This is a genomic window from Streptomyces sp. NPDC056296 (assembly GCF_042268605.1).
GTDB lineage: Bacteria > Actinomycetota > Actinomycetes > Streptomycetales > Streptomycetaceae > Streptomyces.
Map to the genome: position 1 here is coordinate 13,408 of NZ_JBHJRX010000045.1, position 55,571 is coordinate 68,978.

The 55,571-nt window shown below is 71.4% G+C and carries 51 protein-coding genes and 2 pseudogenes (1 of these 53 running past the window's edge); 26 read left to right on the forward strand and 27 right to left on the reverse strand.

The features are described from left to right. Positions 1 to 156: 156 nt before the first annotated feature. Together ACFCZF_RS28920 and ACFCZF_RS28925 are read right to left on the reverse strand one after the other, a co-directional pair. Complete coding sequence (locus ACFCZF_RS28920; protein WP_376674130.1) at positions 157 to 876, reverse strand: hypothetical protein; 720 nt, start codon at positions 874 to 876, stop codon at positions 157 to 159. 96 nt (positions 877 to 972) lie between these two features. Further along, positions 973 to 1,851: a helix-turn-helix domain-containing protein gene (locus ACFCZF_RS28925; RefSeq protein ID WP_376674131.1), complete on the reverse strand. Its 879-nt coding sequence runs from the start codon at positions 1,849 to 1,851 to the stop codon at positions 973 to 975. A gap of 227 nt (positions 1,852 to 2,078) precedes the next feature. Here ACFCZF_RS28925 and ACFCZF_RS28930 point away from each other — a divergent pair, with 227 nt between their 5' ends. Together ACFCZF_RS28930 and ACFCZF_RS28935 are read left to right on the forward strand one after the other, a co-directional pair. Then, positions 2,079 to 3,119 carry an NAD(P)-dependent alcohol dehydrogenase gene (locus ACFCZF_RS28930; RefSeq protein WP_375914874.1) on the forward strand — a complete coding sequence of 347 codons (1,041 nt, stop codon included), beginning with the start codon at positions 2,079 to 2,081 and terminating at the stop codon, positions 3,117 to 3,119. Positions 3,120 to 3,303: 184 nt separating this feature from the next. Continuing rightward, complete coding sequence (locus ACFCZF_RS28935; RefSeq protein WP_376674132.1) at positions 3,304 to 4,119, forward strand: SDR family oxidoreductase; 816 nt, start codon at positions 3,304 to 3,306, stop codon at positions 4,117 to 4,119. Between the two features lie 25 nt (positions 4,120 to 4,144). Here the strand turns inward: ACFCZF_RS28935 and ACFCZF_RS28940 are convergent, their stop codons facing one another. Next, positions 4,145 to 5,164 carry an aldo/keto reductase gene (locus tag ACFCZF_RS28940; RefSeq protein WP_376674133.1) on the reverse strand — a complete coding sequence of 340 codons (1,020 nt, stop codon included), beginning with the start codon at positions 5,162 to 5,164 and terminating at the stop codon, positions 4,145 to 4,147. Positions 5,165 to 5,328: 164 nt separating this feature from the next. Between ACFCZF_RS28940 and ACFCZF_RS28945 the strand changes: the two genes are divergently transcribed. Beyond that, a complete protein-coding gene (locus ACFCZF_RS28945; protein ID WP_375914882.1) occupies positions 5,329 to 5,919 on the forward strand; it encodes a TetR/AcrR family transcriptional regulator in 591 nt (196 codons plus the stop codon). Between the two features lie 70 nt (positions 5,920 to 5,989). Here the strand turns inward: ACFCZF_RS28945 and ACFCZF_RS28950 are convergent, their stop codons facing one another. Both ACFCZF_RS28950 and ACFCZF_RS28955 read right to left on the reverse strand, forming a co-directional pair. Further along, positions 5,990 to 6,589, reverse strand: coding sequence for a hypothetical protein (locus ACFCZF_RS28950; RefSeq protein ID WP_376674134.1), 600 nt, complete (start codon positions 6,587 to 6,589; stop codon positions 5,990 to 5,992). After that, the gene (locus ACFCZF_RS28955; protein ID WP_376674135.1) at positions 6,586 to 7,179 is read right to left on the reverse strand and encodes a DUF4291 domain-containing protein; all 594 of its coding nucleotides are present in this window, start codon (positions 7,177 to 7,179) and stop codon (positions 6,586 to 6,588) included. The genes ACFCZF_RS28950 and ACFCZF_RS28955 overlap by 4 nt, the downstream gene beginning before the upstream one ends. Positions 7,180 to 7,357: 178 nt before the next feature. Here ACFCZF_RS28955 and msrA point away from each other — a divergent pair, with 178 nt between their 5' ends. After that, positions 7,358 to 7,870 carry a peptide-methionine (S)-S-oxide reductase MsrA gene (gene msrA, locus ACFCZF_RS28960; RefSeq protein WP_376674136.1) on the forward strand — a complete coding sequence of 171 codons (513 nt, stop codon included), beginning with the start codon at positions 7,358 to 7,360 and terminating at the stop codon, positions 7,868 to 7,870. A 64-nt stretch (positions 7,871 to 7,934) separates the two neighbouring features. Here msrA and ACFCZF_RS28965 read toward each other — a convergent pair whose 3' ends face one another. After that, entirely contained in the window at positions 7,935 to 9,053 is a 1,119-nt protein-coding gene (locus ACFCZF_RS28965; RefSeq protein ID WP_376674137.1) for a hypothetical protein, read from the reverse strand. A 97-nt stretch (positions 9,054 to 9,150) separates the two neighbouring features. On the opposite strand from ACFCZF_RS28965, the gene ACFCZF_RS28970 reads away from it, so the two are divergent. After that, the gene (locus ACFCZF_RS28970) at positions 9,151 to 10,305 is read left to right on the forward strand and encodes a cystathionine gamma-synthase (protein ID WP_376674138.1); all 1,155 of its coding nucleotides are present in this window, start codon (positions 9,151 to 9,153) and stop codon (positions 10,303 to 10,305) included. A gap of 27 nt (positions 10,306 to 10,332) precedes the next feature. Here the strand turns inward: ACFCZF_RS28970 and ACFCZF_RS28975 are convergent, their stop codons facing one another. The 3 genes from ACFCZF_RS28975 to ACFCZF_RS28985 form a co-directional block, all read right to left on the reverse strand. After that, complete coding sequence (locus ACFCZF_RS28975) at positions 10,333 to 10,590, reverse strand: hypothetical protein (protein WP_337304471.1); 258 nt, start codon at positions 10,588 to 10,590, stop codon at positions 10,333 to 10,335. 148 nt (positions 10,591 to 10,738) lie between these two features. Continuing rightward, positions 10,739 to 11,248 carry a sigma factor-like helix-turn-helix DNA-binding protein gene (locus tag ACFCZF_RS28980; RefSeq protein WP_376674139.1) on the reverse strand — a complete coding sequence of 170 codons (510 nt, stop codon included), beginning with the start codon at positions 11,246 to 11,248 and terminating at the stop codon, positions 10,739 to 10,741. 131 nt (positions 11,249 to 11,379) lie between these two features. Further along, the gene (locus tag ACFCZF_RS28985; RefSeq protein WP_376674170.1) at positions 11,380 to 11,883 is read right to left on the reverse strand and encodes a MarR family winged helix-turn-helix transcriptional regulator; all 504 of its coding nucleotides are present in this window, start codon (positions 11,881 to 11,883) and stop codon (positions 11,380 to 11,382) included. A 162-nt stretch (positions 11,884 to 12,045) separates the two neighbouring features. Here ACFCZF_RS28985 and ilvA point away from each other — a divergent pair, with 162 nt between their 5' ends. From ilvA to ACFCZF_RS29000, 3 genes are all read left to right on the forward strand, one after another. Next, positions 12,046 to 13,275: a threonine ammonia-lyase gene (gene ilvA / locus ACFCZF_RS28990; RefSeq protein ID WP_376674140.1), complete on the forward strand. Its 1,230-nt coding sequence runs from the start codon at positions 12,046 to 12,048 to the stop codon at positions 13,273 to 13,275. Between the two features lie 148 nt (positions 13,276 to 13,423). Continuing rightward, the gene (locus ACFCZF_RS28995; protein ID WP_375914907.1) at positions 13,424 to 14,461 is read left to right on the forward strand and encodes an ATP-binding cassette domain-containing protein; all 1,038 of its coding nucleotides are present in this window, start codon (positions 13,424 to 13,426) and stop codon (positions 14,459 to 14,461) included. Further along, positions 14,458 to 15,315, forward strand: coding sequence for an ABC transporter permease (locus ACFCZF_RS29000; protein ID WP_375914910.1), 858 nt, complete (start codon positions 14,458 to 14,460; stop codon positions 15,313 to 15,315). Before ACFCZF_RS28995 ends, ACFCZF_RS29000 begins: the two co-directional genes overlap by 4 nt. A 109-nt stretch (positions 15,316 to 15,424) precedes the next feature. Here the strand turns inward: ACFCZF_RS29000 and greA are convergent, their stop codons facing one another. Beyond that, entirely contained in the window at positions 15,425 to 15,922 is a 498-nt protein-coding gene (gene greA / locus ACFCZF_RS29005; RefSeq protein ID WP_055418146.1) for a transcription elongation factor GreA, read from the reverse strand. A 181-nt stretch (positions 15,923 to 16,103) separates the two neighbouring features. After that, on the reverse strand, positions 16,104 to 16,502 hold the full coding sequence (locus ACFCZF_RS29010; protein ID WP_375914914.1) for a DUF4307 domain-containing protein: 399 nt from the start codon (positions 16,500 to 16,502) through the stop codon (positions 16,104 to 16,106). A 214-nt stretch (positions 16,503 to 16,716) separates the two neighbouring features. Between ACFCZF_RS29010 and mca the strand changes: the two genes are divergently transcribed. Together mca and ACFCZF_RS29020 are read left to right on the forward strand one after the other, a co-directional pair. Then, positions 16,717 to 17,598, forward strand: a complete 882-nt coding sequence (gene mca, locus ACFCZF_RS29015; protein ID WP_375914916.1) for a mycothiol conjugate amidase Mca — start codon at positions 16,717 to 16,719, stop codon at positions 17,596 to 17,598. After that, entirely contained in the window at positions 17,591 to 17,851 is a 261-nt protein-coding gene (locus tag ACFCZF_RS29020) for a hypothetical protein (protein WP_376674141.1), read from the forward strand. Before mca ends, ACFCZF_RS29020 begins: the two co-directional genes overlap by 8 nt. Before the next feature lie 127 nt (positions 17,852 to 17,978). Here ACFCZF_RS29020 and ACFCZF_RS29025 read toward each other — a convergent pair whose 3' ends face one another. Further along, positions 17,979 to 21,182: a tetratricopeptide repeat protein gene (locus tag ACFCZF_RS29025; RefSeq protein WP_376674142.1), complete on the reverse strand. Its 3,204-nt coding sequence runs from the start codon at positions 21,180 to 21,182 to the stop codon at positions 17,979 to 17,981. A gap of 558 nt (positions 21,183 to 21,740) precedes the next feature. Between ACFCZF_RS29025 and ACFCZF_RS29030 the strand changes: the two genes are divergently transcribed. The 5 genes from ACFCZF_RS29030 to ACFCZF_RS29050 all read left to right on the forward strand — a co-directional run bounded on the left by ACFCZF_RS29030 (position 21,741) and on the right by ACFCZF_RS29050 (position 29,479). Continuing rightward, positions 21,741 to 23,285: a xanthine dehydrogenase small subunit gene (locus ACFCZF_RS29030; protein ID WP_376674143.1), complete on the forward strand. Its 1,545-nt coding sequence runs from the start codon at positions 21,741 to 21,743 to the stop codon at positions 23,283 to 23,285. Further along, the gene (xdhB, locus tag ACFCZF_RS29035; RefSeq protein WP_376674144.1) at positions 23,282 to 25,741 is read left to right on the forward strand and encodes a xanthine dehydrogenase molybdopterin binding subunit; all 2,460 of its coding nucleotides are present in this window, start codon (positions 23,282 to 23,284) and stop codon (positions 25,739 to 25,741) included. The genes ACFCZF_RS29030 and xdhB overlap by 4 nt, the downstream gene beginning before the upstream one ends. 1 nt (position 25,742) lies before the next feature. Next, positions 25,743 to 26,657 (forward strand): xanthine dehydrogenase accessory protein XdhC, encoded by a 915-nt coding sequence (gene xdhC, locus ACFCZF_RS29040; protein WP_376674171.1) that lies wholly within the window; start codon positions 25,743 to 25,745, stop codon positions 26,655 to 26,657. Positions 26,658 to 26,826: 169 nt separating this feature from the next. After that, the gene (locus ACFCZF_RS29045; protein ID WP_376674145.1) at positions 26,827 to 27,330 is read left to right on the forward strand and encodes a nucleoside deaminase; all 504 of its coding nucleotides are present in this window, start codon (positions 26,827 to 26,829) and stop codon (positions 27,328 to 27,330) included. Between the two features lie 106 nt (positions 27,331 to 27,436). Further along, the gene (locus ACFCZF_RS29050) at positions 27,437 to 29,479 is read left to right on the forward strand and encodes a thioredoxin domain-containing protein (RefSeq protein WP_376674146.1); all 2,043 of its coding nucleotides are present in this window, start codon (positions 27,437 to 27,439) and stop codon (positions 29,477 to 29,479) included. A gap of 120 nt (positions 29,480 to 29,599) precedes the next feature. Here the strand turns inward: ACFCZF_RS29050 and ACFCZF_RS29055 are convergent, their stop codons facing one another. After that, a complete protein-coding gene (locus ACFCZF_RS29055) occupies positions 29,600 to 31,228 on the reverse strand; it encodes an IS200/IS605 family accessory protein TnpB-related protein (protein WP_376674147.1) in 1,629 nt (542 codons plus the stop codon). A 201-nt stretch (positions 31,229 to 31,429) separates the two neighbouring features. Between ACFCZF_RS29055 and ACFCZF_RS29060 the strand changes: the two are divergent. From ACFCZF_RS29060 to ACFCZF_RS29075, 4 genes and pseudogenes are all read left to right on the forward strand, one after another. Continuing rightward, positions 31,430 to 32,045: pseudogene (locus tag ACFCZF_RS29060) on the forward strand (hypothetical protein); the annotation flags it as partial. Then, positions 32,042 to 33,232, forward strand: coding sequence for a glycosyltransferase (locus ACFCZF_RS29065; protein ID WP_376674148.1), 1,191 nt, complete (start codon positions 32,042 to 32,044; stop codon positions 33,230 to 33,232). The pseudogene ACFCZF_RS29060 and the gene ACFCZF_RS29065, both read left to right, overlap by 4 nt. After that, complete coding sequence (locus tag ACFCZF_RS29070; protein WP_376674172.1) at positions 33,229 to 33,564, forward strand: hypothetical protein; 336 nt, start codon at positions 33,229 to 33,231, stop codon at positions 33,562 to 33,564. Before ACFCZF_RS29065 ends, ACFCZF_RS29070 begins: the two co-directional genes overlap by 4 nt. Further along, a pseudogene (locus ACFCZF_RS29075) lies at positions 33,477 to 33,707 on the forward strand (hypothetical protein); the annotation flags it as partial. The gene ACFCZF_RS29070 and the pseudogene ACFCZF_RS29075, both read left to right, overlap by 88 nt. On the opposite strand, the gene ACFCZF_RS29080 reads toward ACFCZF_RS29075, so the two are convergent. From ACFCZF_RS29080 to ACFCZF_RS29090, 3 genes are all read right to left on the reverse strand, one after another. Beyond that, entirely contained in the window at positions 33,694 to 34,047 is a 354-nt protein-coding gene (locus ACFCZF_RS29080; protein ID WP_376674149.1) for a hypothetical protein, read from the reverse strand. The pseudogene ACFCZF_RS29075 and the gene ACFCZF_RS29080 sit on opposite strands and share 14 nt — an antisense overlap. A 61-nt stretch (positions 34,048 to 34,108) precedes the next feature. Then, positions 34,109 to 34,840, reverse strand: coding sequence for a Mut7-C RNAse domain-containing protein (locus ACFCZF_RS29085; RefSeq protein ID WP_376674150.1), 732 nt, complete (start codon positions 34,838 to 34,840; stop codon positions 34,109 to 34,111). 78 nt (positions 34,841 to 34,918) lie between these two features. Continuing rightward, positions 34,919 to 35,623, reverse strand: coding sequence for a hemolysin III family protein (locus ACFCZF_RS29090; protein WP_375914952.1), 705 nt, complete (start codon positions 35,621 to 35,623; stop codon positions 34,919 to 34,921). A 286-nt stretch (positions 35,624 to 35,909) separates the two neighbouring features. Here ACFCZF_RS29090 and ACFCZF_RS29095 point away from each other — a divergent pair, with 286 nt between their 5' ends. After that, entirely contained in the window at positions 35,910 to 37,739 is a 1,830-nt protein-coding gene (locus tag ACFCZF_RS29095; RefSeq protein ID WP_376674151.1) for a phosphoenolpyruvate carboxykinase (GTP), read from the forward strand. Positions 37,740 to 37,944: 205 nt separating this feature from the next. Here the strand turns inward: ACFCZF_RS29095 and ACFCZF_RS29100 are convergent, their stop codons facing one another. The 8 genes from ACFCZF_RS29100 to ACFCZF_RS29135 form a co-directional block, all read right to left on the reverse strand. Further along, positions 37,945 to 38,568, reverse strand: coding sequence for a hypothetical protein (locus ACFCZF_RS29100; RefSeq protein WP_376674152.1), 624 nt, complete (start codon positions 38,566 to 38,568; stop codon positions 37,945 to 37,947). Continuing rightward, positions 38,555 to 40,111 carry a substrate-binding domain-containing protein gene (locus ACFCZF_RS29105; RefSeq protein ID WP_376674153.1) on the reverse strand — a complete coding sequence of 519 codons (1,557 nt, stop codon included), beginning with the start codon at positions 40,109 to 40,111 and terminating at the stop codon, positions 38,555 to 38,557. Before ACFCZF_RS29105 ends, ACFCZF_RS29100 begins: the two co-directional genes overlap by 14 nt. Beyond that, complete coding sequence (locus tag ACFCZF_RS29110; RefSeq protein WP_376674154.1) at positions 40,108 to 41,328, reverse strand: toxic anion resistance protein; 1,221 nt, start codon at positions 41,326 to 41,328, stop codon at positions 40,108 to 40,110. Before ACFCZF_RS29110 ends, ACFCZF_RS29105 begins: the two co-directional genes overlap by 4 nt. Beyond that, entirely contained in the window at positions 41,325 to 42,413 is a 1,089-nt protein-coding gene (locus tag ACFCZF_RS29115; protein WP_376674155.1) for a substrate-binding domain-containing protein, read from the reverse strand. Before ACFCZF_RS29115 ends, ACFCZF_RS29110 begins: the two co-directional genes overlap by 4 nt. 197 nt (positions 42,414 to 42,610) lie before the next feature. Further along, positions 42,611 to 43,033 (reverse strand): hypothetical protein, encoded by a 423-nt coding sequence (locus tag ACFCZF_RS29120; RefSeq protein ID WP_376674156.1) that lies wholly within the window; start codon positions 43,031 to 43,033, stop codon positions 42,611 to 42,613. Positions 43,034 to 43,158: 125 nt separating this feature from the next. Next, entirely contained in the window at positions 43,159 to 44,370 is a 1,212-nt protein-coding gene (locus ACFCZF_RS29125; protein ID WP_376674157.1) for a pyridoxal phosphate-dependent aminotransferase, read from the reverse strand. A 95-nt stretch (positions 44,371 to 44,465) separates the two neighbouring features. Next, complete coding sequence (locus tag ACFCZF_RS29130; RefSeq protein ID WP_376674158.1) at positions 44,466 to 46,076, reverse strand: amidohydrolase family protein; 1,611 nt, start codon at positions 46,074 to 46,076, stop codon at positions 44,466 to 44,468. 25 nt (positions 46,077 to 46,101) lie between these two features. Next, positions 46,102 to 47,391, reverse strand: a complete 1,290-nt coding sequence (locus tag ACFCZF_RS29135) for an amino acid deaminase (protein ID WP_376674159.1) — start codon at positions 47,389 to 47,391, stop codon at positions 46,102 to 46,104. A gap of 138 nt (positions 47,392 to 47,529) precedes the next feature. Between ACFCZF_RS29135 and ACFCZF_RS29140 the strand changes: the two genes are divergently transcribed. From ACFCZF_RS29140 to ACFCZF_RS29165, 6 genes are all read left to right on the forward strand, one after another. Continuing rightward, a complete protein-coding gene (locus tag ACFCZF_RS29140) occupies positions 47,530 to 48,597 on the forward strand; it encodes a sugar kinase (RefSeq protein WP_376674160.1) in 1,068 nt (355 codons plus the stop codon). Continuing rightward, the gene (locus tag ACFCZF_RS29145; RefSeq protein WP_376674161.1) at positions 48,594 to 49,358 is read left to right on the forward strand and encodes an IclR family transcriptional regulator; all 765 of its coding nucleotides are present in this window, start codon (positions 48,594 to 48,596) and stop codon (positions 49,356 to 49,358) included. Before ACFCZF_RS29140 ends, ACFCZF_RS29145 begins: the two co-directional genes overlap by 4 nt. Then, positions 49,355 to 49,765: a RidA family protein gene (locus tag ACFCZF_RS29150; protein WP_337304106.1), complete on the forward strand. Its 411-nt coding sequence runs from the start codon at positions 49,355 to 49,357 to the stop codon at positions 49,763 to 49,765. The genes ACFCZF_RS29145 and ACFCZF_RS29150 overlap by 4 nt, the downstream gene beginning before the upstream one ends. 123 nt (positions 49,766 to 49,888) lie before the next feature. Next, positions 49,889 to 51,376 (forward strand): GntP family permease, encoded by a 1,488-nt coding sequence (locus ACFCZF_RS29155; RefSeq protein WP_375914975.1) that lies wholly within the window; start codon positions 49,889 to 49,891, stop codon positions 51,374 to 51,376. Between the two features lie 64 nt (positions 51,377 to 51,440). Next, the gene (locus ACFCZF_RS29160; protein ID WP_376674162.1) at positions 51,441 to 52,124 is read left to right on the forward strand and encodes a hypothetical protein; all 684 of its coding nucleotides are present in this window, start codon (positions 51,441 to 51,443) and stop codon (positions 52,122 to 52,124) included. Positions 52,125 to 52,191: 67 nt separating this feature from the next. Next, positions 52,192 to 53,535, forward strand: a complete 1,344-nt coding sequence (locus tag ACFCZF_RS29165) for an Nramp family divalent metal transporter (RefSeq protein ID WP_376674163.1) — start codon at positions 52,192 to 52,194, stop codon at positions 53,533 to 53,535. Between the two features lie 32 nt (positions 53,536 to 53,567). Here the strand turns inward: ACFCZF_RS29165 and ACFCZF_RS29170 are convergent, their stop codons facing one another. The 3 genes from ACFCZF_RS29170 to ACFCZF_RS29180 all read right to left on the reverse strand — a co-directional run. Further along, positions 53,568 to 54,857: a hypothetical protein gene (locus tag ACFCZF_RS29170; RefSeq protein ID WP_376674164.1), complete on the reverse strand. Its 1,290-nt coding sequence runs from the start codon at positions 54,855 to 54,857 to the stop codon at positions 53,568 to 53,570. A 79-nt stretch (positions 54,858 to 54,936) separates the two neighbouring features. Then, on the reverse strand, positions 54,937 to 55,446 hold the full coding sequence (locus ACFCZF_RS29175; RefSeq protein ID WP_376674165.1) for a SigE family RNA polymerase sigma factor: 510 nt from the start codon (positions 55,444 to 55,446) through the stop codon (positions 54,937 to 54,939). An 85-nt stretch (positions 55,447 to 55,531) separates the two neighbouring features. Further along, positions 55,532 to 55,571, reverse strand: partial view of a hypothetical protein gene (locus ACFCZF_RS29180; protein WP_210957697.1) — the final stretch only. Its footprint extends 152 nt past the window's final position; the window shows 40 of its 192 coding nt (coding positions 153-192); its start codon lies beyond the right edge, outside the window; it ends in the stop codon at positions 55,532 to 55,534.

Sequence of the window (55,571 nt, forward strand, 5' to 3'; positions counted from 1 at the left end):
GAAGCAAGGATGGGAAAAAAGAAAAAGAAGGGGGGGGGGGTTGGGATCGAAGAGGGGGAAAAGGAAAAGGGGTCCCCCAAAGAGCGGCCTACCGGGACCCCGTGGTCCCCGGCCAGGCCGTCACAACCGCCGTGACGCGCGCTCCTGCCACGGTCCTCAGCATGCGTGCTTCTCGGCGGTCTTCCGCGGATCGCCCGCCAGTATGTGGGCCGCGAGTCGCCGTACCTGCTCTTCCACGGGCCGGCCGCGCTCGACGAACAACTCGTATCCGTAGAAGTCCGTACGCTCGCCCGGTTCCCGGACCTGGTGGAACTCGACGTCAACGCCCTCAGGGCTGGTGATCTCCTCGGGGAGATCAGGCTCCGCACGTCGCGGCGAGACGCTACTGAGGACGCAGCCCCAGCGTTCGAACCAGCCGCTTTCCGAAAGGGCCTGGTCGAGAAGCCGGGCAATGGTGTCCACCGGCTCTTCCCAGCCGCGGTCCGCTGCGGCCCGCGCGAGTTCGGCCTCGTACTGGGCGGCATCGAAGCGGAAGTCCGGGGGTACGGCAGTGCTGTCGCTGGTGTTCTCCCAGTCGTCCCAGATCACCCAATCGCCCTCCCGGCGCATGGCGACGTACAGGGCACCGCAGCAGCCGGCCGTGCAGGTCGGCTCGGTGATCATGATCCGGCGAGTCTCCTCCGTGACCGCCAGCGGCCGGCTCTCGGCCGGCCCCGTCCAGCGTCGGCAACTGTCCGCCACCCCTTCCGGGTGGATCTCCTTCAGGACGTCGACGCCGTCGATCAGGGGCCGCACCTCCGCCCAGGGATCCGCCGCCCAGTCGTCCGGAATCCGGTGCCGCAAAGTCAAGGTACTGATCGCCGGCTGATCCATCATCCCCACATGATCGGTCGACACCGCGTAGCCGCATACGCATTTTCTCGCCGTGACCGATCGGCACCGGCGGGCGAGGACGACGCCGGCACGGCTCTGTCACGTCGGCAGCGAAGCCGCCGCGTCCGTCCCCCAGCTCGCCAGCAGGCGCAGCGCCTCCGCCGCCGGGGAGCCCGGCTCGGCGTGGTACGTGACGAACGCCTGCTCGTCGTCGTCGACCAGGCGGAACGTCTCGAAGGACAGGGTCAGGTCACCGACCAGCGGGTGCCGCATCCGTTTGACGCCGTAGGACTTCTCCTTGACGTCGTGCGTGGCCCACAGCCGCCGGAACTCCTCGCTCTTCACGGACAGCTCGCCGACCAGGGTGGACAGCCGCGGGTCGTCCGGGTGCCGGCCCGCGTCCATGCGCAGGAAGCTGACCATGTCGTGCGCCTTCTGGTCCCAGTCCACGAACAGGTCCCGGTAGTCCGGGTTCAGGAAGACCAGCCGCGCCCAGTTCCGCTCCTGGGCCGGCAGCTTGCCCCAGTCGCCGAAGAGGGCCGCCGCCATCCGGTTCCAGGCGAGGATCTCCGACCGCCGGCCGGTCACGTACGCCGGGACCGTGTCGATCGACTCCAGCAGCTGGAGCAGCGCCACCCGCACCGGCTGCTGCGCTCGCGCCGCCGCTGCCGAGCGCCGTCGCTGCTGCTGCGGCTTGGCCAGGTGCGTCAGGTGCGCCTGTTCGGCGTCGGACAGCCTGAGCGCGCGGGCGATCGCGTCGAGGACCTCCGCCGACACGTTCCGCCCGTTGCCCTGCTCCAGGCGCGTGTAGTACGCCACGGACACCCCGGCCAGCTGCGCCAGCTCCTCCCGCCGCAGCCCCGGCACCCGGCGGTGCCGCCCGTACGACGGCAGTCCCACGTCCTCCGGCTTCAGCCGGGCCCGCCGGGTGCGCAGGAACTCGCTCAGTTCGGCACGCCGGTCCAGCTGTCCATCCATGCACTCCAGTATTGCCTGTCGTATTCCCCGTCGTACGCACGAGAGCCTGTCCCCGTCAGTGGTACGCACGCTGGTCGTAGGCAAAGCCGTGGTCTGGGTGGATGCCCACCGCGGCGGCAGGGTGGAGACATCCCACCGAAGACCAGTCACCGAAGACCAGTCACCGAAGACCAGTCACCGAAGACCAGTCACCGAAGACCAGCCACGAGGAACCCGGAGAACCCGGCATGACCACTGTCGCCGCATACGCCGCACCCGCCGCCAAGGCTCCGCTGGAGCGGACCACCATCGAGCGGCGCGAGGTGCGCGAGCACGACGTCCTGATCGACATCAAGTTCGCCGGCATCTGCCACTCCGACATCCACCAGGTCCAGGAGGGCTGGGGCGAGGCCATCTTCCCGATGGTCCCCGGCCACGAGATCGCGGGCATCGTCTCCGAGGTCGGCCCCGGCGTCACCAAGTTCGCCGTCGGCGACCGGGTGGGCGTCGGCTGCATGGTCGACTCCTGCCGCGAGTGCGCCAACTGCGAGGCCGGCCTGGAGCAGTACTGCACCGGCGGCAACGTGATGACCTACAACGGCGTCGGCAAGGACGGGGAGCCGACCTACGGCGGCTACTCCGAGAAGGTCGTCGTCGACGAGAACTTCGTCCTCGGCATCCCCGAGGGCATCGCGCTGGACGAGGCCGCGCCCCTGCTGTGCGCCGGCATCACCACGTACTCCCCGCTCCGGCGCTGGAACGCCGGCCCCGGCAAGAAGGTCGCCGTCGTCGGCCTGGGCGGTCTCGGCCACATGGCCGTCAAGATCGCGCACGCGCTCGGCGCCGAGGTGACGGTGCTGTCGCAGTCCCTGCGCAAGAAGGACGACGGCCTGAAGCTGGGCGCCGACCACTACTACGCGACCAGCGACCCGGCCACCTTCGAGGAGCTGGCCGGCACCTTCGACCTGATCGTCTCCACGGTCTCCGCCCCGCTCGACCTCGGCGCCTACCTGGGGCTGCTGAAGACGGAGGGTGCCCTGGCCAACGTCGGTGCCCCCGAGGAGCCGGTCTCCCTCAACCTGTTCGCACTGCTCGGTGGCGGCAAGTCCCTCTCCGGGTCCATGATCGGCGGCATCCGGGAGACCCAGGAGATGCTGGACTTCTGCGCCGAGCACGGCATCGGCGCCGAGATCGAGCTGATCGCCGCGTCCGAGGTCAACGCGGCGTACGAGCGGGTCCTGGCGAGCGACGTGCGGTACCGCTTCGTGATCGACACGGCGACGATCTGACCGGCCGGAAAGTCTCTCCGGGATTCCCTCCCGAGAAACTTCCGGGAATTCTTCCCCGGCCTGTCACACGGCCGCGCCGCCCCGGGTCATACCGCCGTAGACACACACGGCGGACGCCCGGACGGGCAGGAACCAGACAGCTGTCGACCTGTCCGTCCGGGCGCCAGGACTCCCGGGAGCAGTCATGACCTACCCCTCGTCCCCCACCACCCCCCTCCTCGTCACCGGCGGCACGGGCACCCTGGGCGGCCACGTCGTCCCGCTGCTGCGGGCGGCGGGCCACGAGGTACGGGTCCTCACCCGTCGCCCCCGCCCCGCCGCGGACGGCGTCTCCTACGTCACCGGCGACCTCCTCACCGGTGAGGGTGTCGAGGCCGCCGTCGACGGCGTGCACACCGTCCTGCACCTGGCGGGCGGCCCGAAGGGCGACGACGAGGCGACCCGCACGCTGGTGCGCGCCGCCTCGCGCGCGGACGTACGGCACCTCGTGTACATCTCGGTCGTGGGCGCGGACAGCGTGCCGCTGGCGTGGCTGCGCACCAAGCTGGACTCGGAGCGGGCGATCGCGGACTCGGGCATCGGGTGGACGGTGCTGCGGGCGGCACAGTTCCACGAGCTGACCCTGACGATGATCGAGAAGATGGCCAAGCTGCCGGTCCTGCCCGTGCCGGGCGGCCTGCGTCTCCAGCCGGTCGACTCCCGCGAGGTCGCCGCCCGCCTGGCCGAGCTGACCCTCGCGGCGCCCGTCGGCCGGGTCCCCGACATGACCGGCCCCGAGGTCCACGACCTGGCCGCCCTGACCCGCCCGTACCTCGCCCTGCACGCCCGGCGCCGCCGTCCGCACCTGCCGGTCCGCATCCCGGGCAAGGCCGGCCGGGCCTACCGCGCCGGGGCGAACCTCACGCTGGAGGGGGCGCGGGTGGGCCGGCGGACGTGGGAGGAGTTCCTGTCGGAGCGGGCCGGACGCGGGACGGCGACGGCTGACGCGCGCCGCCCGTGAGCCCGGTGCCGCCCTGGTGGGACGGTCAGCGGCGCCGCAGCGACGCGTCCAGCAGCGCGGGCGGGGTGTCGAACTTCTCCTGCGCGGCCAGGTCGGTGCCGGGAGCCACGATCGCGTCGACGGCGTCGAGTACATCGGCGGACAGCACGGTGTCGGCGGCGGCGAGCTGCGCGTGCAGGTGATCCAGGGTGCGGGGGCCGATGAGCGCGCCGGTCACGGCGGGGTGCGCGGTCACGAAGCCGAGCGCGAGCTGGATCATGGTCAGGCCGGCCTCGTCGGCGACCGTGGCCAGCCGCTCGACGGCGTCGAGCCTGGCCCGGTTGGCGGGCAGGGAGGTGTCGAAGCGCTCCGGGAGGATCACCGACCGGTGGGTGGCGATCTCCCGGCCCGCACGCACCGCGCCCGACAGCCATCCCGACGCCAGCGGGCTCCACACCAGCACACCGAGCCCGTACTCCTCGGCCACGGGCAGCACATGGCTCTCGATCCCGCGCTGCAGGACGGAGTAGCTGGGCTGCTCGGTGACGTACCGGCTCAGGTGGTGTTCGTGGGCGGCCCACTGGGCCTGCACGATGCGGTAGGCGGGGAAGGTCGAGGAGCCGAAGTAGCGGACCTTGCCCGCGCGCTGGAGGTCGGTCAGGGCAGACAGCGTCTCCTCGTCGCTGGTGGCCGGGTCCCAACGGTGGACCTGGTAGAGGTCGACGTGGTCGACACCGAGGCGGCGCAGGCTGTTGTCCAGCTCGGTCACCAGCCAGCGGCGCGAGGCGCCCCGGTGGTTGCGCTCCTCGCCCATGGGCATGCCCGCCTTCGTGGCCAGCACGATGTCGTCGCGGCGGCCGGCGATGGCCTTGCCGACCATCTCCTCCGACTCGCCGGCGCTGTACATGTCGGCGGTGTCTATGAGGTTGACCCCGGCCTCCAGCGCGGCGTCGACGATGGCGGTGGCCTCGTCCTGGGTGGTGCGCCCGATGCGGCCGAAGTTCATGGCGCCGAGCGCGAGAGAGCTGACCTGCACGCCGGTGCGGCCCAAGGTGCGGTATTGCATGTTCGTGTTCCTCCGTCGAGGGAAGGGAGCGCGGTGCGCGCGGGCGCACGGCGTGGCACGACGGCTCCGGCCTCTGGCATCATGGGCAACCGGAACGCCGTCCCGTTTGACGATACGGAACGGTGTCCCGTTTAGCAACGCCGCTATGTGGAGGGAACGACGCGATGGTGGACGCCGACGAGGCCGCGGGGCACACCAGCCGCCCCAAACGGGCGGACGCCCGGCGCAACCAGGAGACCCTTCTGGACGCGGCCGCCACGGTCTTCGTGAGGTCCGGGGTGGAGGCGGCGGTCCGCGACATCGCGGCCGAGGCGGGCGTCGGTACAGCCACGATCTACCGCCACTTCCCGACGCGGGCGGACCTCATCATCGGCGTCTACCGGCACCAGGTGGAGGCCTGCGCCGAGGCCGGCCCGGCCCTGCTGGCCAGCAGCCCGACGCCGTACGCGGCACTCGGGCGCTGGATCGACCTCTTCGTCGACTTCCTGGTCACCAAGCACGGACTCGCCGCCGTCCTGCAGTCCGACAACGCCGGCTTCGAGACGCTGCACGCGTACTTCCTCGACCGCCTCGTGCCCGTGTGCACCGGGCTCCTCGACGCCGCGACCGCCTCCGGCGAAATCCGGTCCGACCTTTCCGCCCTGGAACTCATGCGCGGCGTCGGCAACCTCTGCATCGGCGCGGAGAACGACCCGCGCTACGACGCGCGTCGTCTGGTGGGGGTGCTGGTGGCGGGGTTGCGCCGGACGGAGTGACCGGGGCGGGGGCGGGGGTACCTCGCTTGCCGCTCCTGGCGCTGCGAAAGCCGGTCAGGGGCCGGCACTGTCACAGGCCGTCCGAACGGCCCGAGAGCCAGCCGCCGTGCCGTTGCCGGAACCGGTCCCGTTCGGCGGGCGTGGCGAGGATGACGTCCGCGCCGCCGTCGTACGGATGATGAACTCGGCGGAGGTCCGTGTCCGTGACGAAGACCTCCACCAGCGCCTCGTCGGCGACGGCCCGCAGCAGAGCGTCGACGCAGCCGCGCCGCCAGCGCCGCCGGTCTGCGTAGAGGCGTGTGTGGGTGTGGAACTCGGGGTCGGGGTCGTCCTCCTCCGACTCCGTCCACCAGTGGACGCCGTCCGGATGGAGTTCCCGCCGGGGGGTCGGAAAGCCTTCGGGCCCGGTGGGTGTACTGGACCAGTCCATGGTCACGACGAACACGTCGAGCCCCGTGAACAACTCGTCCAGAACCGTGTTGCAGCGATCGATCACCACCGCGTACTCCTCCTCGGACTCCGGGTAGCGCTTCGATCCGGGAAGGCTGTGGAAGCGCACCCAACGGTCCGCGTACGCGCTGCGGAAGGTGTGGGCCAAGGGTGGCACCGACGGGCGTCGGGCCCGCCACAGAGCCGCGAGCCCGTCCTCGCCGGGGGATCGCTCTCTCACGGTCGCAGGTGGGCCAGCAGTTCGGCCGAGGCAGGATATGGCCCCTCCCGGGGCAGCAGACGGCTCGCCGCGTCGAGGTCGCCGTCGCGCACGAGCGTGTGGATCTCGTGGGCGAGCGGGGTCACGTCGCGGATGCCGACCGTCCACTCGTCGGCGTACAGCCGTGCGGTCTCGCCCGAGAGGCCGAGTTGCAGGGAGCGGTACGGCAGCGGTTGCAGACGCAGGTCCCGTTCGGGATCCCACTGGATGCGGGCCGGCGCGCGCTTCAACTGCCGTTGCCAGGTGGCGCGGTCGGGGTGCACCCCGGGAACATAGCTCGAAAGACACGCGCCGCGCAGCGCCGACTCGAAGCCGTCACGAGTGATCTCGACGGACAGCACAGTCTCTTGATCCACTTTTGTGGCCCAGCCGCAGCGGTACATCATCCAGAGGAACGACGGCTTGATCCAGGTCATCCTGTCCCGTTTCCACGAGGCGGGGAAACGCCCCTCGCGGACGGCGGGAAGGCCGATCTCCGGGGAGTACGCCTGGTAGACGGTGATGCTGGTTGCCGTGTAGGTCGCCCGGATCTCGCGTTGCGGTTCTTGCATGACGTACAGCGTGGTGCCGCGGACCCTCGGCAGCCACCGGTTTTCGACCGCGTGGCCGGTCGGGCGGGCACGGAATCGCCGGGAACCCTCGCGCGTTGAGAAGGTGTGGCCGGGGATGCCGGCGGTGTGCGAGCCGAGTAGCCCGAATGACCAGACTGACGGATATTGGAGGGCCGCTATGGCTGCGCAGACGCAGAGGGCCGTGCTTGCGGGTGGATGCTTCTGGGGGATGGAGGAGCTGATCCGCCGGCTTCCGGGCGTGACGGCGACCCGGGTCGGATACACCGGAGGTGACGTGCCGAACGCGACGTATCGCAATCACGGCACGCACGCGGAGGCCATTGAGATCCTCTTCGACCCCGAGAAGACCGACTTCCGCGCGCTCCTGGAGTTCTTCTTCCAGATCCACGACCCGAGCACCCAGAACCGCCAGGGCAACGACATCGGTATGAGCTACCGCTCGGCGATCTACTACGTGGACGACGAGCAGAAGCGGATCGCCGAGGACACGATCGCGGACGTGGACGCCTCCGGGCTGTGGCCGGGCAAGGTCGTCACCGAGGTGGAGCCGGTCGGCCCCTTCTGGGAGGCCGAGCCCGAGCACCAGGATTACCTGCAGCGCTACCCCGACGGCTACACCTGCCACTTCCCGCGTCCGGGATGGCGGCTGCCCGTTCGCACCGAGGGCTGATTCGTACCCGTACCGGGAGGCGGTCCGGTCGGCGTTTCCCGCCGGGCCGCCCGTCGCGGAACCGTCAGTGCGGGAGCGTCGCCGGGCTGCCGCCGTTCGCCTCGTAGCCCGCGACCGCCAGCGCGCGGTAGACCGCGAACTCCGCCGCCGGGTCGGCGGAGAGGGTCCAGGGCAGGGCGCCGACATGGCCGTCGATGAGTATCAGCTGGTTCATGGCCTCGGCCCAGCGCTCGCCGCGGACCAGGAAGAAGACCAGCAGATGGCGGACGTGCGCCTGCATCGGGTCGTCCGGGCGGGCCGAGTGGACCGCGTGCAGGGCGCCGTGCACCGCCTTGGTGACGACCTCGCTCTGGTAGAAGCCGCTGACCAGGTTCACCTCGGGGAGATGCTCGAAGACCGCGAAGAGCGGCATCGCCGCGAGGAGCGAGCCCTTCGGGGCGCGGGCCGCCGCCGCCTCGGCGAAGGAGTACGCCAGGTCGCGGGAGCCGTGCCACTTCTCGCACCAGTAGTGCAGGGCGGCCAGGTGCGCGCCCATGTGGTTCGGGGCGCGGTCGAGGATCTTCAGCCAGAGCTGCTCGAAGTCCTCGCGCGGATACGCGAGCCCGCGGGCGACCGAGAGCTCGACGATGTACGGGATCGGGTCACCGGGGGCGAGCAGCGCCGCCTCTCCGCAGGCCGCCTTCGCCTCCTCCATGATGATCCGGAAATCGTCCGTGCCCGACGTCGCCGTCCGCCACGCCTGCTGCACCAGGAACTCGGCGTGCACCGCCGCGCCGCCCGCGTCCTTGGGGGCCTCGGCCCGCCACACCCGCAGCCACTGCCCGCCCGGCGTCTCACCCACGCCGCCGGGCCGCTGCCGCAGCTCGAGCGACGCGGCGCCCGCGAAGGCCTGCACGCGCTGCCAGCGCCGCTCACTCCCCGCTTCCGTACCGGCGAGGAGCTGCTGGGCACCGCGGTAGTCCTGCGTGCGCTGCACCAGGTCCAGGACGTCCAGCAGGTCCTGGTCGGGGCCGGGCATGCGGATGTCCAGCTCCTCCTCGCGCGCGAAGCCGTAGTTCGCGGGGTCCGCCGCGTCCGGGTGGCCGGCGGGTACCAGACCGACCGCGCTCCGTCGGCGTCGCAGAACGGGGAGCAGCACCACAGCCAGCATGGCCAGTGCCATCAGGACCCAGAGAATCTCCATGTCTCAAGCGAACCAGACTGCGCCGACAATTGGCCAACCTGCGCCGTGACCCTGTGGAAAACGCGCGGAGTCGTCCGCGCCGCTACCCTCGGTGCCCATGAGCGACAGGCACATCAGTCAGCACTTCGAGACGCTCGCGATTCACGCGGGCAACACCGCCGATCCCCAGACGGGCGCGGTGGTCCCGCCGATCTACCAGGTGTCGACGTACAAACAGGACGGCGTCGGCGGGCTGCGCGGCGGATACGAGTACAGCCGCAGCGCGAACCCGACCCGTACGGCCCTGGAGGAGAACCTGGCCGCTCTGGAGGGCGGCCGTCGCGGCCTCGCGTTCGCGTCCGGACTGGCGGCCGAGGACTGCCTGTTGCGTACACTGCTGCGTCCCGGCGACCACGTGGTGATCCCCAACGACGCGTACGGCGGTACCTTCCGGCTCTTCGCCAAGGTCGCCACGCGGTGGGGCGTGGAGTGGTCCGTGGCCGACACGAGCGACCCCGCCGCGGTGCGGGCCGCCCTGACCCCGCGGACCAGGGCCGTGTGGGTGGAGACGCCCTCCAACCCGCTGCTCGGCATCACCGACATCGCCGCCGTGGCCCAGGTCGCCCGGGACGCCGGCGCCCGGCTCGTCGTCGACAACACCTTCGCCACGCCGTACCTCCAGCAGCCGCTGGCGCTCGGCGCGGACGTCGTCGTGCACTCCCTGACCAAGTACATGGGCGGCCACTCGGACGTCGTCGGCGGCGCGCTGATCGTGGGCGACCCGGAGCTGGGGGAGGAGCTGGCGTTCCACCAGAACGCCATGGGCGCGATCGCCGGGCCCTTCGACTCCTGGCTGGTGCTGCGCGGCACCAAGACGCTCGCGGTGCGCATGGACCGGCACAGCGAGAACGCCACCAAGGTCGCCGAGATGCTCTCGCGGCACGCGCGCGTGACGAGCGTGCTGTACCCGGGACTGCCGGAGCACCCCGGGCACGAGGTCGCCGCCAAGCAGATGAAGGCGTTCGGCGGCATGGTGTCCTTCCGCGTCGAGGGCGGCGAGGAGGCGGCGGTCGAGGTCTGCAACCGCGCGAAGGTGTTCACGCTGGGTGAGTCCCTGGGCGGTGTGGAGTCGCTGATCGAGCACCCCGGCCGGATGACGCATGCCTCCGCCGCCGGTTCGGCCCTTGAGGTACCCGCCGACCTGGTGCGCCTGTCGGTCGGTATCGAGAACGTCGACGACCTCCTCGCGGACCTCCAGCAGGCCCTCGGCTAGTCCGACAGTCCGACGAGCGGGGCGGGCTCACCAGCCCTCCCAGCCCGTCACGGGTGGGGTCGTCTCCGACGGCGGCTCCACCCAGGGCTGGACGGTCAGCGCCCACACCGTGAACGCCACGGCGGCAGCGCACAGCACCAGCCACATCAGGCGGCGGGCGGCGGTCCTGCGCCGCAGCATGCGGCCGCCGCGGCGCACCGCGTCCGCGTACAGCTCGGGCGGTACCCGGGGCGGCGACTGCTCCATGATCCGCCGTGCGGCGGCCTCTCTCTGGGGGCGGTTCACCGGCGCCTCCCGGTCCTCCACGCGCGCGTGCCCGACGCGAGTGTGCTCGTGCTCCACGCGAGTGTGCTCGTGCTCCACGCGAGTGTGCTCGTGCTCCACGCGCGCGTGCCCGTCGTCCCGCCGACTGTCGTGTCGAGTGCCGCGTCCGTCATGACGTCGACGCCTTCGCTTCCGCGGCCACCGGGCGGGCCGGTTCCGCGGGCGGGTGCAGCAGGGTGGCCGTCGCACGGTCGCAGATCGTCCGTACGCGTTCCGCGGGCAGGCCCAGCAGGGCGGCCGCCTGTTCCTCGGCGACGCCCTCGTAGAGCCTGAGCACCAGGACCAGGCGTTCCTGCGGAGTGAGCCCGCACAGGGGGCCGGCGGCGTGCCGGCGGGCCCGGCCGATGCCGCCGCCGTACCGGTGCCAGGCCTCGCGGGCGAAGCGGGTGGCCAGGTACTGGCGGGCCCGGTCGTACGGGTCCTCCCCGTGCAATCGGGCCCAGCACGCGTAAGTGTGGGCGAGGGACAGGGCCAGCAGGCGCCGCGCGCGCGGGTTGTCGCCCGGTGGCTCGGCCGTGAGCAGGGTGGCGGCATGCAGCAACCGCCCTGCCGCGCCCGCGACGAACGCCTCGAACTCCCGGGCCCGGCGGGCACTGTGGAATGCCTGCCGTTCTCGCACCGCGCCTCCCGCCCAGAGGGCGACGACTCCTGAATCTCGTACGACGACCCCTGGGTCTCATATCAGGCCAGGGGTGGCCCGCCGGTCAAGAGTTCGGTCCGAACCGCCCCGGAAAGGCGGTCAAGGGTGGCTCAGGAGGCCGACGCCTCCGGGCCCGCCACGCCCGACGGGGCCATACGGGCGGAGAGGGCGCCGTTGAAGCGCGCGAGGAGCGCGCAGAACGCCTCGCGCTCCTCCGGCGCCCAGTCGTGGGTCAGTTCGGCCATGAGCTGACGCCGGGAGGACCGGACCTCTTCCAGCCGCGACACGCCGCGCGGGGACAGCTGGAGCACGACCGCGCGTCCGTCCTCGGGGTGCGAGGTCCGCTTGACGAGTCCGGTGTCGACGAGCGGTGCCACCTGCCGGGTGACCGTCGAGGAGTCGATCCCCATGCTCGCGGCGAGCGCCTTGACGCCCATCGGGCCCTCTTTGTCGAGGCGGTTGAGCAGCAGGTAGGCGGCGCGGTCCATGGAGTTGCGCACCTGCCCGACGCCGCCGAGCCGGGTCTGTTCGGCACGACGGGCGAAGAGCGCCACCTCGTGCTGGAGCGTCTCGAGAAGACCGGTGTCACCGGCGGTCGTCATGTCCATCGACATTTCAGGTGTTGTGGGCATGGCCGGGGGCTCACTTCGTGGAGGGCTGCTAATTGGGGGACAGGGTACGCGGCCGGGCGGCGAGGCGTACCGGCGCTGCGCAAAGCGGGTCTCGGAGGTTGGTCACAACGGTCCCGAGCGCCCGTGAACTGCGATGCTGGAGACATGAGCTACAGCACGGCCGCCCTTGTCGGACCCGTCACCCTCGACGACGTGCGCGGAGCGCAGAAGATGCTCAAGGGTGTGGCGCGGGTGACGGCGATGGAGGGCAGCAGGCACCTGTCCCAGCTGGTCGGCGCGCCGGTCCACCTCAAGTGCGAGAACCTCCAGCGGACGGGTTCGTTCAAGTTGCGCGGCGCCTACGTCCGTATCGCCGGGCTGCTGCCCGAGCAGCGGGCCGCCGGTGTGGTCGCGGCGAGCGCGGGCAATCACGCGCAGGGCGTGGCGCTGGCGTCGTCGCTGCTCGGAGTGGGCTCGACGGTGTTCATGCCGAAGGGCGCCCCGCTGCCGAAGATCAGCGCGACCCGGGAGTACGGCGCCGAGGTGCGGCTGCACGGTCAGGTGGTCGACGAGACGCTGGCCGCCGCGCAGGAGTACGCGGAGCGGACCGGCGCGGTGTTCATTCACCCCTTCGACCACCCGGACGTCATCGCGGGCCAGGGCACGGTCGGGCTGGAGATCCTGGAGCAGTGCCCCGAGGTGCGGACTGTCGTGGTCGGCATCGGCGGGGGCGGGCTCGCGGCCGGGATCGCCGTCGCGGTGAAGGCGCTGCGGCCGGACGTGCGGATCGTGGGCGTACAGGCGGAGGGCGCGGCGGCGTATCCGCCCTCGCTGGCGGCGGGGCGCCCGGTGGCCGTCGAGCATCCGGCGACGATGGCCGACGGCATCAAGGTGGGGCGGCCCGGTGACGTGCCGTTCGGCATCGTCGGCGAGCTGGTGGACGAGGTCCGTACCGTCTCCGAGGACGAGCTGTCCACCGCGCTGCTGCTGTGCCTGGAGCGGGCCAAGCTGGTCGTGGAGCCGGCCGGGGCGTCTCCGGTGGCGGCGTTGCTGAGTGAGCCGGATGCCTTCGAGGGACCGGTGGTGGCGGTGCTGTCCGGGGGCAACGTGGACCCGGTGCTGATGCAGGGGGTGCTGCGGCACGGCATGGCCGCGCAGGGCCGCTACCTGGCGGTCCGGCTGCGCCTGACGGACCGGCCCGGCGCCCTCGCCACGCTTCTCGGGGTGTTGTCAGTGGTCGACGCTAACGTCCTCGATGTGAGCCACGTCCGGACCGATCCACGGCTCGGGCTCACGGAGGCGGAGGTCGAGCTGCACCTGGAGACGAAGGGCCCGGAGCACTGCGTCGAGGTCGGCCGGGCGCTGCGGGAGGCTGGGTATCCCGTCATCGGCTGACCCGTCATCGACTTGGGTCACTCGTTCGAGTAACTGCATTGTGAGACGCGATACATCGCGTTATGGTGTGTCGTAAATCGCTCGCTGAACCGAGCGGAACGTACAAATCTAGGCTTTCCGAAGAATCCCCGACGACGTGGAGACTCATATGCCAGGCGCCATCTATGCCGAAGGCCTGGTGAAAACCTTCGGTGACGTAAGGGCTCTGGACGGCGTCGACCTCGACGTTCCCGAAGGCACGGTCCTGGGTCTGCTCGGGCCGAACGGCGCGGGCAAGACGACCGCCGTCCGCTGTCTCACGACCCTGCTGCGCCCCGACAGCGGCAAGGCGGTCGTCGCGGGCATCGACGTGCTCAAGCAGCCCAACGAGGTGCGGCGGTCGATCGGCCTCTCCGGCCAGTTCGCCGCCGTCGACGAGTACCTGACCGGCCGGGAGAACCTCCAGATGGTCGGCCAGCTCTACCAGATGAGGGCCAAGGCCGCGAAGGCCAGGGCCGGCGAGCTGCTCGAACAGTTCCACCTCGCGGACGCCGCCGACCGCCCGACGAAGACCTACTCGGGAGGCATGCGCCGTCGGCTCGACCTGGCGGCCGCCCTGGTCGTCTCCCCGCCCGTCATGTTCATGGACGAGCCGACGACCGGCCTCGACCCGCGCAACCGCCAGGAGCTGTGGGAGGTCATCAAGCAGCTGGTCGCCGGCGGTACGACCCTGCTGCTGACCACGCAGTACCTGGAGGAGGCCGACCACCTCGCGCACGACATCGCGGTCGTCGACCACGGCCGCGTCATCGCCCGCGGCACCTCCGACCAGCTCAAGGCCCGCACCGGCGGAGAACGCGTCGAGGTCGTGGTCCACGAGCGGGAGCACATGGGGACGGCCGCCGAGGTGCTCGGAGGGTTCGGCAAGGGCTCGACCACCGTCGAGGAACACACCCGCAAGCTCACCGTCCCCGTCACCGGTGGCGCCAAGCTGCTCGCCGAAGTCATCCGGGAACTCGACACCCGCGGTATCGAGATCGACGACATCGGCCTGCGCCGCCCCACCCTCGACGACGTCTTCCTCTCCCTCACCGGCCATGTGGCCGAGGTGAAGGAGAACGGCCTCGCGGCCGACGCCGGCTCCGAGGGCAAGGACGCAGGCCACAAGGGCGCATTCCACAAAGACGAGAAGGGGGCCGCCAAGTGAGCGCCGCCACCGATGCCGCTCGGGCCGCGGCTCCCACCAACCCCCTCGGCCAGTCCGTCCGGGACTCCCTGGTCATCGCCCGCAGGAACCTGATCCGGATGACCAGGATCCCCGAGATGGTCCTCTTCGGGGTCATCCAGCCAGTGATGTTCGTCGTCCTCTTCACGTACGTCTTCGGTGGCTCGATGAAGATCGGGAACACCACCGACCCGGACGTCTACAAGGACTTCCTGATGGCGGGCATCTTCGCGCAGACCGTCACCTTCGCCACCGCGGGATCGGCGGCCGGCATCGCCGACGACATGCAGAAGGGGCTCGTCGACCGCTTCCGCTCCCTGCCGATGGCCCGCGGCGCGGTGCTGACCGGCCGCACCGTCGCCGACCTCGTGCAGACGGCCATCACGCTGCTCGTCCTCGCGATCGTCGCGCTGATCGTCGGCTGGCGCACCGGCTCCGCGGAGCCGACCAACCTCGGACAGATCCTGGGCGGTTTCGCCCTGCTGCTTCTCCTGGGATACGCCTTCACCTGGATCGGCGCGCTGATCGGCCTGTCCGTGCGGACCCCGGAGGCGGCGACCTCGGGAGGAATCATCTGGCTGTTCCCGGTGACGTTCGTATCGAACGCCTTCGTGGACTCCAGCCAGATGACCCCCTGGCTTCGGCACATCGCCGAGTGGAACCCGTTCAGCGCCACGGTGCAGGCCTGCCGGGAACTGTTCGGCAACCCGGGCGTCGTGCAGTCCGACGCCTGGCCGATGCAGCATCCCGTCTGGGCCTCGGTGATCTGGTCCGTCCTGATCATCGCGGTCTTCCGGACCCTGGCGGTGCGCAAGTACCGCTCGGCCGCAGCATGACGAGGAGCCCCCGGCGTCACCGGGAGACGCTAGTGTCTCACCGGGACGCCGGGGGCTCGTCAACGGCAGACGGCCGGGTACGACACCGGCCGGGGGGAGGGGACCCCGGTCAGCCGTTGTAGGGCTCGGCCTTGAGGATCTTCACGGACGCCGGCTTGCCGTTGGGCAGCTCGTACTGCGCGTCCTCGCCGACCTTGTGGCCCATGACGCCCGAGCCCAGCGGGGACTGCGGCGAGTAGGTCTCGATGTCCGAGCTCGCGTACTCGCGCGAGGCGAGCAGGAAGGTCAGCGTGTCGTCCTCGTCACCGTCGAAGGCGATCGTGACGACCATGCCGGGCGCCACCGCGCCGTCCGCGGCCGGAGCCTCACCGACCTTGGCGCTCTCGAGCAGCTGGGTCAGCTGGCGCACGCGGAGCTCCTGCTTGCCCTGCTCCTCCTTCGCCGCGTGGTACCCGCCGTTCTCACGGAGGTCGCCCTCCTCACGGGCCGCGGCGATCTTGGCAGAGATCTCGGTGCGCGCAGGACCAGTAAGGTATTCAAGCTCCTCCTTGAGCTTGTTGTACGCCTCCTGGGTCAGCCAGGTGACGTTCTCGCTGGTCTGGGTCACGGGTGCTCCTCGTTGGTACTGGGAATACAAATCAACGCCCTACCCAGAAGGATGTTCCTTCACGGAAGGGCGAAACCACGAGCCTAACAATTCAGTGGCCAAAGGGGGAGGACATAAGCCACCAGATTCATGTCACCGCAGGTCAGCGTGCATGGATTGGGGCCGGCGGGGCTCCGCGAGGTCAGTCCGCGTGGCAGCCGAGCAGCTCGGCCGTCGTGCCCGCGGCCTTCGTCCGCAGGGTGACGACCTTGTCGATGCGCGTGGCGTCCCCGTCGAAGCGGAAGTCGGCCCGGCCCACCTCGTCGCCGTCCTCCGCCTGGGAGCGCACCGTGCAGTAGCCGACGGCACCGGCGTCCTTGCGGACCTCCAGGTGCACCTGCACCGAGTCCTCGGCGAGCTCGAACCCGATCAACTCGCCGCTGATCTTGTTCTGTCCGACGTAGTGGTAGCCGAACCAGCCGATCACGGCGAGCAGGACGGCACCGAGCACGGCGCCGACGATCTTGAGCGTGCGGTCGGCCCGTTCGTCCGAGGAGCGGCCGTACCGGCTCTCGGGCGTCTGCGTGCTCGCCGTACTCATGATCGTCCTCTCGGCAGGAGCGGGACGGGCGTGTCCCGAAAGGGGCCCCGGCGCCCGGTCTTCCCGGCCACCGGAATTATTCGGCTCCCGATTCGGTCACTATAGAAGCCTCCCACCCGCCACCCGACCGCCGCCCCTCACGGACGCCCCTACGGGGCGGCACCTATTGGATTGCGCCGACGCACACGGGCGCCGACTGACCGAGGATTGAGTCTTGACTGACCAGCTGCGACTGATGGCCGTGCACGCCCACCCCGACGACGAGTCGAGCAAGGGCGCGGCCACCATGGCGAAGTACGTGTCCGAGGGGGTGGACGTGCTGGTGGTGACCTGCACGGGCGGGGAGCGCGGCTCCATCCTCAATCCCAAGCTCCAGGGCGACGCGTACATCGAGGAGAACATCCACGAGGTACGCAGGAAGGAGATGGACGAGGCCCGGGAGATCCTGGGCGTGGGACAGGAGTGGCTCGGCTTCGTCGACTCCGGCCTGCCCGAGGGCGACCCGCTGCCGCCGCTGCCGGAGGGCTGCTTCGCCCTGGAGGACGTCGACAAGGCGGCCGGCGAGCTGGTGCGGAAGATCCGCTCCTTCCGCCCCCAGGTGATCACCACCTACGACGAGAACGGCGGCTATCCGCACCCCGACCACATCATGACCCACAAGATCACGATGGTGGCCTTCGAGGGTGCGGCCGACACCGAGAAGTACCCGGAGAGCGAGTACGGACCGGCGTACCAGCCGCAGAAGGTGTACTACAACCAGGGCTTCAACCGCCCGCGCACCGAGGCGCTGCACGGTGCGCTGCTGGAGCGCGGCCTGGAGTCGCCCTACGGGGACTGGCTCAAGCGCTGGTCGGAGTTCGAGCGCAAGGAGCGCACGCTCACCACGCACGTGCCCTGCGCCGACTTCTTCGAGATCCGGGACAAGGCGCTGATCGCGCACGCCACGCAGATCGACCCCGACGGGGGTTGGTTCCGGGTGCCGATGGAGATCCAGAAGGAGGTCTGGCCCACCGAGGAGTACGAGCTCGCGAAGTCCCTCGTGGACACCTCCCTCCCCGAGGACGACCTCTTCGCGGGCATCCGGGACAATGCCTGACATGAGTGCAAGCGCAAGCATGGCAATGACGCACCTCGTCACTCTCGCCGAGCTCGACGAGGACAAGGTCACGCCCGGTGTCCTCGGGTTCATCGTCTTCGCGGTGATGGCCCTGGCGGTGTGGGGTCTGATGCGGTCCATGAGCCGGCACATGGGGAAGGTGGACTTCAAGGAGGCGTCCGACTCTGACGCGGAGGCGGAGGCGGAGGCGGAGGCCGCCGGCGGTGAGCCGGTGAAGCCGCAGCGGGGTTAGCGGCGCAGCGGTGCTGGGGTGGGCCGGGGGTAGGTGACGCGGCCCGGCGCTGCGGGGTGCCGCTGCGCCCACCCGTGCCGCCCCAGCGGCACGACTGCCCGCAGCTGCGCGGCACGGCTGCCCGCGGCTACGCCGTTACCGCCACCCCCATCACCTCCCGGGCCTGGCGGTTCGGGACCATGCCGAGGTGCCAGGCCTGCCAGCCGGACTCCAGTTGGACGCCCCGTTCCAGGAGGAGCTGGTACGCCTCCACGTAGTCGTCCAGCTTGATGTCCCGGGCCGGGTGGCGGGCGCGGGACAGCTGGGCCAGCTCCTCCTGCGCCACCGCCGTACCGACCTCCACGCCCCCGGGGGCGGCGTACGGCAGGAGGGTGCAGCGCAGGAAGCGGGCCCAGTCCTCGCCCCGACGGTCGCCGTACGCCGCGAACAGCGCCGCCGCCTCGTCGCAGAGCGCCAGCGCCTGCGGCGTACGGGCGTTGCCCGCGTCCACCACCGCCAGCTCCAGGCAGGTCCACGCCTCGCCGTGGCCGACGCCGATGCGCTGGAAGTCGGCACGCGCGTCGACCAGGAGCTGGCGGGCGAAGCCGGAGTTGCGCAGTGAGCCGGTCTGGGCGGCGCGCTGGTCGCGGGTGACCCGCGCCGAGTGGTGCCGGGCGCAGGCCAGGCCGTACACATCGCGCATTCGGGAGAACATCGTGCGGGAGCGTTCCAGCTCGCGGACCGACTGGTCCAGGGCGCCGGTCTCCTCCAGCGCCTGGCCGACGTAGTAGACCGTCCACGCCTCGCCGCGGGCGTCCTCGTTCTCCCGGTGCCGGGCCGCCGCCCGCCGCAGCTCCTCGACCGCCTCGGAGGCGTCGCCGTCCACCAGCCGGGCCCGCGCCAGCTGGGTCAGCGCCCAGGCCTCGCCGCGGGCGTCCTGGGTGCGGCCGTACAGCTCCAGGGCGGCGCGCAGGTCCGCCTCCGCGCGCGGTACGTCGCCCATGCGCAGATGCAACTGGCCGAGCTGGAAGTGGGCCCACGCCTGGCCGTGCACCGACTCGCCCGCGCGGTGCAGCACCAGCGACTCGGTGAGCAGGTCCAGGGCCTCCGCCAGCCGGGCCCGGTCCCGTTGCACCGCCGCCAGCGCGTGCAGCGTCCACGCCCGGTCCGTGTCCAGTTCGGGCGGGGCCTGGAGGTCCAGCGCCTCCCGCAGCTTCGCCGCCGCCTCGGTCAGGTTGCCCTGGTGGTGCAGCGTGATGCCCAGCGAGCACAGCGCGCGGGCCGCTCCCGCGTCGTGGTGGGCCTCCATGTAGAGGTCGACCACCGAGGTGAGCGTCGTCCGCGCCTTGTCCAGCTCGCCGAGCTGCCGGGCCGCGATACCGGTGCGCCACTGCACCGAACGCACCAGCAGCCCCTGGTCCACGGACTGCGCCAGCTCACTGATCTCACCCAGCCGGTACAGGTCGCCGCGCAGCAGGCAGTAGTCGCACAGCGCGCCGAGCAGGTTCAGCACCGCGCCCTGGTCGACGCCCTCCGCGTGTCTGAGCGCCGCCGTGATGAAGCTCGACTCGTCGTCCAGCCAGCGCAGCGCCTCGTCCAGGGACGTGAAACCGTAACTCCCGAACTGGTTCGAGCGGGTCGACATGTTGCCGTCGACCAGGCGCAGTACCGAGTCGGCCAGCTCGGCGTAGTTGGCGATCAGCCGTTCCTGTGCCGCCGTCCGCTCGGCAGGCTCCTCCTCGTCGGCGAGCCGGGCCCGGGCGAAGGCGCGTACCACGTCGTGGAGCCGGTAGCGGCTGCCCCGGACGTGATCGAGGAGGCCCGCCCGCGACAGCGCCGCCAGCTGCCGCGTCGCCTCCGTCTCGTCCGTGGCCAGCAGCGCGGCGGCGGCAGCGGCGCCCAGCGAGGTGCGGCCCGCCAGTGCCAGCCGGCGCAGCAGCCGCCGGGCCGTCTCCGGCTGGTCGGTGTAGCGCAGCCACAGCGCCCGCTCGACCGGCTCCACCGGCCCGTACGCGCCCAGGTCGCTCGCCAGGGCGCGGGGCGAGCGCGGTCCCAGCGACGACCCCGCCACCCGCAGCGCCAGCGGCAGGCCGCCGCACAGCCGCAGGATCCCGTCGGTGGACTCGGCGTCGTAGGGTCCCGACGCGTCCTGGGCGGCCGCCCCCAGCAGTTCCTCCGCGCCCGCCGCGTCCAGTGCCTCGACGGGGAGGTCGTACACCCGGGCGGGCAGGTCCGGCGGCAGCCGAAGCGGCTCCCGCGCGGTGACCAGGACCAGGCTGTCCGACCGCTCCGGCACCAGCGTGCGCACCTGCTCGGCGTCGGAGGCGTCGTCGAGTACGACGGTGACCGGGACTCCCGTCAGATGCTGGTGGTACAGCTCGCTGAGCCGTTTGACCTGCTGGTCCGCCGAGGACCGTTCGCGGAACAGCAGTTGCTCGCGGGGCGCGCCGAGCCGGTTCAGCAGATGCAGCAGGGCGTCCCGCGTGCTCAGCGGCGACTCGCCGCCCGACGCGGGGCCGTCCCCGCGCAGATCGACCACGCACGCCCCGCGGAAGTAGTCCCGCAGCTCATGGGCGGCGCGCACCGCGAGCGTCGTACGGCCGCTGCCGGGCACCCCGTGCAGCACGACCACCGTCGGCTTCGTCTCCGTGCTCGCGCGGGCCGCCTGCACCCACTGCCGCAGCCGCGCCATCTCCTGCCGCCGGCCCGCGAAGGTGCCCTCCGGCTCCGGGAGTTGCGCGAAGGACTGCTCCAGCGCGCTGCGTCCCCGGGCCGCGGCGCTCTTGTCGGCACCCCGCAGCTTCGGCCCGGCCTTCTTCGGCCCGGTGGACGCGGCGAGCATCCGCTGCTGGTCCAGGAACGGCCGGATGCCGCGTACCTCCAGCGCCGTCAGCCACTGCAACCGCAGCTGTTCGGGCCCGCCGGGCTGGCTGACGGCCCCGGCGCGGTGATGGGCGGCAGGCACATGCGAGCCGACGACCTTCACCACGGTCGCCGCGGCGCCGACGACCCCGACGGCGACCCCCGCGCCCACGGCCGTGCCCGTACCGGTGCCGAGCGCCATGTCGGCCACCACTGCGGCGACCGCCGCCACGGCGGCCACCAGCAGGGGAGTGCCGGCGCCCTCCCGGGCGTAGCGCTGCCGGAAGGTGAGCTGTCCGGCCGCCGCCTCGTCGAGGGCGTGGGTGTAGGCCTCGTACTCCTCGGCGGCCGTGCCCGCCATCGCGTCCAGCGACCCGCGGGCCCGGGACAGCAGCACGTTCCCGTCCGTGCGCCCGCCCGAGCGCCGTACCTCCTCCTCCACGGCCCGCCTCAGTAGCCGCTCGGCCTCCGACCGATGACTGTCCCGCATGTCGCGCCCCCTCCGGCGGCATCGGTGTCACCCGGGTGTCCCCAGACCTCGCTGGGACTCTCCCGGCCCATCCCCGGGTCCTTCCCCAGTTGTGCCTCGGTCAAGTGTCCTGCCATGGGGAGACCCTGGGGAGGGGCTGGTCCCCAAGGCCGGCCCCAGCGCCTCCCCGGTGGCCGGGAAGTCGACGAATTCCCCTCTTGACCCCGGTGTCCGCAGCCACTAATTTGCGATGGAAGCAGACCCATGACTACCGATAGGAGGCGACCGGCGGATGTACACCAACTCTGACTTGGGTCGCCTCGCCCGCCGCACGGTGTGGGTTTCGGGTCGGGTCGCGCACGGCTGCTGAGTACGCCGTTCCGCTGTGCCCGTAAGCAGGCACATCTGTGCCCGTAAGTAGGCACATCCCGGGTTTCCCCTTCACCACTTCACGGCATGCCCCTGTCGCGTGCCGATCTGCGCTCGCTTCTCTTACGCGGCGCGTCTGGACATAGAAAGCTGCCTGAAATTGGCGAACATGATGAATCGACCCGTCCCGAGTCGAAATGAAGGTCTGTCATGGTAGCGGCACGGATCACGGTCAACGGGAAAGAAACACCGATCGCACCGGCCGCACCCCACACCACGGTGCTGGATTTCCTGCGCGAGCGTGGCCTCACCGGCACCAAGGAGGGCTGTGCCGAGGGTGAGTGCGGCGCCTGTTCGGTCCTCGTGGCCCGCCCCGGGGTGAACAAGCCCACCGACTGGGTGCCGGTCAACGCCTGCCTGGTCCCGGTCGCGGCGCTCGACGGTCAGGAGGTCGTCACCTCCGAAGGCCTCGCCACGGCCGGCGCGCCCGGCACGCCGCCCACCCTGCACCCGGTGCAGGAGGAGATGGCGGTCCGCGGCGGCTCCCAGTGCGGCTACTGCACGCCGGGCTTCGTGTGCAGCATGGCCGCCGAGTACTACCGGCCCGACCGCTGCGCGCACGCGGGCTCGGGCTCCGAGGTGACCGGCGCGACCGACACGGCCGCCGGTGCGACCGACACGGCCGCCGGTGCGACCGACACGTCCGCCGGTACCGACGGCACCGACGCCGAGCACGGTCCGAACGGCTTCGACCTGCACGCGCTCAGTGGAAACCTGTGCCGCTGCACCGGCTACCGCCCCATCCGCGACGCCGCGTTCGCCGTCGGCGCGCCCACCGACGAGGACCCGCTGGCGCAGCGCCGTGAGCAGTCCCCGCCCGCGCCGGTCGCCACCGAGTACCACCAGGACGACAGCGCGTTCCTGCGGAAGGACACCCTGGCCGAGACGCTGCGGCTGCTGAGCGAGCGGCCCGACGCCGTGGTGGTCGCCGGAAGCACCGACTGGGGCGTCGAGGTGAACATCCGTTCCCGCCGGGCGGATTGCGTGGTCGCCGTCGACCGGCTGCCCGAACTCCGGGAACTGCGGGTCGAATCCGATCACATCGAGATCGGGGCCGCGCTGACGCTCACCGAGATCGAACGCCGCCTCGACGGAACGGTCCCGCTGCTGGCGGAGTTGTTCCCGCAGTTCGCGTCCCGGCTCATCCGCAACGGCGCGACCCTTGGCGGCAACCTGGGGACCGGCTCGCCCATCGGCGACAGTCCGCCGGTGCTGCTCGCGCTGGAGGCGTCGCTGGTGCTCGCCGGCGCCGACGGTGAGCGCGAGGTGCCGCTCGCGGACTACTTCACCGGCTACCGGCAGAGCGTGCGCCGTCCCGGGGAACTGATCCGCGCGGTGCGCGTCCCGCTGCCGCTGTCGCCGGTCGCGGCCTTCCACAAGATCGCCAAGCGGCGCTTCGACGACATCTCCAGCGTGGCGGTCGCCTTCGCGCTCGACATCGAGTCGGGGATCGTGCGCAAGGCGCGCATCGGTCTGGGCGGCGTGGCCGCCACCCCGGTCCGCGCGCTCGCCACCGAGGCGGCCCTGGAGGGCAAGCCGTGGGCGGCGGAGACCGTCGAGGCCGCGGCCGAGGTGCTGCGGGGCGAGGGCACGCCGATGAGCGACCACCGTGCCAGCGCCGAGTACCGCGCCGCGATGCTCGGCCAGAGCCTGCTGAAGCTGTACGCACAGACCACCGAGGCGGTGCCGTCATGAGCCATCTGTCCGAGCTTCCCGAAAAGCCCGTCGTCGGCGTCTCGATGCCGCACGAGAGTGCCGTCCAGCACGTCACCGGTGCCGCGCTGTACACCGACGACCTGGTCCAGCGCACCAAGGACGTGCTGCACGCCTACCCGGTCCAGGTCATGAAGGCCCGCGGCCGGGTCACGGCGCTGCGTACCGGGCCCGCGCTCGCCGTGCCGGGCGTGGTGCGTGTGCTGACCTGTGCCGACGTGCCCGGCGTCAACGACGCCGGCATGAAGCACGACGAGCCGCTCTTCCCCGACGAGGTCATGTTCCACGGCCACGCGGTCGCCTGGGTGCTCGGCGAGACCCTGGAGGCGGCCCGGCTCGGCGCGGCGGCCGTGGAGGTGGAGCTTGAGGAGTTCCCCTCCCTGATCACGCTGCAGGACGCGATCGCGGCGGACAGCTACCACGGCGCCCGGCCCGTCATGGTGCACGGCGACGTCGACGCCGGCTTCGCCGACTCCGCGCACGTGCTCTCCGGCGAGTTCCAGTTCTCCGGCCAGGAGCACTTCTACCTGGAGACGCACGCGGCGCTCGCCCAGATCGACGAAGACGGGCAGGTGTTCATCCAGAGCAGCACCCAGCACCCTTCGGAGACCCAGGAGATCGTCTCCCACGTGCTCGGTGTGCCCTCCCACGAGGTGACCGTGCAGTGCCTGCGGATGGGCGGCGGCTTCGGCGGCAAGGAGATGCAGCCGCACGGGTTCGCGGCCATCGCCGCGCTCGGCGCCAAGCTGACCGGCCGGCCGGTCCGGTTCCGGCTCAACCGGACCCAGGACCTGACCATGTCCGGCAAGCGGCACGGCTTCAACGCCACCTGGAAGATCGGCTTCGACGCCGAGGGCCGTATCCAGGCCCTGGACGCCACGCTGACCGCGGACGGCGGCTGGAGCCTGGACCTGTCCGAGCCGGTCCTCGCCCGCGCGCTGTGCCACATCGACAACACCTACTGGATCCCCAACGCGCGCGTCGCCGGCCGCATCGCCAAGACCAACACGGTCTCCAACACCGCCTTCCGCGGCTTCGGCGGACCGCAGGGCATGCTGGTCATCGAGGACATCCTGGGTCGCTGCGCGCCGCAGCTCGGCCTGGACCCCAGGGAGCTGCGGGAACGCAACTTCTACACCCCGGGCCAGGGCCAGACGACACCGTACGGGCAGCCGGTCACCCAGCCCGAGCGGATCTCCGCCGTCTGGCAGCAGGTTCTGGACAACGGCGGCATCGCCGACCGCGAGCGCGAGATCGCCGCCTTCAACGCCGCGCACCCGCACACCAAGCGGGCGCTCGCGATCACCGGCGTCAAGTTCGGCATCTCGTTCAACCTCACCGCCTTCAACCAGGGCGGCGCGCTGGTGCTGATCTACAAGGACGGCTCGGTCCTGATCAACCACGGCGGCACCGAGATGGGCCAGGGCCTGCACACCAAGATGCTGCAGGTGGCCGCGACCACGCTGGGCATCCCGCTGCACAAGGTGCGCCTCGCCCCGACGCGGACCGACAAGGTGCCCAACACCTCCGCCACCGCGGCCAGTTCCGGCGCCGACCTCAACGGCGGGGCGATCAAGAACGCCTGTGAGCAGTTGCGCGAGCGGCTGCTGCAGGTGGCCGCGAGCCGGCTGGGGTCGAACGCCTCGGACGTGCGCATCGTCGAGGGCGTCGCGCGCGCCCTGGGCAGCGACGAGGAGCTGGCCTGGGACGACCTGGTGCGCACCGCGTACTTCCAGCGCGTCCAGCTGTCGGCGGCCGGCTACTACCGGACCGAGGGCCTGCACTGGGACACCAAGTCCTTCCGGGGCTCGCCGTTCAAGTACTTCGCCATCGGCGCCGCCGCGACCGAGGTGGAGGTGGACGGCTTCACCGGCGCGTATCGCATCCGGCGGGTGGACATCGTGCACGACGTCGGCGACAGCCTCTCCCCGATGATCGACATCGGTCAGGTCGAGGGCGGCTTCGTGCAGGGCGCGGGCTGGCTGACGCTGGAGGACCTGCGCTGGGACACCAGTGACGGTCCCCACCGCGGCCGGCTGCAGACCCAGGCGGCCAGCACCTACAAGCTGCCGAGCTTCTCGGAGATGCCCGAGGAGTTCAACGTCACGCTGCTGGAGAACGCCACCGAAGAGGGCGCGGTGTTCGGGTCCAAGGCGGTCGGTGAGCCTCCGCTGATGCTGGCGTTCTCGGTGCGGGAGGCGTTGCGGCAGGCCGCAGCCGCCTTCGGGCCGAGCGGGGTCGGCGTCGAGCTGGCCTCGCCGGCGACGCCGGAGGCGGTGTACTGGGCGATCCGGTCGGCCCGCCAGGGCGCCGCCTCGCCGAACGGCCGGGCCCGCGACGGGGCCGCCGTCGACGGCCAGGCCGGAAACGGGCACGCCGGAAACGGGCACGTCGACGGCGGGGCCCGGACCGGCGCAGAAGTGCTGAGCGGTGCCTGACATGACATGGATCGCCGCGGTCGCGCGGTTGCGGGCACGCCGGGAGTCCGGCGTGCTGGTGACCGTCGCGACCGTGCGCGGTCACGCCCCGCGCGACGCCGGTGCGAAACTCGTCGTGGGGCGGACCGGGGCGTGGGGCTCGATCGGCGGCGGGAACGTCGAGGCGGTGGCGATCGACCGGGCCCGGGAGATGATCGCCGCGTCCAAGGCGGAACCGGAACTGATCGACTTCGCCCTGAACGACAAGGTGACCAACCAGCACGGCGTGCAGTGCTGCGGCGGCACGGTCTCGGTACTGCTCGAACCGCTGCCCGTGGTACGGGCCGTGGCGATCTTCGGCGTCGGACACGTCGGGCTGGAACTGGCGCGTGTCCTGGCACGTCAGGACCTCGACCTCCACCTGGTCGACAACCGCTCCGACATGCTCACCGAGGAGCGGCTGGGCGTGCTGGCGGACGCGGTGGCGCAGGTGCACGTGCATCACACGCCGCTGCTGCCCGAGGAGGTGCTGGACCGGCTGCCGCCCGGCACCCACATCCTGATCATGACCCATGACCACGCCGAGGACGCCGCACTGTGCGACGCGGCCCTGCGCACCACCCATCTCGGTTCCATCGGGCTGATCGGATCGGCGGCCAAGTGGGTGCGCTTCCGCAAGCGCCTGGCCACCGAGGGCGGTCACGACGAGGCCACCATCGGCCGGATCAAGACCCCGATCGGGCTGGCCGACATCACCGGCAAGGAACCCGCGACGATCGCCGTGAGCGTCGCCGCCGACCTGCTGCGCACCTTCGAGACCGAGGGCGACTCCGCCGGTCCTTCGCCTTCGCCCGCGCCCGCGTCCTCGCCCGCGTCCTCGCCCGCGCCCGCCAAGCGCCGTCCGGCCGACGAACGCAGCCCCGACCGGTCCTTGTAGGAAGCTACGAAGCACCGTTCCCGGCCAGCCCGCTGTTCGTGCCTTCGGCCTCTGGCCGGTTGTGATCGGCAGGATGTGTACTCCCCGTACAGGCTGAAAATCCGCGGACGCCCCGAACCGCGCCGAAGGGCGTCCGCGGGCCCACCCACACGCCAACTAGGGGACACCCATGACCACCCACACCGTCGAGACCGGCATCCGCGAGGCCGAGCGCGCCTGGATGGACCAGGCCATCGAGCTCGCCACCACCAGCGTGGCGAACGGTGGCGGCCCCTTCGGCGCGCTCGTCGCCAAGGACGGCGAGATCGTCGCGCTCGCCAACAACCGGGTCACCGCCGGCCTCGACCCCACCGCCCACGCCGAGGTCAGCGCCATCCGCGCCGCCTGCCAGAAGCTCGGCACCTTCAGCCTGGAAGGCTGCACCCTCGTCACGTCCTGCGAGCCCTGCCCGATGTGCCTGTCCTCCTCCCTGTGGGCGCGCGTCGACCGGCTCATCTTCTCCGCCGACCGCCACGACGCCGCCGTGGCCGGCTTCGACGACCGCAAGTTCTACGACCTGTTCGAGAAGCGGCCCCAGGAGATGTGGCCGATGTCCGTCCAGCACCTCGACCTGCCCTACCGCACCCAGCCGTTCGACGCGTGGATCGCCAAGACGGACCGCGTCGACTACTAGAGATCAACCGCTGAAGGAGCCCCCTTCGTGGTGCCGGCTGCCCCGTCCGCGCGTCCCTCCCCGTGGCGTTTCGGCGGGGCGGCGGCGCGTGCGCGAGGATGGGGGTATGCCGAACCGACTGGCGCACGAGACGTCCCCCTATCTCCTTCAGCACGCCGACAACCCCGTCGACTGGTGGCCCTGGTCGGACGAGGCGTTCGAGGAGGCCCGGCGGCGGGACGTGCCGGTGCTGCTCAGCGTCGGCTACAGCAGCTGCCACTGGTGCCACGTGATGGCGCACGAGTCCTTCGAGGACGGTCCGACGGCCGAGTTCCTCAACTCCCACTTCGTGAGCGTCAAGGTCGACCGCGAGGAGCGCCCCGACGTCGACGCCGTCTACATGGAGGCCGTGCAGGCGGCGACCGGGCAGGGCGGCTGGCCCATGACCGTGTTCCTGACGCCGGACGCCGAGCCCTTCTACTTCGGCACCTACTACCCGCCCGAGCCCCGGCACGGCATGCCGTCCTTCCGCCAGGTACTTCAGGGCGTCGGGCAGGCCTGGGCGGAACGGCGGGACGAGGTCACCGAGGTCGCCGGGAAGATCGTGCGGGACCTCGCGGGGCGGGAGATCTCCTACGGCGACGCGCAGCCGCCCGGCGAGGCGGAGCTCGGACAGGCGCTGCTCGGGCTGACCCGGGAGTACGACCCGCAGCGCGGCGGGTTCGGCGGGGCCCCGAAGTTCCCGCCGTCCATGGTGGTCGAGTTCCTGCTGCGCCACCACGCCCGCACCGGCGCCGACGGCGCCCTGGAGATGGCGCGCGACACCTGCGAGCGGATGGCGCGCGGCGGCATCTACGACCAGCTGGGCGGCGGCTTCGCCCGTTACTCCGTCGACCGCGAGTGGGTCGTTCCCCACTTCGAGAAGATGCTCTACGACAACGCCCTGCTGTGCCGCGTCTACGCCCACCTCTGGCGTGCCACGGGCAGTGAGCTCGCCCGCCGCGTCGCCCTGGAGACCGCCGACTTCATGGTGCGTGAACTGCGCACCGCCGAGGGCGGTTTCGCCTCCGCGCTGGACGCGGACAGCGACGACGGCACGGGCCGGCACGTCGAGGGCGCGTACTACGTGTGGACGCCCGCGCAGCTCACCGAGGTCCTCGGCGCCGACGATGCCGCACTCGCCGCGCAGTACTTCGGGGTGACCGAGGAGGGCACCTTCGAGCACGGGTCCTCCGTGCTGCAACTGCCGCAGCAGGAGGGCGTGTTCGACGCCGAGCGGATCGGCTCCGTCCGGGAGCGGCTGCTGGCCGCGCGGGACGGGCGCCCCGCCCCGGGCCGGGACGACAAGGTGGTCGCCGCCTGGAACGGCCTCGCGATCGCCGCGCTCGCCGAGACGGGCGCCTACTTCGAACGCCCCGACCTGGTGGAGGCCGCCGTCGCCGCCGCCGACCTGCTCGTGCGGCTGCACCTCGACGAGCAGGCCCGGCTCTTCCGCACCAGCAAGGACGGCCGGGCGGGCGCCAACGCGGGAGTACTGGAGGACTACGCCGACGTGGCGGAGGGCTTCCTCGCGCTCGCGTCGGTCACTGGGGAGGGCGTCTGGCTGGACTTCGCCGGGCTGCTGCTCGACCACGTCATCACCCGCTTCACCGACGCATCCGGCTCCCTCTACGACACCGCGGCCGACGCCGAACAGCTGATCCGCCGCCCGCAGGACCCCACCGACAACGCCACTCCGTCCGGCTGGACCGCCGCCGCGGGCGCCCTGCTGTCCTACGCCGCGCACACCGGCTCCGAGCCGCACCGCACCGCCGCCGAGCAAGCCCTGGGCGTGGTGAAGGCGCTCGGCCCGCGGGTCCCGCGCTTCGTCGGCTGGGGGCTGGCCGCCGCCGAGGCCCTGCTCGACGGGCCCCGCGAAGTCGCCGTCGTCGGACCGGCGTTGAGCGACGGCGCCGCGAAGGGCCTGCACCGTACGGCACTTCTGGGGACGGCGCCCGGCGCGGTCGTCGCCTTCGGTGCCGAGCGGAGCGACGAGTTCCCCCTGCTCGCCGACCGGCCCCTGGTGGACGGGGCACCGGCCGCGTACGTCTGCCGGAACTTCACCTGTGACGCGCCGACGACCGACCCGGAACGCCTGCGCGCCACGCTGCGTACGGTTCTGAACAGCTAAAACGACATAAACGGAAGCATCCGGAACGCGACCGGCGGGCGAATTGTTCAGACCCGGTCCTCATTGTGAGGAAACACGCTCTTCACCCAAACACCTTATGAGTTTCACAGGTTACCGTTCCTATTCAGTGTGCAGGAGTGAGTCTTGGACCCATTCCTGCACACTGCGGACATCCCGAACGGTTTTGGGTGTCCTGGTCGCCCGCGTTCGTTCCGCGTCCGGCGGCACGGATCGTGTCCGTGGTCCGGGAACGCGAGGGCGGGGTCCCTCACGCCCAGGGATTTCCGGTGGGGCCTGGACGGTCCGATGCCTGTGCACATCACTCTGGTGTGCACGGGGCGGTGCCGTCCGACGCCGGACCGGGAACCCTTGGGCGCGTCGTCCGATCGCGATGCTCGCGGCATCGTGACGGGTGGTCTTGCGGGTGGTGCTGGTCAGTGGCTTCTGCCAGTGCTGGGCGCCCCACTTCGAGGTGTAGGCGGGGTCGACGGCGATGACCGTGATCCCTGTCTGGTCGGCCATGGCGGTGAGGCGGGCGCGGAGCCGGCCGGTGGGCATACCGGAGATCAGCTGCCGGAACCGTTTCCTGCCGCCGTGCTTCTCCCGGGTCTTCTCCGCCGTGAAGTCCAGGTCCTCGACGGCGATCGCCTTCACGCCGCAGGACCTGGCCCAGTGCAGGAGCCGGGTCAGGGCGTGGCGGACCTGCGCATCCCGGCGACCGGCTGGTCCGGTCAGGTCGTAGGAGAACCGTCGGGGGCTTCCGGTGGGGTTGCCGTGGGTGTCGAGGCGCCAGGCGGCGAGGTGGTCGGCGTTCATGTCGACCCCGATCACACCGTCGGCCAGCGCCGCGGCCAGGGGAACGGTCCTGGACACGGGAATCTGCCAGGACGCTGTTACGTACCAGCGGTCGCGGGTTACGTCGTGGTGGATGCGGTAGGCGACGGCCCGGTTGGCTGCCACGCGGTCGGCCCACTCCTGCCCGCGGTGCGCAAACGTCACCCGGCCGGTGAGGACGTACCGGCCATGCGGAGCATTGGCCAACTCCTTGAGCGGGGCGGGCAGCTTGATGCTGACCTCACCGGCGGGGCTGATGCGGAGGGTCTCGTTCCCGAACCGTTTCCCGCTCTCCCCGTCCGCCTGTAGGAACCACCGTGCCGCTTCCCAGCGTTCGCGCCATTGACGGTCGGTGAGTGGGGTGGCGGGCAGGTGATGCCGGGTGCGGGCCAGGCGCCTGCCGCCCCGCACCACGTGCACGGTCCCGGCCGCCCAGTCGGCGCGTGTTCGCTCCAGCTGGCACTCCAGTACGTGGAGGCGGCGGGCCTTGGCATGCCATTCTCGCCTGCTGCGGTAACCACCCGGCGCCTTCTTCGAACCCTTCTGTCCGACCGGTAGTGACAACCGATGCCGCACGGTCCGCACGCCCGCCTCCAGGGACTGGATACGGACGAGAGCGCAGCGGCGGGCCAGCGCCCACTGATCATGCGACGCCTTCGTGATCGCGCCCGCCCACCGGGCAGACGACGAAGGCGTCAGCTCACGCTTACGCACCGCCCAGGCCCCGGCATCGTGGTCCAGGCCGTCACGGCAGCGCGCCTTCAGATCACGAGAGGCCAGCGTGCCCAAATGCGCGCCCACCCGCCGCAGCACCTCCACGTCCACGGCGGTGAGCTGCTTGAGCCGGGTACGGACCGTCGCTCCCGACGGGGCCCGTGCGACGAACGGCGCCGCAAGCTTCCGCAGACCACCCACCCCTACACCCCCCGACAAGCCCCGGAAACGCGCTCACCACACCCAACGAGCGCACCCGTCAGAGGTCACACATTCGACACGCGGACTTCCGTTCCCTCCCGCGGGGCAATAGGGCGCATTCCCCCGGACCACGCCGCCGCACTCATTCACACATGCCAGAACACACTCTGGAACAGTCAAAAGCCAGCAATTCCCAACCTCCTGTTCGCCCTGCTCAAGGGAGCCGCTGCCGGGCAGCGGACACGTGTCCCTGTGGGAGGGCATCGAGTACCAGCTGACCCGCCCCGGCTCCGGCTTCATCCTCGACGAGGGCTCCGGCTCCTGGGGTGTCCCCCAGTCCTGGCTGTACTACGACCGCGTCCTGCCGCTCGGCGGCCTCGCCGGGGCGCTGCTCCTGCTGGCCACCTGGCGCTGGTCGGTCACCGCACGGGCGTTTGCCGGACCGGCCCTAACGGTCGCCAACGCCCCCTACGAGGCCGCCGCCGACTGGCTGGCGACCGAGGTGCCGAACCCGGAAGACACCCGCGTCCTCGTCGACGACGCGCTCTGGCTGGACCTCGTGCACGCCGGCTACGAACCCGGGCTCGGGGTCATCTGGTTCTACAAGGCGGACCTCGACCCGGCGGTGACGAAGACGATGCCGGGCGGCTGGCGCGACATCGACTACGTGGTCGCCTCCCCGACGGTGCGGCGCGACGCGGTCGACCTGCCCAACGTCAAGGCCGCCATGAACCATTCGGCCCCGGTCGCCGTCTTCGGCACCGGTGCGGACCGCATCGAGATCCGCCGCATCCAGCCCTCCGGAGCCGCCCGATGAGCCACGAGTCCACCGTCCCCGACGAGCTGGGACATCCGGCCGTAGGCGCTTCGGAGGTGCCCGAGCCGGGCGCCGTCACCATCGTCGTACCGACCTTCAACGAGTCGGGCAACGTACGGCGGCTGCTGCACCTGATCACCGAGTCCGTACCCGCCCGGCTGCCCTGCGAGGTCGTCTTCGTGGACGACTCCACCGACGACACCCCGGACGTGATCCGCGAGGCGGCGCTCGACTGCCCCTTCCCGGTCACCGTCCTGCACCGGGACGAACCGTCCGGCGGGCTCGGCGGCGCGGTCGTCGAGGGCATGAAGGCGGCCGGGTCGGACTGGATCGTCGTCATGGACGGCGACTGCCAGCACCCGCCCTCCCTGGTGCCGGAGCTGGTCGCCACCGGCGAGCGGGCGAACGCCGGACTCGTCGTCGCCTCCCGCTACATCAAGGGCGGCAGCCGCGCCGGGCTGGCGGGCAGCTACCGGATCGCCGTCTCGCGCGCGGCGACCTGGCTGACCAAGGCGCTCTTCCCGCGTCGGCTGCACGGCCTCAGCGACCCGATGAGCGGCTTCTTCGCCATCCGCCGCAGCGAGGTCACCGCCGAGGTCCTCAAGCCGCTCGGCTACAAGATCCTCCTCGAACTCGCCGTGCGCAGCCGCCCCCAGGCGGTCACCGAGGTGCCGTTCGTCTTCGAGGAGCGGTTCGCCGGGGAGTCCAAGTCCACGGCGCGGGAGGGGCTGCGCTTCCTGCGCCACCTGGCCGGACTGCGCACCACCTCGCCGCTGGCCCGCATGGTCGTCTTCGGCCTGATCGGCCTGAGCGGCTTCGTCCCGAACCTCGCCGCGCTGTGGGCGCTCACCGAGGCCGGGCTGCACTACCTCCCCGCCGAGATCGTCGCCAACCAGTTCGGCGTGGCCTGGAACTTCCTGCTCCTGGAGCGGCTGCTGTTCCGCGACCGGCGCCGGCACCGGCACTGGGCCGACCGGACCCTGCGGTTCGGGCTGATCGCCAACGCCGACCTGGTGCTGCGCATACCGCTCATCGCTCTGCTCGTCGGGGAGTTCGGGCTGACCGTGCTGCCGGCCACCGCCCTGGCCCTCGTCATCACCTTCGTCCTGCGCTTCGCCGGGACGGAGGCGCTCGTGTACCTCCCGCGCCGACGTCGTACGGCCCGCACAGCAAGGAGTGAGGCATGAGAAGCAGACCGCGAAGGGGCCCTCGCAGGGTCCCCCGAAGGAGAACCTCCGCCCTCCTGGCGGTGTCCGCCCTCACCGGCGGCCTCCTGCTCACCGCACCCCAGCCCGCCTCCGCCGCCAACCTGATCACCAACCCCGGCTTCGAGACCGCCGGCACCGGCGACATGCCGTACTGCTGGTCGAAGTCCGGCTGGGGCGACAACGACTTCACCTTCGAGACGGTCGCCGACGCCCACACCGGCACCAACCGGTCAGCCCCACCGTCTCCGGCTGCGACCGGCACTACGGTTCCGCCAACGTCTGCGTGCCGACCGCCTTCCCGGCCGAGGTGAAGAAGACGACGGCCGCCCGCTGCGACTGGCTGAAGCGCAACGACTACGGCCGCCTGGCGGTCAACGGCCAGGACGACCCGCTGCGCTTGGACCCGAACGGGGACGGCACCGCCTGCGGGAAGGGGGACGTCAGGCGCCGCTGAGGATCAGCGCGCCCAGTGTGAGCTGAGCACCCCACTGCAGGGCGACGGCCCCGCACCTGGCGGACGTCCACCGGGTGCGGGGCCACGCCAGTGCCAGTACGCCCAGGGTTCCCGCCGCCCAGAAGCAGGCCCACAGCGCCTCGCCCGGCACGGTCGAGCACTGTTCGCCGTACGTCAGACAGCGGCCGCCCCGTTCGGTGGCGAGCACGGCGAGCCACGCGACGACGACGGTCGGCAGGAGCAGGACGAGCCCGGCCACGGACCACCCGGTCAGGGCGCGGGCGGCGGGCTGGGGTGCGGCGGCGGGCTGCGGTGCGGCGGGTGAGGGCGGGGTGCTCATGCCGTCCATCACAGCGCGCCGGTGGCCCCCGGTGATCGGTCCGCGTACTCAACCGCCGTACTCAACCTCCGTGAGTACTCCGGCGCACCGCCGCCTCCACGATGGCCTCCAACTGCTCGTGGTGCGCGCCCTTCCAGTACGCGCGCCCGCACGCGCGGCACTTCGCGAACACGTCGTACGATCGCTCGGTCCCTCCCTTGAGCTGGTCCGCCACCTCCTCCTTGGTGGCCTCCTTCAGCAGTCCGTTGCAGGCGGTGCACCTCGTCCACGGGCGCAGCTCGGGCCGGAACCGGTCCAGGACCTCCTGGAGCTGGTCCTCGGGGCGGGTGCTGTAGACGTAGGCGCCGGCCCACAGTTCCCGGCGGCGCAGCAGGCCGCGGTCGCGGCTGAGCATGACCCGCTTCTCGGCCGCCGACAGCGCCGCGAGCGCCGGGTCGCCGAGGTCCGTCGACTCGTACGCCGTGTCCACGCCGAGCAGCCGCAGCCGGCGGGCGAGGGTGCCGAGGTGCACGTCGAGCAGGAAGCGCAGGGGAGCGCCCGGGACCCGCTGGGGGCGTTCCACGGGCCGTACGCTCACCGACTCGCCGCCCGTGGGGACGTGTCCGGGCGGCACCTCGCGGCCGTCCACGAGGAGCGTGCCGACCTCGGTCAGCGGGACGCCGAGGGACTCGACGACATGGCCGAGCGTGGAGACGCCGTCGGTGGCCGCGCGGGCGGCGCCGGTGGGACGGGCGCGCGGCACGAACAGATGCAGTTCGGGGGCGAACTCGACGTGGATCTCGGGACCGTTCACCGGGCCAGGATGCCACGGGGGAGAGACGCGGCCTCAGCCCTTTTCCGGCGGGCCGGCGGGCCGTGCGGGCCGGAGCGTCTAGTACGCGACCAGCGAGATCCCCACGTAGTGCGCGATGAAGGCCGCCAGCGTGAAGGAGTGGAAGACCTCGTGGAAGCCGAACCAGCGCGGTGACGGGTTGGGCCGCTTGAGGCCGTAGATCACGCCGCCCGCGCTGTAGAGCAGGCCGCCGACGATCACCAGGACCAGCACGGCGATGCCGCCGGCCCGCATGAATTCCGGCAGGTAGAAGACGGCCGCCCAGCCCATGGCGAGGTAGCAGGGCGTGTAGAGCCAGCGCGGGGCGCCGACCCAGAAGACGCGGAAGAGGATGCCCGCCGCCGCGGCGGCCCAGATGCCCCACAGCAGCCACTGCCCCTTGGCCTCCGGCAGCAGAAGCATCGTGAGCGGCGTGTAGGTGCCCGCGATGATCAGGAAGATGTTGGCGTGGTCGAGGCGGCGCAGTACGCCGTCCATCCGCGGGCTCCAGTCGCCCCGGTGGTAGAGCGCGCTGACGCCGAACAGCAGGCAGGCCGTGAGGACGTAGATCCCGCAGGCGACGCGTGCTTCGGTCGACTCGGCGAGGGCGGTGAGCACCAGGCCCGCGACGAGTACGGCCGGGAACATACCGAGATGCAGCCAGCCGCGCAGCTTCGGCTTGACCGGATGCGGCAGGGAGAGCGCTACGGGACCGCGGCCGTCGGCGGGCGTGTCCCTGGGCGCGTCGGAGGCGGACGCAGTCATGGAGGCATCGTACCTACGGGACCGTAAGTTACGCATCAGTACGGACGTTCGTGGACGCTGAGTGGTCATCGTCTCACGGGGTACCCGGCCGCGCACTCCCGATGCGTGCACGTGGCGATCCTCACGCCGCTCAGGTGTGACGCCCCCTGGACAGATGGGCGCTCACGTCGGATGATCAAATGAGTGCGGTCGACACCGGATGAGCGCCCAAGAGGTCAACGTCACGCATCCGGGTCGCAGCCCCCACGGGGCCTCCAAACAAAAAACCCCTCATTTAGGAGCAATCGTGGCGCGCGACATCGCTGCTCCCCCCGTCCCCACCAACCACCAGGAGCTGATCTCGTGGGTGAACGAGATCGCCGAACTGACCCAGCCGGACGAAGTGGTCTGGTGTGACGGATCCGAGGCCGAGTACGAGCGCCTGTGCGGGGAGCTCGTGGCGAAGGGCACCTTCCGCAAACTCGACCCGATCAAGCGCCCCAACTCCTACTACGCGGCCTCCGACCCCTCCGACGTCGCGCGCGTCGAGGACCGGACCTTCATCTGCTCCGCGAAGGAGGAGGACGCCGGCCCGACCAACCACTGGAAGGACCCCGCCGAGATGCGGGAGATCTTCAGGGGGGAGAGGGGTGAGGGCGGCCTGTTCCGCGGCTCGATGCGCGGCCGGACCATGTACGTCGTGCCCTTCTGCATGGGCCCGCTCGGCTCGCCGCTGTCCGCGCTCGGCGTGGAGATCACCGACTCCGCGTACGTCGCCGTCTCCATGCGCACCATGACCCGCATGGGACAGCCGGTCCTGGACGAGCTCGGCGGCGACGGCTTCTTCGTCAAGGCCGTGCACACCCTCGGCGCCCCCCTGGAGCAGGGCCAGGAGGACGTTCCGTGGCCGTGCAACAGCACCAAGTACATCTCGCACTTCCCCGAGGACCGCGAGATCTGGTCCTACGGCTCCGGCTACGGCGGCAACGCCCTGCTCGGCAAGAAGTGCTACGCCCTGCGCATCGCCTCCGTCATGGCCCGCGACGAGGGCTGGCTCGCCGAGCACATGCTGGTGCTGAAGCTGACCCCGCCCACCGGCGCGCCCAAGTACGTCGCCGCCGCCTTCCCGTCGGCCTGCGGCAAGACCAACCTCGCCATGCTGGAGCCCACGATCTCCGGCTGGACCGTGGAGACGATCGGCGACGACATCGCCTGGATGCGCTTCGGCGAGGACGGCCGCCTGTACGCGATCAACCCCGAGGCCGGTTTCTTCGGCGTCGCGCCCGGCACCGGTGAGCACACCAACGCCAACGCGATGAAGACCCTGTGGGGCAACTCCGTCTTCACCAACGTCGCTCTCACCGACGACGGCGACGTGTGGTGGGAGGGCATGACCGAGGAGACGCCCGCCCACCTGACCGACTGGAAGGGCAACGACTGGACGCCCGAGTCCGGTACGCCCGCCGCGCACCCCAACGCCCGCTTCACCACACCCGCCGCGCAGTGCCCGATCATCGCGCCGGAGTGGGAGGACCCCAAGGGCGTGCCGATCTCGGCGATCCTCTTCGGCGGCCGCCGGGCGACCGCCGTCCCCCTCGTCACCGAGTCCTTCGACTGGAACCACGGCGTCTTCCTCGGCGCCAACGTGGCCTCCGAGAAGACCGCCGCCGCCGAGGGCAAGGTCGGCGAGCTGCGCCGCGACCCGTTCGCCATGCTGCCGTTCTGCGGCTACAACATGGGCGACTACATGGGTCACTGGGTCGACGTGGCCAAGGACAAGGACCAGTCCAAGCTGCCCAAGATCTACTACGTCAACTGGTTCCGCAAGGACGACGAGGGCAAGTTCGTCTGGCCGGGCTTCGGTGAGAACGGCCGCGTCCTGAAGTGGATCGTGGAGCGCCTGGAGGGCAAGGCGGACGGCGTCGAGACCCCGATCGGCGTGCTGCCGACCAAGGACTCCATCGACACCGACGGCCTCGACCTCGCCGACGCCGACCTGGACTTCCTGCTCAGCGTCGACAAGGAGGTGTGGCGCGAGGAGGCGGCGCTCGTCCCCGAGCACCTGAACACCTTCGGCGACCACACGCCCACCGAGCTGTGGGACCAGTACCGCAACCTGGTGCAGCGCCTGGGCTGACCGTCCCCACCCAGCTCCGCGTCCGGTCCGACTAGCCCTGACCCGCGAAGTCGTCACGAAGGCCGGCCGCGAGGGGGTCTCCTCCCCGCTCCAGTAGCTCGCAGTACCCGGAGCGTGGGGGAGCCCCGCTCGGGCCGGGTCCCCGCACAACGGCGTGCGACGGACCCGGCCCTTCAGCGTTGATCCCCCCCCGTTGTGCGCCCGTTCAGCCCGAGCGGTCCTCCAGATACCGCGTGTGGGACTCCTGCCGCCGGGCCTCGGCATCCCGCAGCCGGTCCGTCAGCCGCTCCGCCTCCTCGTGGAGCAGCGCGAGCTGCCGTTCCAGGTGCCGCTCCGGCGGTTCCTGCCCCGGCGTCATCCGCGTCCACCACCGGGCCCGCACATAGGCGTCGACCGCCTCCGGCACGTCCTGCCGCACCGCCCGCGACACCGCGTGCACGCCGTCCGGGTCGGCCGCCAGCACCTCGGCGACCCAGCCAGGCTCCAGCAGCGCCCCCAGCAGACCGGTCAGCCCACCCAGGCGTTCCCCGGCGGCCGGCGGCAGTTCGACGTCGGCCAGGTAGGCGCGCAGCCGCCCGAAGTCGCCGCGCACCTCCTCCAGCTGGGCCGACAGCTGCGCCGACGGGTCCGGGAAGTCGGGCGGCGCGGGCCGCTCCGGCGGGGCGACCAGCGCGCCGGCGCCGTACAGGCCGGCGACGACCACGGGCCAGTACGGTCCCGCCACGCCAGTGAAGGTCAGCACCACGCCCGCGAGCCCGCAGGCACTGCCGGTCAGGTTCTTGCGGGACTCCAGGTACGCCCAGACCCCGTTGCCCTTACTGGTAGCCACGGATCTCCTCGAAGGCGCCGTCCAGCGAACCCTTCTGGGCGTCGAAGAGACGGCCGCCGGTCAGTTCGGCGATGTGCGCCAGTTCCGTGCGGTCGGAGTCGCCGAAGAGGATGGGGAAGACCGGGATCTCCTGCCGCGCCTTGTTCAGCGAGCCGTAGAAGCGGTCGAAGTCGGCCGCGTCGGCGCCGGTGGTGTTCTCGCCGTCCGTCATCAGCACGATCGACGTGAACGCGTCCCGCCCGCCGCCGAGATGGTCGTACGCCTTCTCCAGCGACGTGTAGACCGCGGTGTCGCCCTGGGCCGTCAGGCTTTTCGTGTCCCGGCGGATGCCGTCCAGCCCGGTCCGCGGGTCGGCGGGGTCCACGACGTGGGTCGCCACGCGCTTGACGTCCGATCCGAAGGGCATCAGCGTCACCTCCTCGCGGTCGCGGAAGTCGCCGGTCAGGGCGGTGAGCGCCGCCTTCAGCCGGCGCAGCCGCTCGCCCTCCATCGAGCCGGATGTGTCGAGGACGTACACCGTCCGGGACGGGCGGCGCAGATCGTTCTCGTAGGCGTCGAGCAGGCCGTCGGCGACGGACCGGGTGCCTGGGTAGGGCAGTTCGCGCCGCCGGCTCGTGTCCAGGGCGGACGTGAGCGGCACGGAGGCGAGGACCGGGCGGCGGTGCGTCCCGGTCGTGATCTCCTCCTGGAGCTCCGGGGTGCGCAGCGCCTCGGCGACGCGGCGGACGTCCTCGCGGGTCGCGGCGTTCGTCGACGCGAGCGTGGAGAGCGGGTAGTCGGCGGTGATCACGCCGTCGGTGGGGCGGACGACGGTGAGGCCCGGGATACCGATGAGGACGGACTCGTAGTTGAGCAGCGCGTCGACGTTCCCCCGCCGCTGGTACGCCGCCAGCCAGCCCGACGAGCCCGAGGTGAGCCGCTGCCCGGTGAAGAACTTCCTCAGCCGCGGCGTCGCCTTCGCCACGTCGGCGTCCGTGAGCGCGGACTGGGCGCCGGAGAGCGCGGAGGCGACCGAGACGAGGGTGGCGAAACCGGAGTTGGAGCGGGCCGGGTCGGTCATGCCGTAGGTGAGCTTCCCGTCGGCGACGGCCCGCTCGACCTGGGACCAGGTGACCTGCCCGGGTCGCCAGCCCAGCCTCTCGACGGTGGCGGCCTTCACACCGATGGCGACGGGGCTGGTCATCACCGGCGTCTCGGAGACGACCCGTTCCGCCGCCTCGGGACGCAGCCGCAGCGAGTCGTTGGACGACAGCCACACCGCGTCGTACTTCCCGTCAGCGCCGCCCTTCGCCAGCAGGTCGACGGCGTCGAGGGTGCCGATCGGGGTGAGGCGGACGGTGACGCCGGTGTCCTCGCGGACCTGTTCCAGCACCGGGGCCATGTCGGTCAGCTCGCTGGAGGCGAGGACGCGCAGGGTGCCGGGCTCGGCGGTGCCGGGTACTCCGGGGGTCGGCGGCCCGTCCGTCCCGTCTCCCTTCTCCTGCGTGGTGCAGGCGGTGAGGACGGCGAGCGCGGTGAGGCAGACGGCGAGGGCGCGTCTCATCCGAGCCCTCCTTCCCGGGACTCCAGCGCGCCCTGCGCCCGGCTGCGCTCCAGGTAGGCGCTCGCGTGCCGCAGTTCCCCGGTCAGGGACTCCACGGTGGCCGCCATCGACTCCGTCGCCTGGACCTTGTAGGTGTCGATGGCGTCGAGGGTGCGGTAGATCTGCTGGAAGGCGGTGCGCAGGGTCTCCGCCCCCACCGCGGGGTCGGCGGCGATGCGCTGGATCTCCCCGTTCTGGGTGGCGAGCATCTCCGCGTTGCCCCGGATCAGCTCCTCCGTCGTCCCGCGCAACGCGTTGACCTGCTCGACGACCTTCTTCTGGTGGTCCAGCGCGGAGGCCAGCATCACGGAGATCCGCAGCGCGGACACCGTGGTCGTGGCCGCCCGGTCGACGCCCTTGATCAGCTCCTCGTTGTTGCGGCGTACGACGTCCATGGCGAGGTAGCCCTGCGCGCACACCGCGAGCTGGGTGAGCAGGTCCTGGTGCTTCTGGCGGACCGGGAAGAGGACGTCCGCGCGCACGGCGTCGGCGGCCTGCGGGTCGGCCGGCTCCACGCCCGCGACGTGCTGCTCGACGGCCGTGTCCAGGGCCTCGGTGAGTACGACGTACTCCTGGAGCTTGCCCATGGTCTCCCACAGGCGGACCCGCTCGGTCTGCAACGCGGCGTTGTCGCGGCGCAGTTCGTCCTGGCCGCCGCGCAGCGAGCCCACGATCTTGTTCAGGGTGCCCTGGGCGGAGGCGTACTTGGCGACGTGGTCGCGCAGCTTGTTGCTGCCGGGCAGCCGGGACAGGAACCTGCGGCCCTTGTTCGCGGGCAGGTCGCGCGGGTCCAGGTCCTCGACCACGCGCCGCAGCTCCACCAGGGAGCCGGCGACCCGCGCCTGGGCGTCGCCGCCCTGGTCCGGCAGGCTGCGCACGGTGCGCTCCAGCATGCGGTTGGACTGCGAGGCGGCGGTGCGCATCTCGGCGGCGCCGAGTCCGGTGATCTCGCCGACCTTGCCGGCGAACTCCGGCGACCGGGCGTCGAGCGCGGCGAGGCCCTCGACGTAGGCGGCGGCCTTGCGGGCCATGTCGGCGCGGGCCCCGTCGTCGACGGGCACGAGTCCGCCGGCCTTCTCCCGGGGCACGGGGGCGACGGGCTCGGGCGGGGTGAGGGTGAGCGTGAAGTCGTTGTCGGTGTCGGTCACTTGGCCGATCCCCCTGTGGTCCGCTGTCATCCGCGCGCCCGGCGGGCCATCTCGTGCAGCACCTCGGAGGTGGGCACGGGCGCCTGCCGGACGCCGGTCAGCTGCTGGTTGAGATACGCGGTGTGGGCCTCGGTCGCCTTGGTGAACTCCGCGCCCGCGCCCTGCGGCCGGAACCCGTGCCGGACGGCCAGTTCCCGCAGCCGCGGATCGCCGGCGAGGAGTTCGCCGAGCGCGCGGCCCTCGTCGGTGAGCGGTACGACGGTGTGGTCGCTGGTGGCGGTGGTGTCCGGGTACAGGACGGTCAGGTCCCCGACGCTCTCGCCGCCCTCCCGCAGCAGCGCGGCGACCTGCGACTCGTACACCAGCACCAGCGGGTCGCCGACGCCGCTGGTGAAGTCCCGGAACGCCGCGTCCGTGCTGGACTTCTGGGCGCCCTGCACCTGGACCAGCTTGCGCATCAGGGGCGCGGTCCGGTCCACGTCGGCGTCGCTCGCGGCCACCCGGTCGCCGTTCGCCACGTAGGAGGCGGCGGCCAGGTAGAGGGCGCCTGAGTTGGAGGTCTCCGGGTCCGTGGTCGCGATGTACACCGTCCCGGTCAGCTCGCCGTACTTCTCGGCACCCTTCAGCTGCTGCCAGGTGCGGTCGGCGCGGGCCGCGTCGAGGTAGGCGCCCATCTTCAGGGTGCCGCCCCTGCTGCGGTCGAGTGCGGCGAGCCCGTTCGCCGCGAGCACCTGGGCGGCGCTGCGGTGGGCGACCACGACGAGCGGTGAGTAGAAGGGCCGGGGCAGCGGCTTGCGTACGCCGTGCTTGTCGGCGAGTTCGTCGGCCGGGGCCTGGCTGGAGGGGAAGGCGAGGTCGTAGCCCTTGAGGTCGAGCTCCTCCATCGCCCAGGACCCGGAGGTCTCCGCCCTTACGGTGTAGCCCTTGGCGGCGAGGGCCTTCACCACGTCGGCGTCGGCGAAGAAGGCTGCCTTCTCCGACCCGATGATCGCGCGCACGGTCTTCGTTGCCGTGGCCTTGTCCTCCGCGTCATCCGCTTGCCGGCCCGCGACGACGGCTGCCACCACTCCGCCGATCAGCAGGACCGCGAGGACGATTCCCGAGATACGTCTCACACGCGGAGCATGCTCCCGGAACTCAACATTCCTGACGTGCGGCCATGAACGGGGGGTGTCGTACCGGACCCGGACGTGCAACGCCCGCGAGGGGGTGTGTGGCACCCGGTCCGCGCGTCGCTGCGGGTGCGCGCGGACCGGGGCCGTACGGGGGAGCCCGGTGCGGGCTCAGGGGGTGGAGCCCGGCGGGAACGGGCTCAGTGCGAGGTGAGTTCGCGCGGCTCCAGGGCCGCGGAGTGCGCGTCCATGCGTTCGGCGGTCAGGATGGCGACCGCCGTGTCGGCGCGGGAGGCCGCCACCACCAGGGCGCGGCCCGCGAGGGTGTGCGCCCGCCGGTGCAGGGCCGCCAGATGCGGCTCGGGGCGGGCGGCGGTCACCGGCACGCGGACCGGCGTCCGCCCTCCCCGCAGCCGGGCCACCTGCTCGGCGAGCCGGTCGGCCGCGGTGTCCAGGCCGGCCGAGGGGGCCAGCGCGCGCAGTTCGTCCGTGACGGCGAGCAGTGCGGCGAGATGGCCCGCGAGCTGGATGTCCAGCTCTTCCTCCCGGGACCGGTGGGGGAAGTCCGAGGTGCTGCCGGCCATCGTGCTGTGGACCGACTTGGTACGGATCGGTTCGTACATGGGATGGCCTCCTGAGTGCTTCAGGAAACCATCCTACATTAGATTTAATCTAAAGTTGAGAGAGCTCGCGATCTGGCTCAAGCTCAAGCTCAGGGCCGGGATCGGGGTCGGGGTCGGGGCCGCGGTCAGGGCTGGCTGTAACCGTCCAGGAAGTTCCCGATCCGGTCCACCGCCTCGCGCAGGTCCCCGGCCGTCGGCAGGGTCACCACCCGGAAGTGGTCGGGCTCGGGCCAGTTGAAGCCGGTGCCCTGGACGACCATGATCTTCTCCTGGCGCAGCAGGTCCAGGACCATCCGCCGGTCGTCCTTGATCTTGAAGACCTTGGGGTCGAGGCGGGGGAAGAGGTACAGCGCGCCCTTCGGCTTCACGCAGGTCACCCCCGGAATGCTGGTCAGCGCCTCGTGGGCGGCGTCCCGCTGCTCCCGCAGCCGCCCGCCCGGCAGTACCAGCTCGTTGATGGTCTGCCGCCCGCTGAGCGCCGCGACCACGCCGTGCTGGCCCGGCATGTTGGCGCACAGCCGCATGTTGGCCAGGATCGTCAGGCCCTCGATGTAGGACTCGGCGTGCGCGCGCGGACCGGAGATCGACATCCAGCCGACCCGGTAGCCGGCCACCCGGTACGCCTTCGACATGCCGTTGAAGGTGAGGGTGAGCAGGTCCGGGGCGATCGCGGCGGTCGGGGTGTGCGTGGCCTCGTCGTACAGGATCTTGTCGTAGATCTCGTCGGAGCAGACCAGCAGGTTGTGCCGGCGCGCGATGTCGGTCAGCCCGCGCAGCATCGCCTCGTCGTAGACCGCACCCGTCGGGTTGTTCGGGTTGATGATCACGAGCGCCTTGGTGCGGTCGGTGATCTTCCGCTCGACGTCCGCGAGGTCGGGCATCCAGTCGGACTGCTCGTCGCACCGGTAGTGCACCGCCGTGCCGCCGGACAGCGAGACGGCGGCCGTCCACAGGGGGTAGTCGGGCGCCGGGACCAGGACCTCGTCACCGTCGTCCAGCAGGCCCTGCATCGCCATCACGATCAGCTCGGAGACGCCGTTGCCGATGAAGACGTGCTCGACGTCCGTCTCGATGCCGAGGGTCTGGTTGTGCATGACGACCGCCCGGCGCGCGGCCAGCAGCCCCTTGGCGTCGCCGTAACCGTGTGCCGTCGAGACGTTGCGGAGGATGTCCTCCAGGATCTCCGGCGGGCACTCGAAACCGAAGGCGGCCGGGTTGCCGGTGTTCAGCTTCAGGATGCGGTGCCCGGCCGCTTCCAGCCGCATCGCCTCCTCGAGCACCGGGCCCCGGATCTCGTAACAGACGTTGGCGAGCTTGGTCGACTGGATCACCTGCATGTCCGTGAGCTTACGACCCGGTTGCGCCTCATGGGTCGTGTTGTCCGCCACGTGGGACGTGCGGTTTGGGTGGATTTCCCCAGGCGCGCGGGCCGCTAGCGCCGAGTCCGCCGCACGGACCGCCCCGCCAGTACGTCCGTCCGCCGCCCGTCCTCCATCACGAACCGCCCGTCGACCAGTACGTACGGGATGCCCGTCGGCAGCACGCGCGGGTTCCCGTACGTGCTGCCCGCCGCGACCGTCGCCGGGTCGAAGAGCACCAGGTCGGCCCGGTACCCCTCACGGACCAGCCCCCGGTCCGGCAGCCGCAGCCGGGCCGCCGGGCGCGAGGTGAGGTGGGCGACGCACTCCTCCAGCGACAGCACGCCCAGCTCGCGCACGTAGTGGCCCAGGTAGTGCGGGAAGGTGCCGTAGGCGCGCGGGTGCGGCTTGCTGCCCTGGAGGATGCCGTCCGAGCCGCCGGTGTGGACGCGGTGCCGCATGATCGCGCGGACGTTCTCCTCGTGGCCGACGTGCTGGAGGATGGTCGGGGCCAGCCGGTCGGCCAGGAGCAGATGGCGGGCGACCGCCCAGGGGGTCTCGCCGCGCAGCCGCGCCGACTCCAGGACCGTGCGGCCGACGTACTCGCCGAGGGCCGGGTCGCCCGTGCCGGAGATCTCGATCGTCTCCCACTCCACGGGAACGCCGTGGCAGCCGTCGGCGCCGATCTCCTCCAGGTGGTGCCGGACGCGCTCGGCGGTGTCGTCGTCCGCCAGCCGCTTGAGGATCTGCTCCGGGCCGCCCTCGCTGGCCCAGCTCGGCAGCAGCGCCACGAGGGTCGTGCAGCCGGGCGTGTACGGGTAGGTGTCGAGGGTGATGTCGGCCCCGGTGGCCAGCGCGTCGTCGAGCAGGGTCAGCAGCTCGGGCGCCCGGCCCTTGTTGACGCCGAAGTTCATGGTGGCGTGGGCGAGGTGGAGGGGGCAGTCCGCCTCGCGGGTCAGCGCCACCATCTCCTCGTACGCCTGGAGCGCCCCGGCGCCGTACGAGCGATGGTGCGGGCAGTAGTAGCCGCCGTACGACGCCACCACCCGGCACAGCTCGGTCAGCTCGGCGTCCTTGGCGTACATGCCGGGCGTGTACGTCAGCCCGGACGACATGCCGACCGCGCCCTGCTCCATGCCCTCGGCGACCAGGCGGCGCATGTGCTCCAGCTCGCCCTCGGTCGCGTCCCGGTCGTCCCAGCCGACCGCGAGGGCGCGCACCGTGCCCTGCGGTATGAGGTAGGCGGCGTTGACCGCGATGCCCCCGTCGAGCCGGTCCAGGTACTCGCCGACCGACCGCCAGTCGAAGTCGATGTCGTCGCCGGGGCCGTTCCACCCGGCGATCGCGCGGCGCACCTCGCCGAGGGTGCGGTCGTCGACCGGCGCGTACGACAGCCCGTCCTGGCCGATGACCTCCAGGGTGACGCCCTGGGCGGCCTTGGCGCTGTGGTCCGGGTCCCGCAGCAGCGCCAGGTCGCTGTGGGCGTGCATGTCGACGAAACCGGGGGCCAGGACCAGGCCCTCGGCGTCCAGCTCCCGGCGGGCCTTGGGGCGCTGGCAGCCGGCGGCCGCCGCCTCCTTGACGATCGAGACGATCCGCCCGCCGTCGACCACGACGTCCGCGCGGTAGGAGTCGGCGCCGGAGCCGTCGACGACCTCCGCGTCCCTGATGACCAGCTCTTCCATGTCCGGCTTCCCTCTCTCGGGCGTCTCAGAAGAACGTGCGGACGTAGTCGACGACCGTCCCGTCCGCCTGCGCGACCGGGATGAGCTGCCACTTGTCGAAGGACGTGCACGGGTGGGAGAGGCCCGTCCCGACCCAGTCGCCCACCTCCAGGTCCGCGTCCCCGGTCGTGCGCAGCCAGGCGTGCTGGTCGGACAGGCCGGTCACCTCGACGCCGGTGGCCGGACGCTCGGCGCCGTCGCGGCGGACGACCTGGGCGAAGGGCAGGTGGAGGTCGTAGGCCGCGTCCCGCTTGCCCGCGTTGGTGAACGCCTGCTCGGGGGTGGGGCGGGAGACGACCTGGCTCCACAGGCGGAAGGCGGGCTCCAGGGCGCCCTCCTCGGGGACCCGGTTGAAGGGGGTCAGCTCGCGGTAGTGGCCGTCGTCGTGGGAGACGTACGCGCCCGAGCGCAGCAGCTTCAGCACCGGCAGGGAGAGGCCGGGGACCTCGGCGAACACGTCGGCGACCGCGTCGAACCAGGCGCTGCCGCCCGCGCTCAGCACGATCTCGTCGAGCCCGGCCGCCGTGAACCGCCCCGCCTTGTCGAAGTCCACGGCCAGCGCGACCAGCCGTCGCAGCCACGCGTGCACCTTCTCGGGGTCGGCCCCGGGCACCTCGCCCTCGTACCCGGCGACACCGGCCAGCCGCAGCGTCCGCGCGCCGGCCACCGCGTCGGCGACGGCCGCGCACTCGGCCTCCGTGCGGACGCCGGTCCGGGCGCCCTCACCGGCGGCCAGTTCCACCACGACGTCCACTGGCCGGGCGGCGCCCGCCTCCGTCAGCGCCGCGTCCATCAGCCCGACGCCGCGCACCGAGTCGACGTAGCAGACGAAGCGGAAGTCCGGGTCGGCGTCCAGTTCGGCGGAGATCCAGCGCAGGGCGGCGGCGTCGACCAGCTCGTTGGCGAGGAAGATCCGCCGGAAGCCGAAGGCGCGGGCGACCCGCACCTGGTGCGGCACGGCGAGGGTGATGCCCCAGGCGCCGTGCTCGATCTGGCGGTGGAAGAGCTGCGGGGCCATGGAGGTCTTGCCGTGCGGCGCGAAGGCGAGACCGTGCCGGGTGGCGTACGTCTCCATCAGCCGCAGGTTGTGCTCCAGGCGCTCGGCGGACAGGGCCAGCACGGGGGTGGTGAAACCGCCGGTGAAGAGGTTGCGGCCCTGGCGGGTCAGCTCGGCGACGGTCAGACCGTCGGCGTCCGGCGGGAGGCCCTTGAAACGGTGGTCGACGCGCTCCTCGGCCAGACGGGCGAGGGCTTCGGTGCCGGTGTCGAGGGCCATGGAGCCTCCCTGATCTGATGCGTTGCAAGCAGTGCAACGATCGTTGCGTATATCGCTTACTGCTGTCTAACATCTCGGCCAACGCGGGGTCAACGGATCCGCCGAGGCCCGCGAGAGCGACGAGGAGCCCCCACCATCGTGACCGCCACCGGACCCACCAGCACCGCCCCCGACGTCGTGGACGTCGTCGCGCTCGGCGAGTCCATGGTCACCTTCCTTCCCTCCGTGCCCGGGCGACTCGCCGACGTACCCTCCTTCGACCGGGCCATCGGCGGCGCCGAGTCCAACGTGGCCTGCGTACTGGCCGCCGCCGGGCACTCCGCCCGCTGGGTCGGCCGGGTCGGCGCCGACGGTTTCGGCGACCACCTCGTCGAGGCGATCGGCGCCTACGGCGTGGACGTCTCCGCGGTGCGCCGCGACCCCGACCGCCCCACCGGCGTGTACTTCCGCACCGCCGGGGACCGGGCCACCGACGCGCACGAGGTGGCGTACTACCGGGCGGGCTCGGCCGCCTCCGCGATGTCGGCCCGGAACATGGACCTCGACGCGATCCGCTCCGGGCGCGTCCTGCACCTGTCCGGCATCACGCCCGCGCTCTCCGCCGACTGCCTCGCCCTGATGCGCGAACTCACCGCCCGCCGCCCCGGCCGGCCCCTCGTCTCCTTCGACGTCAACCACCGCCCCGGACTGTGGCGCGGGGACACCGACGGCTCACGGGTCCTCCTTGAACTGGCGCGCGGCGCCGACCTCGTCTTCGTCGGCGAGGACGAGGCCTGGGACCTGGGCGGCCCCGAGGCCGTGCGCGCCGCCCTGCCCGAACCCGAGCTGCTCGTCGTCAAGCAGGGCGCGACCGGCGCCACCGCCTTCCACCGGACCGCCGGCGCCGACGGCACCCAGGCCCACCACGTCACCACCGTCCCCGCCCTCACCGTCGACGTCGTGGCCGCCGTCGGTGCGGGCGACGCGTTCGCCGCCGGGTTCCTCTCCGCCACCCTGCGCGACCTGCCCGTCCGCGAGCGCCTGCGCCACGGCCACCTGATGGCCGCCGCCGCCCTCACCGCCCCCGGCGACCTCGCCACACCCCCGGCCCGGCACCACGCCGACCGCCTGGCCGCCCTCGACGACGACGCGTGGGGGAGACTGCGACTCGGCCCCGGCTGGACACAGGCCGGCGAAGGGGCCGAGGAGGAGGTACGAACCCCATGAGCCAGACCGTCGACCGCGCGCTGAGCATCCTGCCGCTGCTCGCCGAGGGCCCCGCCGACCTGGGCCGGGTCGCCGACCGCCTCGGCGTCCACAAGTCCACGGCGCTGCGCCTCCTGCGGACACTCCACGAGCACGGCTTCGTCTACCGCCAGTCCGACCAGCGCTACCGCCTCGGCGCCCGGCTGATCGCCCTGGCCCAGGAGGCGATGGAGAACCTCGACGTCCGCGAGATCGCCCACCCCCACCTCGTACGCCTCAACGAGAGTTGCGGACACACCGTCCACCTCGCCGTCTACGAGGAGAACGAGGTCCTCTACATCGACAAGGTGGAGAGCCGCTATCCGGTCCGCATGTACTCCCGGATCGGCAAGCCCGTCGCCATCACCGTCGCGGCCGTCGCCAAGCTGCTGCTCGCCGACCTCCCCGAGAACGAGCGCCGAGCCGTGGTCGAGAAGCTCGACTACCCCCTGTACACGGCCCGTTCGACACCGAGCGCCGACGGCTTCCTCAAGGAGCTGGCCAAGGTGCGCGAACAGGGCTGGGCCACCGACCTCGGTGGCCACGAGGAGTCCATCAACTGCGTCGCCGCGCCCATCCGGGGCGCCGACGGCCGGGTGACGGCCGCGATGTCGGTCTCCGCGCCGAACGTCGTCGTCACCGCCGACGAACTCCTCACCCTGCTCCCGCTGGTCCGCCGTACGGCGGACGCCATCAGCGGCGAGTACTCCGGCAGGACCCCAGTCAAGGAAGTCACCGCATGACCGACAAGATCGCCCTCACCCCCGCGACCCACACCGTCCCCCCGGCGAAGTTCAGCCACGGCGTCAAGAGGGGCAACATCCTCCAGGTCGCCGGCCAGGTCGGCTTCCTCCCCCACGAGGAGGGCAAGGCCCCCACCCCGGCCGGCCCGACCCTGCGCGAGCAGACCCTCCAGACCCTCGCCAACGTCAAGGCGATCCTCGAAGAGGGCGGTGCCTCCTGGGACGACGTGATGATGATCCGCGTCTACCTCACGGACGTGGACCACTTCGCCGAGATGAACGAGATCTACAACGCCTACTTCGAGGAGCAGGGCCTCACCCAGCCGCCCGCCGCGCGCACGACCGTCTACGTCGGTCTGCCCGCCGGACTCCTCATCGAGATCGACGCGCTGGCCGTCCTCGGCTGACCCTCGCCACCGTCTTTCCTTCCGTCTGACTGTCGCACGGGACGGCGCCCCTCACCCCCGGGGGCGCCGTGCCGCGCCCCGCCGTGCTCGAAAGCTGTATGTGTTTACCCAGAGGACCCCCGTATGTCCCCCATATCCCTCCAGCTCGCCGCCTCCGCACCAGCGGAGACCCCACCCCACACCGGTGGCCTGCTCCACCTGATCGACGGCACGGCGGGCCTGCTGACCGTCGCCACGATCGGCATCGTGCTGCTGCTCTTCCTGATCATCAAGGTGCGGCTGCAGCCGTTCGTCGCGCTGCTCGCCGTCTCCATAGCCGTCGGCCTGCTCGCCGGCCTGTCGGTCACCGAACTCTTCGGCACCGTCCAGAAGTCCGACGCCGTCTCCACCATCGAGTCCGGCATGGGCGGCATCCTCGGGCACGTCGCCATCATCATCGGCCTGGGCACCATGCTCGGCGCCATCCTCGAGGTCAGCGGCGGCGCCCAGGTACTCGCCTCCCGGCTGCTGGGCCTCTTCGGTGAGAAGCGCGCGCCCCTCGCCATGGGCCTGACCGGCCTGATCTTCGGTGTCCCGGTCTTCTTCGACGTGGGCATCTTCGTCCTCGCGCCCATCGTCTACGCCGCCGCCAAGCGCTCCGGCAAGTCGGTCCTGCTCTACTGCCTGCCCCTGCTGGCCGGCCTGTCGATGACCCACGCCTTCCTGCCGCCGCACCCCGGCCCGGTGGCCGCCGCCGGACTGCTCAAGGTGGAACTCGGCTGGGTGATCCTCATGGGCATCGTCTGCGGCATCCCGGCCGTACTCGCCGCCTGGGCGTTCTCCGCCTGGATCGGCCGCCGCATCTTCGTGCCCGTGCCGCAGGACATGGTCGAGGCCGCCGAGGAGGCCAAGCAGGCCGTCATCGACGAGCAGAGCAAGTCCGGCGTCGCGCCGCAGGAGCACCCGGTCGCGCTCGGCACGGTCCTCGGCATCATCGGCACCCCGCTGGTCCTCATCCTCGCCGCGACCTTCTCCTCCATCGCCCTGGACGAGTCCACCCTCCGCTCGGTGATCGAGTTCTTCGGCAACCCGTTCGTCGCCCTGACCATCGCCCTGCTCCTCGCCTACTACCTGCTCGGCATCCGGCGCGGCTGGTCCCGCAAGTCCCTGGAGACCGTCTCGACGGCCTCGCTGAAGCCGGTCGGCAACATCCTGCTGGTGGTCGGCGCGGGCGGCGTCTTCGGAGCCGTCCTCAGCGCCAGCGGCGTCGCCCAGGCCCTCTCCGACACCTTCAACGACGTCGGCCTGCCGGTGATCGTCCTCTCCTACCTGATCTCCCTGGTGCTGCGGGTCGCCCAGGGCTCGGCGACGGTGGCCATCGTGACGACGGCCGGCATCGTGGCACCGCTGCTCGCCGAGGGCGACCACTCCCAGGCGTTCGTCGCCCTGGTCATCATGGCCATCTCGGCGGGCTCCATCTTCGCCTCGCACGTCAACGACGGCGGCTTCTGGATGGTCGCCAAGTACTTCGGCATCAGCGAACGGGACACGCTGAAGACGTGGACCGTGCTGGAGAGCGTGCTGTCGGTCGCCGGGTTCGTGGTGGCGGCGGTGCTGAGCCTGTTCGTGTAGGCGTCTGATAACGAAGTTGGGGCTGGCTGTGTCCGACACAGGATCGTCGACCATACTGCCCGCTGTGGAGCAGCGCAGAGGATCGACCAGCCAGCCCCTGGAAGGCGCCGGATTCGACCCGGCATTCATCCCCGGGCTCACCGCGCCCGTGACCGGTGAGCCGGAGGACACGAGACCGGCGAAGGACGCGGAGGGGGAGCCCGAGGACGTTCGCGTCGCGGACGAGACCGCGGCTTCCGAACCCGCCGAACAGGCCGGGGAGCCGGAGGAGGGGGAAGAGGCCCCGGACCCCGACGGCCCCGTCTTCGAGGCCGCCGACCGCCGCGCCAGGATCGTCGCCGACCACAAGGGCGTACGTCTCTCCCTCGACGACCAGAGCTGCGAGTTCCGCTGGAACGAGGTCGGGGCCGTCGAGACGGAGACGGGCCGCTTCGGCAAGCGGTTCACCGTCACGGTGCACACGCCGGACCGCCGCTGGTACCCGATCGAGATCGAGGCGACGTCGCGGAGCCGCTTTCCGGAGTGGGAGTCGGCCCTGGACGAGGTCCTGGACGCGTACTTCGAGGACGGCGAGACGCGGGACGGGGCGGAGCCCGACGCGACGTCCGAAGCGACGTCCGACGCGGAGGGCGAGGCGAAGTCCGACGCGGAGGATGAGGCGAAGCGCGACGCGAAGTCCAATGCGGAGGATGAGGCGAAGCGCGACGTGAAGTCCGACGCGAAGGGCAGGGCGGACGGGGACGAGTAGGCGCATCGCGTGAAGATCCCCGCACGCCCTCTTGTCCCACCGGCCGCCATGAGCTTGGTTGGCCCGCATGGCGGACACCACGGGCAACACCAGTGACACCGGGGCACCACGCGACCCCGACTCGGCACCCCGTAAATCCAGTTGGCGCTACATCGGCCCCGGCATCGTCGTCGCGGCGACCGGGGTCGGCGCCGGCGACCTCGTCGCCACCCTGATCGCGGGCAGCAACTTCGGCTACACCCTGCTGTGGGCGGCGGTCCTCGGCTGCCTGGTCAAGATCTCCCTCGCCGAGGCGGCGGGCCGCTGGCACCTGTCCACCGGACGCACCCTCTTCGACGGCTGGGCCAGCCTCGGCCGCTGGACCACGTGGTTCTTCGGGATCTACGTCGTGATCTGGGGCTTCTCCTACGGCGCGGCGGCGATGTCGTCCAGCGCCCTCCCGTTGCAGGCGCTGTTCCCCGGCGTGATGGACCTCGAATGGTGGGGCGTGGCCTGCGGCGTGGTCGGCCTGGTCTTCGTCTGGTTCAACAAGTACGCGGTATTCGAGAAGGTCATGACGGTCATGGTGGGCGTCATGTTCGTCGTGACGGTCTACCTCGCGATCCGGGTCGCGCCCAACCTGGGGAACGCCTTCGCCGGCCTTCTCCCGGTCATCCCGGACGGCGAGGACTCCGTCCTCAACACCCTCGGCCTGATCGGCGGCGTAGGCGGCACGATCACGCTCGCCGCCTACGGCTACTGGGTCAACGCCAAGGGCTGGGCCAACACCGGCTGGATGAAGGTCATGCGGCTGGACAACCGGGTCGCCTACATCACGACCGGTGTCTTCGTCGTCGCCATGCTGTTCGTCGGCGCGGAGCTGCTGCGCGCCGCGAACATCGCGCTGTCGGGCGGCGGCAAGGGCCTGGTGCAGCTCGGCGACATCCTGGAGGACGAGTACGGCACGGCGACGGCCAAGTTCTTCCTGATCGGCTTCTTCGCCACGTCCTTCACCTCGCTCATCGGCGTGTGGCACGGCGTGAGCCTGATGTTCGCGGACTTCGTGGCCCGGCAGCGCGAGAGGAGGACGGGCGAGGTCGGCGAGCCGGGGGACAAGGTCAAGGAGATCGCCACCGGCGAGCACGAACGCTCCTGGCCCTTCCGCGCCTACCTCCTCTGGCTGACCTTCCCTCCCATCATCCTGCTCTTCCAGGGCGAACCCTTCCGCCTGGTCATCATCTACGGCGTCCTGGGCGCGGCCTTCATGCCCTTCCTCGCCCTGACCCTGATCTGGCTCCTCAACTCCTCCCGCACACCGCGCGAATGGCGCAACGGCTGGCTGAGCAACGGCATGCTCGCCGTCGCGGGCCTCCTCTTCCTCGTGCTGTGCCTGAAGGAGGTCTGGGACCAGCCGTGGGCGGACTTCTTCTGATCCCACCGGCCCACAGGCCCACCCGCCCGGACCTACCGGAGCTTGTCCCACTCCGGACTGAGCGCCATCTCCCGCAGCTGATCCATGGTCAGCGCGGGAGTCTCGCGGGACGGCTCGGCATGCGCGGCACCGTTGTTGAAGGCGCTGATCACGACGCGGAAGCCGTCCTTGCCGGGCCGCAGGGTGTCAGCCGTCCACATCAGGACCCCGGCGACCCGGTCGTCCCCGTTCCCCTGGCGGGTGGCGACGCGGGTGCCGTCGGGAAGGGTCTCGCCGTCGCGGTACAGCTGGTCGGCGACGTCGTGCATGCCGTACTGGACGTTGACCTGGACGAGGCTCTCGCCCCGCCCGTCGTCGACGACGGCGTAGGTGTACTCGGTCTCCTGGCCGCCCTTCTTCACCACGTCCAGCCCCTTGGGCAGCAACCCGGCCAGCGTCTCGGTGATGTCCTTGCCGGAGACGGCCGGCGGCACGGTGTCGGACGGGGCGGACGGGGCGGACGGGGCGGGCTTGGTGGGCTTCGGCGTCTCGGGAATCGCGTCCACCACCTTGCGCCACACCTCCGCCGTGACGACCTCCTTCAGCTCCTCCATCGACAGGGGAGGCTCCGGGCGGGAGACGGGCGCGCCCTTCTGCGCGGGGGCGTTCCACTCGCCGACGCTGACATGCTGTCCCTCGGTCGTGACCAGGTCGGCGGACCAGTACTTGGTGTCGACGCGCTTGTCGGGATACTCGTAGCCCTTGAGGAGCCTGAGCAGCGAGCCGTCGGCCAGCCGGGTGGAGGAGCAGTCGTCGTACGGGGTGAACGTCTTGTCGGGGCACCCAGTCAGCTCGCGGACCTGGGGGCTGCCCGGATCGAGCCGGGCGAAGCTCACGTTCATCGCGGCTGCCCCCTCCCCGTCGTCATACACGAGGTACGCGTACGGCCCGTCCCCCGATCCGCGGGCGTCCTCCTGACTGAACTTCCCCTCCGGAAGCAGCTTCTTGAGCTCACCGAGGACCGTGTCGCCGGAGACGGGAGGCGGAGCGGGCTTCGTGGCGGAGGCGGACGGCCTGGAGGTGGCTCCGGAGGCCGCGGCGGAGACTTCGGGACCGTCGGACTTCCCCTGCGGCAGGAGCAACGCTCCGCCCACCCCGACCAGCGCGACACCGGCCACCGCCCCGCCGACCACCCCGGCCCGGCGCCGCGTCAGCGCCCGCCGCCCACGGCTCCGCCCCCCGGCGACGAGAGCCGTACGGTCGGCGTCGAAGCCGCCGCCGGCGTCGTGCAGGGCGGCGGAGAGCCGCTCCTCGAAGGGGGTCTGGTACTGGTCTCCGGGCATGGCGAACCACCCTTTCCGCAAGGTGAGTGAAGTGAAAGCCGAAGTGGGGGAGGGGACGTATGACTGTGTGGGGCGGCCGTCAGGGTCTGGCGTACTCCGCGAGATCCTCACCGAGCAGCTCACGCAGCCGTCCCAGCGCCCGGGAACACCGCGTTCGCACCGCCGCCGAGCTGACGTTCATGACGTCGGCGGTCTCCTCGACGGACCGGTCCTCCCAGTACCGCAGGACGACGACGGCCCGGTCCTTGGCGGGCAGCCGCGCGAGCGCGTCCAGCAGCGTCAGCCGCAGCGAGGCGTCCCCGTCCCCGGAGCCGGGCAGGTCCGGGAACACGTCCGTCGCCCGCTCCCGGCTGCTGCGCCGCCGCTGATGGGCGAGGAAGGCCCGGGTGAGCACGGTCTGCGCGTACCCGGCGGGATTTCCCACCCGGGACACGCGCCCCCACCGCACGTACAGCCGCCCGAAGGTCTCCTGCACGAGATCCTCGGCCAGATATGTGTCCCCGGCGGTGAGCAGACACGCGGACCGGTACAGATGCCCGGCCCGCGCCACCGCGAACTCGGCGTACTCGTCCGCTCGCGCTTGCCTCATGTCCATGTCCCCCGTGCCCACCGCTGCCGCGTACTGCCTTCACCTCATTGATGCGGTGGGCCCCGGAAAATGTTTCATACGGACTTCACAGGAGGTGGTCGGCCTTGCCCGCCTTGATGTCGAGG

Bases quoted from the DNA above. Each gene is read 5' to 3' on its own strand.
- ACFCZF_RS29165 (WP_376674163.1), top strand. From the start codon at position 52,192: ATGGCGGACACCACGGGCAACACCAGTGACACCGGGGCACCACGCGAC.
- ACFCZF_RS28925 (WP_376674131.1), bottom strand. From the start codon at position 1,851: ATGGATGGACAGCTGGACCGGCGTGCCGAACTGAGCGAGTTCCTGCGC.
- ACFCZF_RS29045 (WP_376674145.1), top strand. From the start codon at position 26,827: ATGACCACCCACACCGTCGAGACCGGCATCCGCGAGGCCGAGCGCGCC.
- ACFCZF_RS29010 (WP_375914914.1), bottom strand. From the start codon at position 16,502: ATGAGTACGGCGAGCACGCAGACGCCCGAGAGCCGGTACGGCCGCTCC.
- ACFCZF_RS29080 (WP_376674149.1), bottom strand. From the start codon at position 34,047: ATGAGCACCCCGCCCTCACCCGCCGCACCGCAGCCCGCCGCCGCACCC.
- xdhB (WP_376674144.1), top strand. From the start codon at position 23,282: ATGAGCCATCTGTCCGAGCTTCCCGAAAAGCCCGTCGTCGGCGTCTCG.
- ACFCZF_RS29020 (WP_376674141.1), top strand. From the start codon at position 17,591: ATGCCTGACATGAGTGCAAGCGCAAGCATGGCAATGACGCACCTCGTC.
- ACFCZF_RS28985 (WP_376674170.1), bottom strand. From the start codon at position 11,883: ATGTCGATGGACATGACGACCGCCGGTGACACCGGTCTTCTCGAGACG.
- xdhC (WP_376674171.1), top strand. From the start codon at position 25,743: ATGACATGGATCGCCGCGGTCGCGCGGTTGCGGGCACGCCGGGAGTCC.
- ACFCZF_RS28945 (WP_375914882.1), top strand. From the start codon at position 5,329: ATGGTGGACGCCGACGAGGCCGCGGGGCACACCAGCCGCCCCAAACGG.
- ACFCZF_RS28965 (WP_376674137.1), bottom strand. From the start codon at position 9,053: ATGGAGATTCTCTGGGTCCTGATGGCACTGGCCATGCTGGCTGTGGTG.
- ACFCZF_RS29070 (WP_376674172.1), top strand. From the start codon at position 33,229: ATGAGAAGCAGACCGCGAAGGGGCCCTCGCAGGGTCCCCCGAAGGAGA.
- ACFCZF_RS28955 (WP_376674135.1), bottom strand. From the start codon at position 7,179: ATGCAAGAACCGCAACGCGAGATCCGGGCGACCTACACGGCAACCAGC.
- ACFCZF_RS28935 (WP_376674132.1), top strand. From the start codon at position 3,304: ATGACCTACCCCTCGTCCCCCACCACCCCCCTCCTCGTCACCGGCGGC.
- ACFCZF_RS29025 (WP_376674142.1), bottom strand. From the start codon at position 21,182: ATGCGGGACAGTCATCGGTCGGAGGCCGAGCGGCTACTGAGGCGGGCC.
- ACFCZF_RS29030 (WP_376674143.1), top strand. From the start codon at position 21,741: ATGGTAGCGGCACGGATCACGGTCAACGGGAAAGAAACACCGATCGCA.
- ACFCZF_RS29130 (WP_376674158.1), bottom strand. From the start codon at position 46,076: ATGGAAGAGCTGGTCATCAGGGACGCGGAGGTCGTCGACGGCTCCGGC.
- ACFCZF_RS28970 (WP_376674138.1), top strand. From the start codon at position 9,151: ATGAGCGACAGGCACATCAGTCAGCACTTCGAGACGCTCGCGATTCAC.
- ACFCZF_RS29090 (WP_375914952.1), bottom strand. From the start codon at position 35,623: ATGACTGCGTCCGCCTCCGACGCGCCCAGGGACACGCCCGCCGACGGC.
- ilvA (WP_376674140.1), top strand. From the start codon at position 12,046: ATGAGCTACAGCACGGCCGCCCTTGTCGGACCCGTCACCCTCGACGAC.
- ACFCZF_RS29150 (WP_337304106.1), top strand. From the start codon at position 49,355: ATGACCGACAAGATCGCCCTCACCCCCGCGACCCACACCGTCCCCCCG.
- ACFCZF_RS29155 (WP_375914975.1), top strand. From the start codon at position 49,889: ATGTCCCCCATATCCCTCCAGCTCGCCGCCTCCGCACCAGCGGAGACC.
- ACFCZF_RS29105 (WP_376674153.1), bottom strand. From the start codon at position 40,111: ATGAGACGCGCCCTCGCCGTCTGCCTCACCGCGCTCGCCGTCCTCACC.
- ACFCZF_RS28940 (WP_376674133.1), bottom strand. From the start codon at position 5,164: ATGCAATACCGCACCTTGGGCCGCACCGGCGTGCAGGTCAGCTCTCTC.
- ACFCZF_RS28920 (WP_376674130.1), bottom strand. From the start codon at position 876: ATGATGGATCAGCCGGCGATCAGTACCTTGACTTTGCGGCACCGGATT.
- ACFCZF_RS28930 (WP_375914874.1), top strand. From the start codon at position 2,079: ATGACCACTGTCGCCGCATACGCCGCACCCGCCGCCAAGGCTCCGCTG.
- ACFCZF_RS29125 (WP_376674157.1), bottom strand. From the start codon at position 44,370: ATGCAGGTGATCCAGTCGACCAAGCTCGCCAACGTCTGTTACGAGATC.
- ACFCZF_RS28995 (WP_375914907.1), top strand. From the start codon at position 13,424: ATGCCAGGCGCCATCTATGCCGAAGGCCTGGTGAAAACCTTCGGTGAC.
- ACFCZF_RS29065 (WP_376674148.1), top strand. From the start codon at position 32,042: ATGAGCCACGAGTCCACCGTCCCCGACGAGCTGGGACATCCGGCCGTA.
- ACFCZF_RS29110 (WP_376674154.1), bottom strand. From the start codon at position 41,328: ATGACAGCGGACCACAGGGGGATCGGCCAAGTGACCGACACCGACAAC.
- ACFCZF_RS29170 (WP_376674164.1), bottom strand. From the start codon at position 54,857: ATGCCCGGAGACCAGTACCAGACCCCCTTCGAGGAGCGGCTCTCCGCC.
- ACFCZF_RS29135 (WP_376674159.1), bottom strand. From the start codon at position 47,391: ATGGCCCTCGACACCGGCACCGAAGCCCTCGCCCGTCTGGCCGAGGAG.
- msrA (WP_376674136.1), top strand. From the start codon at position 7,358: ATGGCTGCGCAGACGCAGAGGGCCGTGCTTGCGGGTGGATGCTTCTGG.
- ACFCZF_RS29120 (WP_376674156.1), bottom strand. From the start codon at position 43,033: ATGTACGAACCGATCCGTACCAAGTCGGTCCACAGCACGATGGCCGGC.
- ACFCZF_RS29175 (WP_376674165.1), bottom strand. From the start codon at position 55,446: ATGAGGCAAGCGCGAGCGGACGAGTACGCCGAGTTCGCGGTGGCGCGG.
- ACFCZF_RS29145 (WP_376674161.1), top strand. From the start codon at position 48,594: ATGAGCCAGACCGTCGACCGCGCGCTGAGCATCCTGCCGCTGCTCGCC.
- ACFCZF_RS29050 (WP_376674146.1), top strand. From the start codon at position 27,437: ATGCCGAACCGACTGGCGCACGAGACGTCCCCCTATCTCCTTCAGCAC.